Source organism: Nitrosomonas marina (assembly GCF_900110145.1).
In the GTDB taxonomy this organism is placed as follows: Bacteria; Pseudomonadota; Gammaproteobacteria; order Burkholderiales; family Nitrosomonadaceae; genus Nitrosomonas; species Nitrosomonas marina.
Map to the genome: position 1 here is coordinate 1 of NZ_FOCP01000005.1, position 57,671 is coordinate 57,671.

Below are 57,671 nucleotides of genomic sequence, written 5' to 3' on the forward strand. Positions count from 1 at the left end.
ACTTATCCACAGATGCGTAGTATCCTGCGATCTGTTTTACCCTGGTCAAATTTCAACCGTAATGGGTGGTCAATTTTAAACCGGTATCAACAGCTCATCATATTTGAAGGTTTTGCTTGATTATCGTAATACATTTGTTTATGTGTTAACACAGGAAAAATTGTTGATGTGATTACCAAGGGAAACCGACGGACTAATTACCAAGGAACTTTGTCTTAACACTTTATCAGTTGATTGGTAATTCTTTCGAAAAATACCAGAATTCAAAAGTAGAATTTCTTCTGAGATTTGCGAGCCATGATCATTCTGGCACTTACTGCATCCAGAAACAAACAATCACACAACAGCAAAGACAATCTGCTGTCACGATTTTGTCACGTCATGAATTTCAAATAATGCAAATGAATCCAGTGATTCTGATTTTTTGCGGCGGGAAAATTGGCAATATACCGACCCGAAACCCAAAAGTCCGGCGATCAGTGGCATCAGCAGTAAGTCCAAGAAAAGTATGGCTCCCCGACCAGGGCTCGAACCTGGGACCTGCGGATTAACAGTCCGTCGCTCTACCAACTGAGCTATCGGGGATTTGGTGAAGGGGTGAATCTTAACGGTTTGAACGATTCCGGTCAATACGGATCGCTGTTTAATTTAGGAAGTTCGAAAAAGCAAGCCCTGATAAAAATTTTCGCGGTCATTATTTCTCACTAAAGCGAGTTTATTAGCACCATAAAAATGCAAAAAGAGAATGTGAAAATAATCTTTGACACCTCGTGGTTTTCATACAAAATTTGCCCAAGGAAACCAATACACTTTTGTCTAAAGTTTTTTATTTTGTCCCGCCGGCATAATAACTTATCAGTATTACTACGTATTGACAATTGTTTGGGTGGAGTGTAAACAGAATTAACTGTTTTAATGATTCACGGTCATTTTTTTGTTCTTTTGAACAGATGCTTAGGAGAGATATATGAATACGCAATTTTGGATTATAGTGGTATTGGTTATTCTCTTTACCACCTCGGGCCAATTGGTCGCTGGCGAAAAAGAGGAAAACGAATTGCAGGTCCCCAAGGCAGTGCTTGATGCGTTTGAAAAGGCGTACCCGAACGCTCAAGAGGTGGAATTCGAAGAAGAAACGATTGATGGCAAAATCTTCTATGAAATCGAATACAAGGAAAACGGAAAAGAATTTGAAATTCTATATGATACTAATGGCGTGATTGTTCAGAAGGAAGAAACAATAGATATCAAGAATCTTCCTGATCAGATTGTTCAAGCTATTACCACGGCATACCCCAAAGCAACCATTGAAGAAGCAGAGAAACTAATGAAAGCTGATGGAACGGTTATTGGTTATGAAGTTGAAATTAAGACTGAAGGCAAAGAATATGAACTCGAATTGGACGCATCAGGGAAAATTCTGAAAACTGAAGAGGATTAAGTCAGTCATGATCAGTATTTTTTGCCATGATTTAGTTTGGTAATAATTGAAAAGTGACAATTGCTATAACCTGCTAATAAGATTACCGATCATCGAAATGTTTTATATGGAGTAGCTCAGGCCGGGTCTGAGCTACTCCAGCTAGCAAAACTAAACACCATCCACAAGCAATATATTGCCTATGGTTGTTATTGCTTCGTCGTTGATAGCAATATCCACTGCGAGCCATTTACGTGTCATATCGCCATTTTCCAGTTGTGACAGATGTTGTTCAAGCTCGGTATCGTTTACTTGTCTGTTCAGTGTCTGTTGATAAATTGTCTGAATATAATCCGTATCTGACAGGGTATTCAAATTAGCATTATTCTGAAACCAGCCCAGTATAATTTCGGGGCTGACACTATTAGCTATTGCTTCGCGACCCATTTGCCATTCATCAATGGTGGCATCGCGATCAAAGAAAGTCTTGAATAAACGTCCCAGGATACTTTCAACTGGATCATGCGCCAGCAAGACATTCTCTCCGCTGTCGAACGCGATCATTTCAGCATTTTCAAGACTTAGCATGGCACCGTCCTCCAGGCGCGTGATTTCAATTGTGTCACCTATCTGTTCCAGGTGAACATCATCACGATGGCCTGTCATTCGCAGCACATCATGCCCATCACCGCCATCGACTCTTAGTCCCAGCCCCATCGGCAGATAGCCCTGATCGTTAGCACTGCCACCAATCAGGTCGCGTACAACGTCCAGTTGAACAATATCAGGATTATTATCCAAACCTGCAAGTAATTCGTCGATTGTTTTGTCTTTGAGATCAATAGCCTCAGGCATATTCTGAAACGCCCTGACGATACCATTGATATCAGCGTCATGCCAGTTTTGTACAGCATGGCCTTCGGTGGTTGTTAAATCCCTTCCTAACCAGGTTTTGACCAGATGATGAGCGGCAACTTCCACTACAGAATGGGCGATCGCCAGACTTGGGCCGGTTTCAAATTGCACCAGTTCGGTATCGCTCAGCGTATCCGTCTCACCGTTTTGATGTGTGAGTGTTACCTGGTTGCTGCTGACCGTGATCTGATAATCCGATAGTTCGCCAGACTGAATGGCGGTATCGAATCCGAGTCCACCATTCAGTTTGTCGTTGCCACTACCACCCGTGAGGATATCATTTCCGGCACCGCCGTAAACGATATCATTCCCGGCGTCTCCAGCTGTCTGGTCGTCGCCACCCAAGCTACCGATAGTATCGTCACCCCCGCCGCCAAATAGTATATCGTCATCCGGCCCCAGTACGATGAACTGATCCAGGTTGTCGCCAACTACGACATTTTCCCCGTCACCACCCGTGACGCGCACTGCGCCGATAATGGCTGCAAATGCTACATTCTTGAGTTGCATAATGGTTCCCGATGGCATATCGGCAGCGTTGATGATTAATGCCTGCATACCGTCATCCGGCAGGTTGGAGCCATTGATAATCACGGGCAAACCCGCGTTTTCGTTACTGTCAGCTGAGAATGAAATGGTGTGCACAGAAACTTTATCGGTTTGCGTCAATGAAGCGATAAAATTCCTTCCGTGAACAATCATTTCCGATGAGAGGTTAGTATCGTTGACAGCTTCTTGTTCAATACGATTGACCAGGTCGTTGATGGCACTCTGTGTATCCATCGGTCCGGGTTGACCGTTGACAGATACCCCTATTCCAGCAGGCAGACCTACGGCCAGAACAGGATTACCAGAAAGACTGGTCAGAATGGAAATGTCCGCATGTGTTTCATTTTCAGAATCCGGATCGTCTATACGCGCATTATCAACGATCGGAACAGTCAGCGTAGTCGATCCGTCCGCTTCAGCTTCGGCAGCTATGGTGACGCCATCAGATGTTTTTGTACCCGGCTCTGATGTGCCTGGCGAGGTTGTCGTACCGCCACCGCCAGATGGTGGTGTCACTGCCGGTACGGTAGTGCCATTGCCTGTCGCATTAGCCCAAATGCTATTGCCTGTCGCGTCAACGATATTGATAGCGGCATCAGCGCCGGCTGCCCAGTCTTCTGCAGCGGCCAGATTGTATATAATGCCGCCGGTTGATGAGGTGCCGTTTTTATTAATGATCTGGTTGACAGCAGCTTTGTCGGTTGCGCTTAGGATCAGTGCAAACTCAGTACCTGAAGTAATGTCTGCATTGGCCGTATCGGTCAGCGTATATGTTTCACCATCTTCGCCCGTAATGGTGAATTTATTGGCGATAATATCATTTGCAGCACCGCTGGCGCTTTTAAAACCAGTGCCTGTCACAATCAGCGCACCTGTACTTGCATAGTATATAGCTGAGGTGATGGCGGGGACAGGAACGTTACTGACAGTGATGCCATTGCCGGATTGATCTGATGTATCGCCGGCTGTAACACCACTATTCCAATCATCTGCTGTCGCCAGATTGTAGGTGGTGCTGTCAACAGATTCAGTGCCGTTTTTGTTGACAATTTGATTGACCGCCGCCTTGTCCGCAGCGCTGAGCATGATCGTAAATTGCGTAGCGGAATCACGCTCAACATCCGGCGAGTCAGTCAAGGTATAGGTCGAGCCACCTTCCCCAGTAAAAGTTAATGCGGAAGTGTCAATATCAGCTCCACCACCATTGGCCTGGATATTGGCTCCTGCAACAACCAGGGTGCCGGTATCGGCATTATAAACTGCAGATATTATTCTTGGATTTGCAACGATGGCCACTGTAGAACTCACCGTCAGCGCGGCCGTATCGTCACCACCGTTTACCGTGCCGCCGCTATCGGTCAGGCTGGTGATGGTCACCACCCGATTGCTGGTGTTTGGATTATTGCTGTTGTTTTGATAGCTAATGTCGTCGATCAGAATCTGCGTAGCCGCTGCCGACAGCGTTCCACCCGTAAGACTCACGGTGGCGGTAGTGCCGGCCACAGACACGCTGTAGTTCAGGCCGTTGGTGGCGGTAATGCCTGATGCCCCGTCCGTGAGTTCAATCGATGTCCCGTCTGTATTGAGTATTTCATCAGAACCGTCATTAACATTGGTTACCGTGAGCGTTAATGCTGACAGCGTTTGCCCGCTTTCGACTGTAGAAGCTGACGCGCCGCTGAACAGGCCGGCTGCAGCGCCGCCTTCGGTAAAAGTTGGATTGGAACCTGTAGCAGTTAATGTGGGCTCGTCATTAACCCCAGAGATTGTAACAGTTGAAGCAACCGCCAGTGCGGCCGTATCGTCACCACCGTTTGCCGTGCCGCCGCTGTCGGTCAGGCTGGTGATGGTCACCACGCGGTTGCTGGTATTTGGAGCACTGCTGTTGTTCTGGTAGCTGATGCCGTCGATCAAAGTCTGCGTAGCTGCTGTTGACAGCGTTCCACCCGTAAGACTCACGGTGGCGGTAGTGCCGGCCACCGACACGCTGTAATTCAGGCCGTTGGTGGCGGTAATGCCTGATGTCCCGTCCGTGAGCTCAATCGATGTGCCGTCTGTATTGAGTATTTCATCAGAACCGTCATTAACATTGGCTACCGTGAGCGTTAATGCTGACAGCGTTTGCCCGCTTTCGACTGTAGAAGCTGCCGCGCCACTGAACAGGCCGGCTGCAGCGCCCCCTTCGGTAAAGGTCGGGTTGCTGCCGTTGGCGGTCAATGTCGGCTCGTCGTTGTTCTGGACCACGGTCACCGTGGACGCGACAGCCAGCGATCCCGTGTTGTCGCCGCCATTGGCGGTACCGCCGTTGTCCTGAATGCTGGTCAGCGTCACTACGCGATTGCTCGTACTCGGGCTGTTGCTGTTGTTCTGGTAACTCATGTTGTCGATCAGCGTTTGAGTCGCCGCAACCGACAGATTGCCGCCGGTCATGGTAACCGTGGCAGTCGTGCCAATGACCATCACGCTGTAATTCAGACTGTTACCGGCGGTGCTGCCGTTGGTGCCGTGGGTCAGCACAATCGTGGTACCGTCAACATTGATACGCTCGTTGCTGCCATTGGTAACGTTGGTGATGGTGAAGCTTAACCCTGTGATGTTCTGACCGGATTCAACGGTGTCGATGCTGGTGCCGCTGAACAGGCTCGCCGCAGCCCCGTTTTCGGTAAAGGTCGGATTACTCGCATTGGCCGTGAGTGTGGGCTCGTCATTGACACCAACAACTGTAACGGTGCTCGCAACGGCGATTGAGGCGGTATCATCGCCACCGTTGGCCGTTCCACCGCTATCCTGAATGCTGGTCAGTGTCACCACGCGGCTGCTGGTGCCCGGCGTGTTGCTGTTGTTTTGATAGCTCATGTTGTCGAGCATAGTTTGGGTGGCTGCAGTTGATAAGGTGCCCCCCGTCAACGAGACAGTCGCCGTCGTACCGATCACCATCACGCTGTAGTTCAAACTATTGGTGGCAGTTGAGCCACTGGTGCCATGGGTTAAAACAACAGCGGTACCGTCGATATTAATGATTTCGCTGATGCCGTTGGTCACGTTGGTGACGGTAAAGGTAACCCCTTTAATCGTCTGGCCTGCCTCTACGGTGCTGATGCTGGCACCGCTGAACAGGCTGCCCGCAGCGCCCCCTTCGGTAAAGGTCGGGTTGCTGCCGTTGGCGGTCAATGTCGGCTCGTCGTTGTTCTGGACCACGGTCACCGTGGACGCGACAGCCAGCGATCCCGTGTTGTCACCGCCATTGGCGGTACCGCCACTGTCCTGAATGCTGGTCAGCGTCACTACGCGATTGCTCGTACTCGGGGAGTTACTGTTGTTCTGGTAACTCATGTTGTCGATCATGGTTTGCGCGGCAGCTGCAGACAGGCTTCCGCCGGTCAGGGAAATTGTGGCCGTGGTGCCGATTACACTCACACTGTAATTGAGACTGTTGGACGCCGTTGAACCATTGGTACCATGGGTCAGGACAATCGTTGTACCATCGACGTTGATGCGTTCATTGCTTCCATTGGTCACATTGGTGACAGTAAAGGTTAATCCGGAAACAGTTTGTCCGGATTCAACGGTGCTGATGCTGGCACCGCTGAACAGGCTGCCCGCAGCGCCTCCCTCGGTAAAGGTCGGGTTGCTGCCGTTCGCAGTGAGGGTTGGCTCGTCATTGACCGCAGTCATTACCACGGTACGGGTATCGGAGCCACTCGCGGCATTCTTGTCAGTAGCAGTAAACGTGACCGTCCGGTTGGATGTGCCTGGATCATCGGTAGTAGAATCATAGCGAATCGATTGCAAGACTTCCTGAACATTGGCGTTGGTTGCGTCGGAATCAAAGGTTACAGTCAGCTTGGTTCCGCCCGTGACGATGCCACCCGAGGCACTCAGATCGCCAATATCCGTACCGTTAGCGAAAATATTGGTGCCGCTGATGGTAATTGCGGTTCCGTCCCCGTCGCTGTCGACAATACTGATCCGGTCACCGGCTTCAGCATTGCCGGTAATTTGCGCAGAGAGACTGCCGCCGTTCCATTCGGCATCACCGTCAGCGTCACTGACTGCGCCGGCACCATCGAATTGTGTAGCAGCGCTCCCTTCGGTATATGCCAGATTAGTATCGTTGATGGAAATTGAAGGGGTGGCATTAGGGCTGATTTCTGAGCCAGCCCTCAGATTATCCATAAAAATCCAATGGGTATTCGCCGCAAATTTGGCCTCATCCACGGATCCCCAATTTAGCGTCCATGTTCCTGAGGAAGTATCAGCTGCGTTGAAAGTCTGAGATTCGACTTGAACACCATCGCGAAACCCATAGAAAGTTAATGAGGCATTAGCAGGATTTCCGGCCGTATCAATCACATAATCAATACTGGTCAATTTGAAATTCGATGAATCGCTTGTGTAGACGCGCGTGCCAGTGGTGTTTACATTATCTGTAAAGGACCCTTCATGTGGATAAATACCGGTTTCTCCACCAAATCCGTTGAACCGGAAACCGTCGTAAGAAATATCATCAATGACTGTTCCATTGGCGATAACCGCGGTATCTGCCAGCCCCAGGCCTTCATAGTTCGATGTCTGGTCGCCGGAAACTGGTAATGCGAGGACGCTACCATATGAGTCGATAAAATATTTCGCCAATGGTAACGATGCTTCGATTGCTCCTGTCGCTACCTCGAGTTGCCAGTCACCCTGCAACGCGTTTGCACCCGTCAAATCATCTGAAGCAGCGATGTCGGCCCCGGTCATACGAGTCATTGCAGTCAGCAAATCAACACCTGAACCGGTTGCGAGATTACACCCATAAAGCAGAATGTCGCCATCCGGAGACATGGCAGAACCAATTGTTGCCAAGGCCTCTGCATACTCGACGATATTTTCAGATGTCAGTTCCAGGTCACCTAATAACAATTTTCCTTCTGCACCATGGGAAAAAACGTGAATACTGTCAATATCGGACCGTCCATCGAGTCTCTCCGCCAGACTCGCCAATCCGTCGCCACCATTGATCAGAACTACTTCGGTTCCCGGATCCAGCTGCCCGATCAACGTTTCATAATCATCTATCGCCGTATCCACCACAGCAAGTGTGACTGCAGAATCAGCTGATAAATGAGATTTCGACAGATTGGATTGATTGGGTCGGAATGTTGACATAACGCAAAACACCTTAATAATTTAGAGAAAACAGCATTTAAAATAATTATTGCTTACCAGCTTCTGGATTCTAGCAATGCACTTTTGCTAATCATCAGGCAAATACTAATATCTCCTGTCATTTCTTGATAACTTAAAATAAGGCGTATTTCACCGCTTTTAGCGCATCATCATTCGACACGGCCGCTCAAAAGCATTTATTTCAGAGTACGTCAGTGAATCGCGATAAACCCGTTACCTGACAGGTTGTGCAGATACATTACCGGGTTTTTCGGTCAGATTTAACAGGCCAATCAACCCTGTATTTGATGAATTTTTACAGGTAGGAATCATGAGAATTACCCTTTTAGGTTTTAATAAAAACATGCACTTCTATCAAAACCGGTAACTCTCACTTTTTTTTCGCAGGCTATGTGCCAGTTCAAGACTGAATATATTCGCACAAACCGCATCGGTCCGTTACGATATAAATTTTATCTCCAGTTTAGAGAATTAATCGCCGTATCCGTTAGCAGCATATAAGTTCCTCGTCCAAACCAGGTACACAAACCTTGTCCAGGTATATACATGGAGAAAATTTGGACAATAAAAAAGCAAGCTGTTGGCAGATTTTTTGAGACAATATGAGACAAATATTATAGTAATAATAAACACTTATTATTTATTTTGGTATCCTGCCGGACATTATGGAACACACAGTTATTTTCCAATACAAAAACGAGAAAAAATTTCGCCGAGCAAGTCGTCCGCCGTGAAGCGGCCGGTAATAGATGATAAGGCATCCTGGGCAATTCTAAGCTCTTCTGCAAGCAACACCCACTCAGATTCCTGTTCGCCGTGCTCGCTCGCTTTGTTCAAATGAACCTGAGTACGTTTCAGTGCTTCGAGGTGTCGTTGTCTGGCCATGAACAGCCCTTCTCCTGCCTGCCCCGTCTGCCAGCCAGCCGCATGAAGAATCTGTTCACGCAACAGGTCAATTCCCGCGCCTGTTTTCGCGGACAAAAAAACATTTACAGTATTTTCGTGTGATTGAGTCCGGGCGGACAGATCAATCAGGTCTATTTTGTTAAACACGTTGATATGAGGTTTATCGTCAGAGAATACCTGCATTGCTTTGCTGTTGACATCCGTTTCATCGCGACTGATGTCCGTGAGGCGAATGAGAATATCGGCATTTCTGATGGCAGCCTGCGTGCGTTCGATGCCCTTTTGCTCGACAATATCGGATGTTTCCCTTAAACCCGCAGTATCAATGATGTGAACGGGAACGCCCGACAGAGTGACAGTTTTCTGTATGCTGTCACGCGTGGTACCAGGAATTTCTGTAACGATGGCAACATCGTCTTCGGCTAGCTGATTTAGCAGACTGGACTTACCAACGTTCGGTTCCCCGACCAGCACCGCTTTAATACCTTCCTGTAGCAAATTACCCTGGTGTGCCGAGACCAGAATATCATTTAATTGAGTCTTGAGTTCGGCAAGCTGTTTATTGACAGCTTCATTATGCAAATCCTCAATTTCTTCTTCAGGAAAATCAAGTGTGGCCTCAATCAGCATGCGTAGATTTATTAATGATTGCACCAGCTTATCGATAGTCTCAGAGAAGCGTCCCTGCAGGGAACGAGCGGCGCAACGTGCTGCCTGACTCGTACTGGCGTCGATAATATCAGCAACACTCTCGGCCTGAACCAGGTCCAGTTTCTGATTCAGATATGCGCGTAATGTGAATTCACCGGGGCGCGCCATACGTGCTCCACAGTTGAGACACTCGTTTAGCAGTAAATTCATGATGGCAGGGCCGCCATGACCCTGCAATTCCAGAACGTCTTCCCCGGTATATGAGTTCGGCGCGGGAAAATAGAGTGCCAGACCTTCATCAAGGATTTCTCCATGCATATCCGAAAACCGGGAAAAATGTGCATAGCGTGGTTTCGGCAGCCCGCCCAGGATCGCATTTGCGATGCCTGCCAGGTTTTTTCCTGAAATACGTACTATGCCAACGCCACCCTTGCCGGGTGGCGTTGCAATAGCAGCAATGATATCAGGTTGATCCGGTTGCACGGGCATGTCGCCTTGTTTATGCTGAGTGATATGAGCTGCTCAGCAACAAGCTCGATAGCGCCAGTTGCAAACTGAAACCGCTATTTTCTCCTGCCTTTTCGCCCCTTGCTCCGACGGGCACCGGCTGCAGGCTTGGGTTTGGGTTTAGCTTTTTCAGATTCAGATTGCGGTTTTTTTGATTTAACGCTTTCATCCTCTTTTTCAATGAGTTCGGCGTCCTCAATATTGCTGTCTTCCGTTGCTTCGGTATTCTTGGCATGAGTCAATTGCTGGGTCTCTTCGGAAGCGCCTGATTCCAAATCATCTGCAATACCCTTGCCTTTTGTTTTGCCTTTACTTTTTTTCTCCTCCTCCTCTTCGGACTTCTTCTCGAACATACGTGTAATCTGCCATTGTTGCAGTATTGACAATATGTTGTTGCACAGCGAATACAGCACCAGTCCAGCCGGGAAAAAGAAGAAAAATATACTGAAAGCGACCGGCATGATCTGCATGACTTTGGCCTGAATCGGATCAGTCGGTTTCGGGCTCAACTTGGATTGAATGTACATGGATACACCCATTATCAACGGCAGGACGTAGTATGGATCCGGTACAGACATGTCGGTAATCCACAGCGCCAGTGGTGCGTAACGTAATTCGACGGCGGCCAATAAAGTCCAGAACAAAGCGATAAACACCGGAATCTGGACCAGAATCGGCAAACACCCTCCCAGCGGATTGATTTTTTCCTGCTTGTAAAATTCCATCATGGCCTGGTGCATTCGCTGCCTATCACTGGCGTATTGCTCGCGGATACGTTGCAGCTTTGGAGTAACGACACGCAACTTGGCCATTGATCGATAACCGGCTGCCGACAGCGGAAAGAATATTAGCTTGACAGTGACTGTTAACAGAATAATGGCAATGCCCCAGTTATCAACATAGGAATGATAAAAAGAAAGCAACCAGAACAGCGGTTTCGCCAGCACTGTCAACCAGCCATAATCCACGGTCAAATCGAGGCCTGGTGATAGTTCGGCAAGCTTATCCTGCTCCTGCGGACCCGCATAAAACGGCATGGAAACGGCTTGTGTTCGTCCTGTTTCGATCGCACCGACAGGTGCGATCACACCAGCAGTATACTGATTGTGCGCCAACTGCTTTACATAGTACTCACGAGGCTCACCCTGCTCTGGCAGCCATGCAGTCAAGAAATAGTGCTCAAGCATGGCAACCCAGCCGTTATCAGCATTGGTTGGATATTCTGCCTTATTTTTATCCAAATCGGAGAATTTGACTTTAAGAAATTTCTCTTCTTCCGTATAGAGTGCCGGACCAGTATAGGAATGCACCAGAAAGCCCTGGCCTGTAGGTTCTTTGGCATCCCGAAGCATCTGAAAATAAGAAAATGGCAGAATTGTTTCGCCGCTATGATTGGTAATTTCAAACTTTACATCTATGACATATGAACCGCGATGAAAGGTGTATATTTTGGCCACCTGGATACCATTTTTCTCTGGCGCCAGCAGGCGGATACTAACGCTGTCTTCACCGGGATTTAGCTCATAATGGTATTTATTCGAATCAACGGTATATTTTGTTTTGTGAGTTGGCAGATCATCGCCGATTAATCCCGATTGAGAAATCTGAAATCGTGCAGTCTGGTCAAGTAACAACTCGTAAGGTTGAGTTTCATCTTCTCGTGATGGATGCTTCAATAATCCAAGCTTGCGAATATCACCACCTGCCGTATCGATCTCGGCAACCACCATATCGGTTGTTACGTGTACTTTTTCGCCGATTTCAAATAAATTTGGGGTAACTGATGGTGAAACGCCGTCTATACTTGAAGCAACCTCGGAGCCACTCGTTGCGGCAAGTTCATCGCCCGGTACCGGTAACGGATCGTGACGCTGACTACTGCCATCGGCCTGAGGTGTCGGTATTGCCTGTGAAGCTGGAGGTTGAATTTCTTTTTGCCAGGATTCCCATAAAAGCAACAGGGAAGTCGACAAAATGATAATGAGTATAAGTTTTCTTGTTTCCATTTTTATCTGGTCAGATTAATTATATGACGTCATTGATTTACGCATTTGTTCAATACGACGTCGCTGTTTTGGTTTAATACTCGCAATGGCCTCACTTCTACAGAAGATTGTTAAGGCACGGGTTCATATCCGCCTTTGCACCAGGGATTACACCGTAAAATACGCCAGACACTCAACCGCATACCATGCAGGAAACCATATTTTGCAAAAGCTTCGCATGCATATTGAGAACAGGTCGGCGTAAACCGGCATGAAGGTGCCATCATAGGACTAATGCAGTATTGATAGAGTCTTATAAGACCGATCATGAATCGTGACATTTTTTTAGTAATTGATGCATCAGCAATCTGATTTCAGCATTGAATTGCTTTGAAATATCTGCGGTTATCGGGAGCTGCAAGCGCATAACCCAGTCCATCTGGACAGTATTACCACAACCCTGAAACGTTCGAAACGTTTCTCTAAATACCCGCTTGATTCGGTTGCGTTTGACTGCGCTGCGCTCTACTTTTTTGGAAACGATTAACCCCAGGCGTGAAAACGACAACCCATTCGGTTTGGCATAAACCTGGATATAGTTTCCCCGAGCCTGATGCCTGTAGTTAAAGACGGCAGCAAATGCGTTTGCACAGCGTAACCGGCGGTTCCTTGACAGAAGGTGTTTTTTTACGCTAATAGGTCTGTTCGTTAGATTATCAGACCTAGACACTCAATCTGGCACGCCCCTTGGCACGTCGTGCTTTAATTACAGCGGCGCCGCCTCGCGTCTTCATGCGTACAAGAAACCCGTGTGTGCGTTTCCTCTTGGTTACAGATGGCTGAAAAGTACGTTTCATTATGAATTCTCTCTCGTATTGGTTTTAATCAATAAAACCGTATATTACAACCTGTTATACGACTCTGTGTCAACTCTTTTTGCGATACGCCCAGCCTGATCCGGATTCCGATGGATTATCAGACAGCATGTATCGCGATTAAAACGAATCGTCTAGAACTTTGCTCCCGTTCCAATCAGCTCAGCCGATGCAATCCGATAACTGAATGTATCTGGATTCAGACTGTCCAGTGTCTCATTTTCGATCTCGGCATGCGGGAATAAAAAGAAGGGCAGTTTTCCAGCTTTGCTGTTCGACAACTGGATATCCTGCATATGATTAAATGTAATCCAGTTCATTTCCCAAGAACCAAAGAATTCGTCCCGCAAATGCGCAATTTCTGACGCATCGCGTTCAAGTTTGTCGAGTGTGGCCACTTTACAGACATCTGCGGGATTAACAGGCACCCAGCCAAGATTATTCAAATAAAATTCCGCGCGGCTGTGCTGGGCATGGCTGATATCGGTCTGCCGGCCGAGCTTGTCATTCACCTCGGAATTCATCATGCGGATACCGTACTGAACTCGTGCAGGTATGCCAACTGACCGGGCCAATCCGACAAACAGTGAGTGTATGTCGACACACTTGCCACTGAGCCGGCTGTTCTCCAGCATGAATCTGACATCGCCCGTACCACGGCCGGGTGTCGTCACGTCATGCTGGAAATGGTCAATCAGCCAGTCATAAATCGAACGCGCTTTATCAAGCGTGGCCTGGTTCTCGTCGTAGATAATGGAATACGCCACGTCCCTGACAATACCGTCAACAGGTATCAACCGTGTTGGTTGGAGGAAAATGCGTACATTGTCCGGTATCGCAGCATTGCTTGCAGCATGATAGCGCTCAATATCGACAGCGTGATGAGATGTTTTAATAATGCACTGCACAGATGCCTTGCGTTCTCCTTCGCCGCGCCACTCAGCCATAAAGACAGGAAATTTTTCATTGCCAAAGGTTGTAAATTGGGCCTGTGACGCGTTGCCTGACCAGTTATTACCCTGAGTGTATTGATAACCGGGCTCAAGAGAATTGGGCAACGGCAGCCATAACCGTGCATTTTTGCCGTTTGCAGGTAAATTCACCTCATAGGTCAGGCGAAAACTGTTCCATTTTTCATAATCCAGCCCCCGATTACCGGCAGATAGCGAAAATGCTTTTATAGGCATTAATAGTGCGCCCGAGCCCACAATTTTGATAAAATCCCTGCGTTTCATAAATAGTCTCTGTAAGATTGTTTGAGTTTGAGTAATTGCCTGCTGGCGAATTTTATCGTATCGTTCACTTTAGTCAATGCAGTGCATTGACCACTTTACATGTCACCAACTGATTTATTGCCCAAGGTAGAAATTGAAACAATGCGCGACCCGGTTTTTACGATCATCTGGTTGCATGGTCTTGGGGCTGATGGAAATGATTTTGTTCCGATTATCAACGAATTGGCATCATCACAGAAAGGAATTCGTTTTATATTTCCGCATGCACCGATGCGTCCGGTTACTGTCAATAATGGCTATGTCATGCGTGCATGGTACGATATCTACGGTGCCAAAATGGATTCGAGCGAAGATGAAGCCGGTATCAGAGATGCGCAGAAAGCCATTGATGCTTTGATTAATCATGAGATCCAGCGCGGCACTGCTGCACACAATATTGTCCTCGCCGGTTTTTCACAGGGTGGGGCTATTGCACTGCAAACAGGTCTGCGCCAAAAAAACAGACTGGCAGGCATAATGGCATTGTCATGCTATCTGCCGCTGGCAAATTACCTCGCCGTCGAAGCGCACGCCAATAATACAGCGGTTCCTATTCTGATGGCACATGGCGCATACGATCCGATTGTACCGATATCGCTGGCTACCGCTTCAAGAGATAACTTGCTTCAAACCAATTATACAGTCGAGTGGCATGAGTACCCAATGGAACATACTGTTTGCATGCAGGAAATCAATGATATCGATAGCTGGCTTCAGCGTGTTTTATCATAGCTGCCGCTGAATAGAAAGGATGATGAAAACATGAAACTGGCAACCTGGAACGTCAATTCACTGAAAGTCAGGTTGCCGCAGGTCCTGGATTGGCTCCAAAAACATCAGCCGGATGTACTTTGCTTGCAAGAAACCAAGCTGATCGATGAAAATTTTCCGCTGGAAGAGATCGCAGATGCAGGTTATCAATCTGTTTATGCCGGACAGAAAACCTTCAACGGTGTTGCCATTCTCAGCAAACAAAAAAGCGATGCCGTGTTAACCGCCATACCCGGTTTTGATGACGAACAAAAGCGGGTAATAGCTGCAACCATTGATGGACTCCGCATAATATGCATCTATGTGCCCAATGGCGAAGCAGTAGGATCGCAAAAATATGATTATAAGCTCAAATGGTTGCCGGCGCTGACCGAATGGATGCGCAACGAACTCAGTATTCATGCAAAACTGGCCGTATTAGGCGATTACAATATCGCGCCGGATGACCGGGACGTTCACGACCCCGAGGCCTGGGCCGGGAAGGTACTATGTAGCCAGCAGGAACGCGATGCTTTTGGCCAATTGTTAAATCTGGGCCTTGAGGACAGTTTTCGGTTATTTGATCAGCCTGAAAAATCCTACAGCTGGTGGGATTACCGCATGATGGCTTTCCGCCGTAACAAAGGATTGCGCATCGATCACATCTTGTTAAGTCAGACACTGGCGCAAAGTTGTACCGCATGCTGGATAGACAAAACAACCCGCAAACTGGAACGCCCATCTGATCATGCACCGGTAGTGGTCGAGTTGACTGCATGTTAACTGGCGAAAAAGGTGATATTTGGAAAATATACCGCTTTATATCCTACTGATCATACTGTTTCTGTTATTGATTCTGTCGGGGTTTTTCTCGCTATCAGAAACCAGCATGATGGCAATCAACCGTTATCGGTTGAAACATCTGGCGAAACAAGGCCATCGTGCTGCACGTTTGACCAGCCATCTGCTCGACAAGACTGACCGCCTGCTTGGCGTAATATTGCTGGGCAACAACTTGCTCAATACTGCTTCGGCCACGCTTGTTGCGGTCATTATCGCGATGCTTTTCGGGCAGGATGAGCTGGCCTTGCTAATGGGCACCATATGCGTCACATTCGCCATTTTGATTTTCAGCGAAATCACACCAAAAGTCATAGCTGCCGCCTATCCTGAGCGCATCGCATTATTTGCAAGTTATATTCTGACACCGTTGCTGAAAATCTTTTATCCGGTGGTCTGGTTTATTAACCTTTTCGTCAGCGGATTGCTAATACTGATGCGCTTGAAACCGAAACAATCGACAGTGACTCAGACAATCAGCACAGAAGAGCTGAAAACGCTGGTTCTGGAAGGCGGACATTTTATTCAAAAAAAGCATCAGAGCATGCTGCTGAATTTATTTGATCTGGAGACTGTTACTGTAGATGATGTCATTGTGCCGCGCAGCCAGGTCGAAGCGATCGATCTGATGGCTGACGATGAAACTATTCAAGCGCAACTATTAACCTGCCATCATACCCGCTTGCCGGTTTATCGCGACCGTGTCGATAATATTGTGGGCATCATACACATGCGCAAGGTTTTGAATCTGATGAAAAGCGGTCCCATTACAGCTGCATCGCTGGAGCAGATCATGCAGCAACCGTATTTTATTCCTTCCGGCACCCCATTGTTTTCACAACTGCAGCTTTTTCAGGAGAGCCGGAGCCGGAAACGGATCGGTTTGATTGTCGACGAATATGGCGAGTGGCTCGGTTTAGTCACGATCGAAGATATTCTAGAGGAAATAATCGGTGAGTTTACCACGCACGCCCCGACCCGTACTCATATCTACCAAAAGCAGGAAGACGGCAGTATTATCGTCGAGGGCAGTATTCTGCTGCGGGATTTGAATCGCAAATTAAGCATGCAGCTTCCGCTCAGCGGCCCCAAAACACTGAATGGACTGATTTTGGAATATCTGCAGGACATTCCAGAAAGCGGTACCGGGCTGAATATCGCCGGTTATCCGATGGAAATTATCCAGGTCAAAAATCAGGCCGTCAAAACAGTAAGAATTCATCCTGTATCCGTTCAAACCGAGCAATGAAAACGTGTGCACTGGTCTCTGAAAATTACAAGTGAATGATAAAAATTTAATTTTAACTTCAACCAATTTTTGTCATATCTTCAGGTAATTTATAGTATAAAATTGTCGGAATTTTATGTATTCGCTTCAGGCTTTTTATACACAATGCAGGATCCCAAATTCTCCCTAGCCACCCGAGTTTACTATCAAGATACCGATGCCGGCGGTGTCGTTTATCATGCAACACACCTCCATTTTCTTGAACGCGCACGCTACGAATGGTTACGACAATTAGGCTACGGTGTACATGAACTGCTTAATACCTATCAGCTGCAGTTCATGATCCGTTCTCTTGAGATCGAATATTTCAAACCGGCATTACTGGACGACTTACTGCATATTACCGTCGATGTAGTCGACCTGGGCCGAAGCCGCATTACCCTGGCGCAGGAAATTTTATGCAACCAGAACCGGTTGGTGAACGCAACGATTCATGCCGTGTGTGTGAGTACAGAAAGTTTTAAACCCGTCAGTATCCCTGCTCCCCTAAGAAAAAAAATCGAGATATCAAAATGAACCCTACAGTTACTCAGGATTTATCACTTTTCCATCTGATCAGCAGTGCAAGTGTATTTGTGCAACTGGTCATGCTGATGTTGTTGCTCGCTTCGCTTCTGTCATGGTGGTACATCTTCAGAAAAATGTTTGTATTACGCGAAGCTGTCAAACAAAGTGATGATTTTGAGGATAGCTTCTGGAGAGGCGCGGATTTGAATGTCTTATATCAGCGTGCTGTCAGTTCACGCTATGCGCCAAGCAGTATGGAACGGATCTTCGTTGCAGGCTTTGGTGAATTCAGCAAACACAAACCGGGTGCAAATATCGATATGATGATGGACAGTATTCGTCGCGCCATGCAAGCGACATATCAGCGTGAGATGGACAAGCTCGAATCGCACTTGTCCTTTTTGGCCACGGTCGGCTCAGTCAGTCCTTATATCGGGCTGCTGGGAACAGTCTGGGGGATCATGAACTCGTTTCGCAGTTTGTCCAACATTACTCAGGCGACCATTGCCCATGTTGCTCCCGGAATTGCGGAAGCCCTGATTGCCACGGCAATGGGCCTGTTTGCAGCCATACCTGCCGTGATTGCCTATAACCGCTATGTCAGCGACATTGAAAAACTGGCAACCCGGTTTGAAAGCTTCATGGAAGAATTGTCCAACGTACTGCAACGCAGAGCGCCAACCAACCTGGAGTAACTGAGACGATGGCCCGCCGTTCCAAACGTCAACTGAAAAACGAAATTAATGTCGTACCCTATATTGATGTCATGCTGGTGCTGTTGATTATCTTTATGATTACTGCACCAATGATTAATCCGGGTCAGATTGAATTACCCGAAATCGGAAAATCGTCTGCAGCTCCATCCGCACCGCTGGAAGTCATTGTCAAAGCGGATAGCAGTCTTGCGTTGCGCGATCGTGCTGAAACCGATCTTGAGCGATTTGTAACACATCAGCAATTGATCGACGCAATCAAGCGCAAGCAGTCTCAAAATGCTGAGCAGCCTGTCGTAATTGCGGCTGACAAAAGTGTACGTTATGAGGAAGTTATAAAAGTCATGGATATTCTGCAACGACATCAGGTGCAAAGAATCGGCTTGCTGGCACAACCCAAATAATCAAATTTGAAACGATGCTGCCAGCATTAAGAAACTGAACATGACCTCGGCGTACAGACAGCACCTTACCTCCTCCGAAGAACCACGGCCAATACTGGCCGGCGCACTGGCTTTACTGGTGCATATTGTGTTTATTGCCATCTTGATTTTTGGCTTTAACTGGAAAGACGAACCACCTGCAAGTATGGTTGTCGATATCTGGCAGGATTTGCCTCGACTGGCCCAGCAGCCAGTGGAACAAAAAGCCGTACCACCTGTTCAGCCTGAACAGCAGCCCAAACCCGCTCCTGAAGTTAAGCCCGAATCGAGACCTCAATCTTCCGAGTCCAAACCCGAACAGCCCAGGCCTGCACCCGCCCAGGCATCTCCGCCGCCGCCCAAAAAACCGGATATTGCGCTTAAGGATAAAACAGAGCCTCCAAAAACTGTTCAGAAAGTCGCCACACCCGATCTGGAAGCGCAAAGAAAAAAAGCTCAGGAACAGGAAGCCAAAGAAAAAGCAGAAACGGAGCGTTTACAACGCGAAAAGGCGGAGCAGGAGCAGCGTGAGCGCGAAGCCCAGAAAAAACGCGAGATAGAGGCGCAGAAGCAACGCGAACAAGAAGAACAAAGAAAACGGGAACTGGAAGCGCAGCAAAAACGCGAACAGGAAGAAATAGCGAGACGAGAAGCACAGCAGGCGGCTGCCCGTGCGCAAGTGGCCAGTGAAATCAGCAAATACAAAGCGATGATTCTGGCCAAAATCAAAAGCAGAATCGTCATGCCTCCCGATTTACCCGGCAATCCAGTCACCGAATTTAATGTGACGTTACTACCCGGCGGCGACATTCTTGACGCCAGATTACGCAAGAGCAGCGGTTACCCCGAATTTGACAGTGCCGTGGAGCGCGCCATTCTGATGTCCAGACCGTTGCCACTGCCTCCTGATCCCGCATTGTTTAGTGAATTCCGGAATCTGCAAGTGACCGTGCATTATTTGGAATGATTGCTATAATCCACAATATTTCTTGAATTTCTGGCGATTTATGTCTATGTCAACACATACACGCATTGTATTTTACGGTTTTTGGCTTTTCTCTTTCTCTTTCTTTCTGTTCTGCGCACCGCTTCAGGCCAGATTGAATATCGAGATTTTTGGCGGTGGAACTGAACGCATTCCGATTGCTATCGTTCCTTTTGCCGATGAAAGCAGGTTGCCGCATCGCATTACAGATGTCGTGTCCGCCGATCTTCAACGTAGCGGCCTGTTCCGGTTGATTGATCCAACCGGTCTGACACCTTATGCACCTGCGGAGGTCGTATACGACGACTGGGTAAATCGCGGGGCCAGCGCTCTGGTTATCGGACGCACGATACTGATGCCAGGCGGTCAGGTGGAAGTGCAGTTTCGTTTGCTTGATGTTGCGCGGCAAGCGCAGTTGACCGGCCTTGCAACCATAGTTCCTGTCACACAGTTGCGTGCAGCGGCACATCACATCGCCGATATCATTTACGAAGCGCTGACAGGCGAGGCCGGTGTGTTCAGCACCCGGATCGCTTATGTCTTGAAGCAGGGAAATAAATATGCGCTGCAGGTTGCCGACTCGGACGGTTATAACGCCCATTCAATAATCGAATATAATGAGCCGATCATTTCGCCAACCTGGTCCCCTGACGGCAGCAGAATCGCTTATGTCTCGTTTGAAAACAAAAAGCCGGTAGTTTATGTGCAGACGCTGGCAACACGGGAACGCAAGGCAGTCGCCAATTTTGCCGGCAGTAACAGTGCGCCTGCGTGGTCTCCTGATGGCAAAAAACTGGCTGTTGTATTGTCATTGCATGGCGGCTCGCAAATTTATCTTATCAATGCCGATGGCAGCGGATTGCAACGACTGACCCGAAGTTCAGGTATCGACACAGAGCCCAGTTTCTCGCCTGACGGACGTCATATTATTTTCACATCTGATCGTGGCGGCAGTCCGCAGATTTACAGGATACCTGTTTCGGCAACTGAATCGACATCGGCCGAGCGGTTGACATTCGAAGGAGGTTACAACGTCAGTCCTGATTTCAGTCACGACGGCAAAAGCTTCGCATTCATTCATCGTCACAATGGTCGGTTTAATGTTGCAGTTCAGGATCTTGCCTCACGCCAGGTACAAATTCTGACCAGCTCCCAGTTTGACGAATCCCCCAGTTTTGCGCCCAATGGCAGAATGATTTTGTACGCCACGGAAATCGGAGGACATGGTATATTATCTGCTGTTTCTAGAGATGGTCAGACGAGGCAGCATTTGTCTGTACAGACGGGCGATATTCGTGAACCGGCATGGGGACCGTTGCTAAAACAAAAATAATTAAGTGTGATTTTGTTTGTTATTAAAGGAGCGGTAAATGAAGAAAATAGCAGGTGTTTTGATCATTAGCTTATTATCAGCGTGTGCCAGTCAGACGACGCAGCCAACTGATGTAGAAGATCGGTCAACGGGAGCAGACAGCAGTTATGGCGCAGACAGCAGTGCACTGAGTTCAGGTGGCTCGGGTTTTCATCCGCTAAACGATCCAAACAGCGTATTATCGCAACGCAGCGTATATTATGATTTTGACAGCTACACTGTCAAAAATGAATATAGACCACTGGTTATCGCCCATGCCCAGTATCTTCGCGACAATCCCAACGCCCAGGTGATTCTGCAAGGAAATACCGACGATCGTGGCAGCCGCGAATATAATCTTGCGCTGGGCCAGCGTCGTGCAGATGGCGTTAAGAACATCATGACATTATCGGGTGCACGAGCATCGCAAATCGAGTCCGTCAGTCTGGGTGAAGAAAAACCGCGCGCATACGGCAGTGGTGAATCGGCATGGAGTCAAAACCGCCGTACGGATATCCTTTATCGGGGTGAGTAAGCAATGCTGATACGCGTTTTCTGTGTGCTGGTGCTGATGTTCAGCAATGTGAGCCACGCCGGGCTGTTTGGTGACGACAAGGCGCGGGAGCAGATCAATACTTTGCGTCAGCAAGTGGAAGAAATGGAGGCGCGTATCGCTGAAATGGAAGAAGCACTGAAAAGTCAGGCGCTGTTGGAACTCTACACCCAAGTGGAAACACTTGGGATGGAGCTTGGGCGATTGCGCGGTCAGATTGAAATGCTGAATCATGACAATGCCTCTCTACAAAAACGGCAAAAGGATTTCTATATTGACCTGGATAGCCGTTTACGGCAAATAGAAGACCCGGATGCTCCACCACCGACTTATGGCGAGCCCGCAAATGACACGCCACCTGCTGAAACGACCGAGCGCCCCGTAAGCGGCTTATCGGACCCGCAAACAACCGATTATCTGACGGCTGATTCCAGCGCAAGTAACACCGAGAGCCGGATTGCTTATGAAGAATCTCCGGGACGGATTGCTGCAGAAAATGAGGAGCACACAAGAAGAAGCGCGGCGATTCCGAATCAAGACCTGAAACCTGCAGGAACGACCGAAAAGCAAACCTATGACGCGGCGTTTCAGTTGTTCACCAATGGTGACTACCGTGGCGCCAAATCACAGTTTGAAACATTCCTGAAGCAGCATCCGCACTCCAGCCTTGCTCCAAGCGCAGCTTATTGGATCGGCAATGCATACTACGCCCTGAGGGATTTTCAGGATGCGATAAGGGCACAACAGAACCTGATCGATCGCTATCCTGACAGTTCAAAAGTTCCGGATGCCTTACTTAATATCGCCAGCAGCCAAAATGAATTGGCCGATGGCAAGGCAGCCAGAAAAACGCTTGAAGAATTAATCGCTCAATACCCATTCAGTAATGCCGCAGAAAAAGCCAAGCAAAGGCTGGACCGGTTATAACAAACAGTCATAAATTTGAGTCTCATCAGCAGCACCTCCAAAGATCCAACATCGACAAACAGTGATACAACCGTATCTCTGCGGATCAGTGAAATTTTCCATTCATTACAGGGTGAAACAAGCCGCAGCGGTTTACCAACCGTTTTCGTACGTTTGACAGGCTGCCCCCTGCGCTGCGGTTACTGCGACACAGCCTATGCATTTACGGGCGGCGAGCATATGACAATTGCCGCCATATTAAAACAGGTCGCAAACTATAAAACACACTATGTGACTGTTACCGGTGGCGAACCGCTCGCCCAGAAATCCTGCCTGCCACTGCTCACTGCACTCTGCGACCGTAATTATTCAGTTTCGCTCGAAACCAGCGGCGCCATGGATTTATCCGGTGTTGATCCACGGGTCAGCAAAATCATGGATATCAAAACACCCGGATCGGGTGAGATGGATAAAAATCACTGGGCCAACCTGGACTACCTGACACCACACGATGAAGTCAAGTTTGTATTGTGTGATGAAGCAGACTATCAGTGGGCGCACCAGATAATCAAAGCCTGCCGCCTGGAGAACCGCTGTCCGTTATTGTTTTCACCCGTATACGGCCAGCTCGATCCGTCTGCCTTGGCCGAATGGATTCTGCGCGACCATCTGCCTGTTCGCTTGCAGATACAGCTGCATAAATTACTGTGGGGCGACGGCCCCGGACGATAGACGCATGACAAATTCTACAGGTGCCAGGGCCAAAGCTGTTGTGTTGTTGTCTGGCGGTCTCGATTCAGCTACCACGCTCGCCATCGCCAAAGACCGTCAATTTGACTGTAGTGCGCTCAGTATCAACTATGGCCAACGGCATGAATCCGAACTCAATGCAGCCAGGAACGTTGCCAATGCGATAAGCGTTGCCGACCACAAAATCATTTCAGTGGATTTATCCACATTTGGCGGATCGGCGCTGACCGACCCTTCAATTGCTGTACCAACCGGTAAAAATAACGGCGGCATACCCATAACCTATGTCCCTGCCCGCAACACCATCATGCTGTCGCTAGCACTGGCGTGGGCGGAAACAATCGGCTGCCGGGATATTTTTATCGGCATCAACGCTGTTGACTATTCCGGCTACCCCGATTGCCGACCCGAATATATCCAGGCATTTGAGAAAATGGCCAATCTGGCAACCAAAACCGCCATCGAAGGCAATAAACTGACTATCCACACGCCACTGATCGATTTGCCGAAAAAAGACATCATCAAAACAGGAGCAGCTTTAGGCGTCGATTACAGTCTTACAATCTCCTGCTATCAGGCAGACGAAGCGGGACGCGCGTGCGGTGTCTGTGATTCATGCCGTATCCGGCGGGAAGGATTTGCAGCGGCGGGAATCGCGGATATGACGCGCTACAAAACATAGCGCACTGTTTGGAAACGCAAAATTGATTGAAAACAGCACGTTTCCAGTTTTCTAAAAAACCGCTGACTAGTTCACATGAAGTGCGCCACCAGTTCCAAGACCGCCCTCTACATTCTGAGCCTCGTAATGTTTTAACGCGCGCACCATGCCATTGTAAGCATCAATAAAGGCTGCGACCGTTGCCTTACCTGATGGCGTTCTGGAAAAACCACTCAATGCAGCACCGCCTCTGCTTCCGAATGCGCCGAGCGCTGCGCTGAAATTGTTCGCAGTAGCGCTGCCTTCTGAAGCAGAAATCTGAATTGCCGATCGAATATCAAATAATGTTAATGTGACTACAGAGGCTCTTGATTCCATTGCACCTGCAAGTTGACCAATCGATGGATGTACAAATGAACCTAGGACGCCGGCCATAGCACCGCCGACCTGACCGGTCGAAGCATTGTCAATAATAATGCTGGGCTCCATATAATAATCAGCTGCTACACGCTGCCCTGCTTGCTGATTGGAACCTGCGCGGTATTCACCGGAATTGCGCTGTATATCGGTAATGCGGGACATCCGACTGTCTGTTCTTAGATTACCGATAGATGTGATGACGAAACAATTGGACTGCTGCACTGCCAGACGAATCAGTGGTTCGATAGTGGTAATATTGGTAGTGCTGCCAAAACGGCCATACCAGTCGGCAGCACGTCCATCGTCAACGGCGAGTGTTCCCAGTGTTTTTTCACAACGTTCCAGCGTTGGGTTTGCACCGACACTAGCGCCCCCGGCGGCAGCACCAGTGCTAGCTGTCTGGTATGTCCCGGGCGTGACGCTTGCGCAACCTGCAACCGCTAGAATACATACTGTAAGCATCAGGCCTTTATTTAGCATGATATCGGCTCTGATTTTATCCATCATCGGTGGGTCCCCCTAAATTGAATGTTTTTTGCAATTAGATATTAATGAAAAAAAATTATTGTTATTCTATTGTTATTCTTATGCATTGATTATAGTATGATAATTAACATCCGGCTAAACAAAATACTAAAAAATGTCTCAACAGAAACAATTTAAGCCGTTAATTGTAATGGTTACTTTTTCTGTTACATGCGGTTTATTGACAGCATGTGCAACCTCGCCGCGATATACGGGTTATGACCGGGTTTGCGATTCATCAGGCTGCTATGACCGTCCGATGCAAACGGTTCAATATCAAAGCGCGTCAGATCCGGTGATGACTGACGAGCAGCACCAGGCAGCTGCATTGATTGCAATGGCGGAAGATGATCCTGTAGCGGCTTATGATCTTGCACTACGCTATTTCCGGGGTGACGGTATCAAACGTAATAGCTATCAGGCGATACAATGGATGCGCAATGCAGCTGATCGTGGTAATCTTGACGCACAAAAAGCACTTGGACGACTTTATTTGACAGGTTTGGAAGAGATGGGACCAGATTTCCGTGAAGCTGAAAAATGGTTATCTCTGGCGGCGGCTGCGGGCGATAAGGAATCGGAAGAATTGCTGACTGAGGCCACGCGCCTTAAACACACCGAAAGACAGTATTACCTATGGAGTAACCGCTGGCGCCCGATTTTCCAGCGCTCATGGTACTCAAACTACCCGTACCATTATCAGTGGCGCAACAATGGCTGGCGTTATTATTGATATTAGATGAGAAAACTTTTTTTAGTCGTTTTCCTAATCTGCGCGACACTACTCGGCTACGCCCAATACCTGCAGCATGTCGACAATCTGCTGCCCTGCCCGCTTTGCGTTGCACAACGACTTGCATACTGGTTGGTCGGTTTAACAGCATTGCTGGCATGTCTGGGAAATGCACAGGCAATCGGGCGCAGGATTGCCTGCTTTTTTATGGCTATTTTTGCAACTACCGGTGCGGTAATCGCTTTCCGGCAATCCTGGCTGATTCGATATCCCGAGTCATTTGAATGCGGTATCAGCCCGGAAGAGGTTTTTCTCAATTCATTACCGTTTGCACAGTGGTGGCCCGGTATGTTCGAGGCAAATGGCGACTGCGCCGATGTCGACTGGGAATTCCTGTCATTGACTATTTCTGACTGGTCGTTTGCCGCTTTTGCAATTCTTGTTTTGATGTCGTTGTATGTTTTGTTTGCTCGTCATAACACACGACAACACTAACTTTTACTCTATGAAAATAGCTAGTGTATAGGGTTTTTCCGCCACAGCACGCATCAACTGACCGACATTAATCCGATAGCTTTTCTGTTCTGCAGTAAACTGAAATTTTTGCTGTGCATCGATCAAACCTTCCACTGAAAACACCATATTTGAACCCGAAACCGCAAGGTCGACCGTTTGTCCGATAGCGGTTGTAATCGTATAGCAGATTACGCTGTCCGGGGGCGCGATGCCCGCGATCGTTGTACTGTTGGTGCCTTGCTGAAATTGTATGGTCTTGCAGGTTTCCGCGTGAACCGTCATCACAGCAGGCAGTGACAGGACGAAAGCTTGCAGGAACATTCCTGATTGTCTGATTATCATTAAAGAACCCTACCACATCAGTTCGATGCGGTACCAGAATAGCTTAATCTCCTTGCACCGGGATTATGCGTTCTTCATTAAGTGAAATGCATAATCCCTGAAAATAAAGTAATGATTATTCGACCACCCTGGTCAGAATAGCGGTTTCCAGCGGGTCTTTAAAGTCGTCTACGCCATCACTAAACAGCCCGAGTATTAACTGCTCACCACTCTGACGCGCGCCGATTAATGAATTTTGCCGCCAATTCTGATTGATAGGAACACCATTAAATCGCGCATCATCGGCAACAACACCATAAACATACGTATCAGCCAGACTTGGTACAATCTCTCTATTATCAATATCGGGATGTCCCGTTGCTGACCCTGATATGATCTGAGCAGTGAAATAGTCGGGGGTGTTACTGCGACATGCTCCTGAAGCCGTATTATCGGCTCCCCGGATTGTGTATAAACTACGATTATCATCCAACACAGATGGCCTTTCCAGCAGATAACACAGATCGGTCTGGTCTTTATAGAGACCAGGAGTAATATTTGCCACGGACACAGGCTGCGAAACCACTACCGAAGATATCTGCTCAAACATAAATCCATCGGCAGGATTAAAAGTAAACCGGAACGCAACATCGTACAGCGTTGACTGACCAGTCTCAACGTTTATAACCGGTACGCGATGCATATTAATATTTCGGCCACTGCCTACCACATTCCCGGACTCGAAGTGAACGCTCAATGACGTACCGGGAATAACTTCTGCAGATACACCGACAGAAATCACGCATGCAAAGCATAAGAACAACATTGGTACAATGCATTTTAAATTTCTCGATTTCATGGCTGCCCCCTAGTTTAGTTTTCAGGAAACACAAGCTTAACCCTTAAACTCAAGAAGATACACCGTTGATTACTGAGGTTGAATTTGATCGACTACCAAAATTTTAACCGGAAAATATTATTCTGCAGGTATTGTATTTCAAAATAACATGAGTATAATAAGAATCATTCTCATTTAAAGAGGTAGTATTTTATGTATGATTCAACCAAAATACAGTCGCAGGCAATGCAACACGGAAATATGCAGGTTACAGAGACACCTTCTTATAATCTGGCGATAGATAGCAGCACGTTGTTTGCGCACAGTAATGTTGTGTATATACAGCACCATGGCGAGTGTTACTTGCTGCGGAAAACACGTAGCGGCAAGTTGATCTTGACCAAATAAACAGTTATTTATTTTGTTGCCGCAGGGGTTGATCCTTTCTCCTTTGACCTCGGCACTTTGGCAAGCCAGCCTGCTCCTCCCCAGGCAAGCCAGCCTTTTTTTATCGGATGTTTTGAATGATGAAACAGATAAAGAAAATGGTTTACGATTTCATGTCGCCGGATTTTGCAAGTGCAGGCACCGTAACTTCAATGCCTGTCACGTCAGTCCGCTTCCAGCCCTTTGGTGCAATTCTTCGATGCCTCAAAGCATTTATCAATCAACCCGCCGTCCCTGGTTCAGTATCAGCAAGACAGTCTGAAAGGTCTGCCCGCCCGGTCAGCCGACTATCTAATGTTCCGGTTATTAAAGCTTGCACACGTTTGGAAGAATCAAACAATACCAACTTTGCAGGCCGTTCTGTATTATGTGTGGGTGGACAAAAGCATTTGTATCCCGCCTACCAGCAAATAATTGAGGATGCAGGCGGGCGGTTTCTGTGCTTTCACGGTGGTAATGATGCTTCACTAGATTCATTGCACAGGCTACTGGCACTGACTGATCTGGTCATATGCCCGATAGACTGCATCAGGCATGAAGCTTTCTGGATAACAAAACGTTACTGCGAACGTCTTAGAAAACCTTGCGTCATGCTGGATAAATCCAGGATAACAGCATTTTACAATGGGATACGAATGCTCAGAAGTATTACAACTATAACAAACTGCTAAAAAGCAGTTTGTTATAGTATAAGATAGCGCGGAGATTGAATTTCCAACATGATCTGTAATCGGGATAACACAGCAGCTACAACTCAGGCAACTTCTCAGTCCTCAGGCAGCTTCTCAGTCGTCAAAACACTCTCGCCCAATACATATTTCGCTTTAAGTTAACAACAAAAAGTGCTAAAAATATCTAATAAGCGTTTTCGCCGAAAAAAATCAACTTCCTGCGAGTAAGATGTTAAGAAGAAGCTTTTGCGTTTGCACTGCTGCGCTTTGGTATCTGAGTACCGTACTTCTGACGGAATTTTTCCACACGGCCCGCGGTATCGACAATTTTTTGCTTGCCTGTATAAAAAGGATGGCAAACTGAACAAACTTCAATACTCAAGGGTTTACCCAAAGTCGAGCGCGTTTTGAATTCATTGCCACAACTGCATGTGACTGTTATTTCCTGATAGTCGGGATGTATACCTGCTTTCATTGTTTTTATACCCTTGCGCTGTAAACCAAAAAAGAGAAAAATTTTACTTCACTGCTTCTCATTAAGCAATCCGCTATTATCCGTTAATATTCATACTCGTGCAACTTCCATTTGGCACTCTGACTAATGGATATTACGATTAAAACTGCTATCCGCATACATGGTTATATTACTGTAGCAGTAATATTATTAATAATGAAACAAGCTGTCATGTGTATGTTATTTCAATTATGGCTGATGTGGTTAGTGAAATTAAGTTACTGAACGCAGCGATTTTTTTTAAAATTCCTCTATATATGAGTATTGCATCGAAAAAAATAAATTGTTGTATAATATCTTGTTAAACTTTGAGGCTGTAATTCAATTTTTACCCACAATAACAGGAAAATTAGGAGCACATTAAGATGCCGCAAGAGCTACAGAGCAAAAATGTAACGCCTTACGAACCAAAAGAGGGTGAAGATTATATGAGCCCGGAACAGCTTGATCATTTTCGCAAGATTCTTGAGGGTTTGAAAGTTGAATTGGGTCAAGATATTGACCGGGCTGTGCATACAATGCAGGATGAAGCCACTGTATTTGCAGACCCAAACGACCGTGCGAGCCAGGAATCCGATATGACACTGGAATTACGAAATCGCGATCGAGAACGCAAACTCATTAAAAAAATAGATGAAATTATGGCCAAAATCGACTCCAAAGATTATGGTTATTGTGAAAGCTGCGGTATTGAGATTGGATTGAAACGTCTTGAGGCTCGCCCTACGGCAACGCTATGCATTGATTGTAAAACACTTGACGAAATACGGGAAAAGCAAATAGCAAAGTGATTTTCTTTCAGGTATCAGACGCAAATTACGTCCAGCATACAGTAACGGCATCATTTTTCAGTCAACTGCTGCAAGGTCCCGGTATCTATCCAATGTTTATCTACAAGAACCGGATTATGTGTGATTTGCGAGAATTCTTTTTCCGGTTCACCCAAATCTGACAATACGGCCAGAGCGCCTTCGAAGTTTTGCAGGCGCGTATAATTATTAACAGTGATTAATGTAGGCAGGTTTGCTGCGAGAGCCGCTTTCAAGCCATTTTCAGAATCTTCGATTGCGAGACACTGGGCCGGCTCCAGTTTTAATTTCTCCATAACCCAGAAATAAATATCAGGGGCGGGTTTTTTCTTCGGAACAATATCACCTGCGCCTATCACATCGAATAGTTCCATCGCATCCACTCCCATCGTTGATTGCAGCAAATAAGCGACATTTTCGGGTGTTGTTGTAGTTGCAATGGCAATCTTGATGTTTTTGCTACGCAGTTCATGAATCAGGCGCTTAACACCGGGTCGAAGCGGTATACCCCCCTGCTCCATGAGTTTTTTGAAATGACGCGTTTTGGTTTTATGCACACTGGCTATCCATTCATCCAGATCTTCTCTGTTCAGCGCTTCTGGCGCATATTGTTCCATAAAATAGCGGATTCTTTCTTTGCCGCCGGTAATTTGCAACAAATCACCATATAACGGGATATCCCAGTGCCAGGGAAGGTTGAATTCCTGAAATGCGGCATTGAATGCAGGACGGTGGCCATCTTGTTCAGTATCAGCCAGTGTACCGTCAACATCAAATAAAACGGCTTTTAGTGTATTGTTTGCGTGCATAGTAATAAATTATAAATAAGCTTGGCTTGCGCGCTGCAAGCGGTCGGATATAGCGAGCCATGCCGGCAGCTCCGGTGGCGTTTCCATTAAAATATAATCAATCGCTGCCTGGTCTTGCTGGTGGAGAACGGCATAAAGTTGCTGGCCATAACGAACAGGATCTGAAGACATTTTAACATGTTGAATATAAGGAACATTGAACTGTGACATACCGGCATCAGACCAGGTGATCACAGCTACGCGCAAATTCTGCGCAGCAAGCTTAATTGCGGTTTGAACGAGTTCAGGCAGATGAAAAAGCTGAAGCGGTGTTGCAGGTGCGTAGTGAGAGGGTATTGCACCGGGTACTCGTACTGCAGTTTTTCTATTTTTATACGAAATCACTGGTTTACTTAAGACTGATTCAATCGCCGAAACAGAGATTCCACCAGGTCTCAGTAAAAAAACCGCATCATTTTCAAAACTGACAATTGTACTCTCAAGACCGATATTACAGGTGCCTCCATCCAGTATCATATCAATTTTGTTACTCAAGGTGTTACGTACATGTACCGCAGCGGTCGGACTGATTCTGCCATATCGATTTGCGGATGGTGCTGCAATCGCTTTATCTGGTCCGATCATATTAAGCAGTTCTAACGCTACAGGATGTGCGGGTATCCGTAAACCAACGGTATCCTGACCACCGGTAACGCAATCCGGAATATGCGCGCTGCGCTTCAGGATTAATGTCAAAGGTCCGGGCCAGAAATGTCTGGCCAGCAACCGAGCCGCTTCTGGTATTTCCAGCGCCCAGATATCCAGTTGCGCCATATGGCCAATATGCACGATTAGGGGATGATCTGCAGGACGCTGTTTGATTGTATACACTTTCTGGACAGCATCTGTATTGGTTGCATCAGCACCCAATCCATAGACTGTCTCGGTGGGGAACGCAACAATACCGCCCCGCCTCAGTAGTCGGGCTGCGACAGCAATTTGCTCAAGCTGTTTCTGATCCAGCGCTCCTTTGTCTAACATCATAATCAATTATACGGCAATATGATGCTTGGCGGGCTTGTGACCGTAACCCAGAATACTCTGCGCGTAATAGATAATATAATAGCTTAGCCAGTTGACAGCATGGTAAAACCAGGATCTTGACTGCCAACTGGTGCGCGCCACCAATAAGGACTGCTTGGCTACAGCACGCATTAAACTCGATCTGAGCTGATCGGCAAAATCACGATCCTTTATGACCACGTTAGCTTCGCGCGCAAGCATCAGGCTGAATGGATCAATATTTGAAGAACCAACCGTCGCCCAGTAGCGATCGATGACAGCAACTTTGGCATGCAAAAAACCTTGCGCATACTCATAAATTCTAATGCCCGCATCAAGCAGTTTGCCATACAAGGCATGTGTTGCGTAGTGCTGCAACCGGTATTCTACTTTCCCCTGTAGCAACAACTTGACTTTAACGCCGCGCCTGGCTGCTTTATTTAATGCATCGCAAAAATGCCGACCGGGAAGAAAGTATGCGCTGGCAATGATAATTTCATTTTGTGCAGTGTCAATAGCCTCCAGATACTCTCGCTCAATATCGTGACGATGGCGGAAATTATCGCGTATCAGAAAACCAGCGAGCTGATCGCCCTTGCGTTTAACTGCAGGCGAAAGTTTTACCGACCTGATCCAGCGTTTCTTAAAATGCGCCCAGGCAACGATGGACCATAAACGTTGTACCGATGCATAAATTTTTTTTAAAAGCGGGCCTTCTATTAAAATTGCAAAATCAAAACGCGGCACTTGATCAAACGGTTGCGTGTAATCATCAATAATATTGATACCGCCTGCAAAAGCAATGCGGGCATCAATTACTGCGAGTTTCCGGTGCATGCGGCGCAATCGGTGCCGGCGCAACCTGAAGAAAAATACTTCACGCCGATATATCAATATTTTTACACCAGCGTCCAGCATACTCTGAATAAAACTGTTTGACAGTTTATAAGAACCGAATCCGTCCATTAGCAAATGGACGGATACACCTCTCTGAGCAGCACGAATCAGTGCTGAAGATATTGTCCTTCCAGTTAAATCATCAGCAAAAATATAAGTTTCTAGATGAATTTCATACTGCGCGGAATCGATCGCTCGTTCCAGGGCCGGAAAATATTCCCTGCCATTATGAAGCAGCCTGATTGCGTTGCCACCTACATACGTCGCCTTGCTCATCTACGAATGACATTGGTGGATAAGGCTGCATGATCAGATGTTTTGGACCAGGGATGCCCATGATGTACGCATGCATTCTCTATATGAAAACCACGGACATATATGCGATCCAGGCGCAATATCGGTAACGCAGATGGGAAACTCCGCGCTGCCCTGCCGTCAGTGAATTCAAAAACCTCTGTAAGATCGAGTGCATCCGCAACGGTTGGGCCTGTTATTTCACGCCAGTCGTTGAAATCTCCCGCGATAACCAGAGGCGCATGCGCAGGAACAAGTCTTTTGATACGTTTTTTTAAAGCTTTTAGCTGTGTGTGTCTGCCCTTTTTAAAAAGGCCCAAATGTACACAAATACAATGCAGGTTCTCTTCCCATTTGGGTATGCTGATCTCACAGTGCAACAAACCCCGGCTTTCAAACCGATGGGCCGAAATATCTTCGTTCTCCCAGGAAACTATCGGATATCGACTCAAAATGGCATTGCCGTGGTGCCCTGATTTATAGACAGCATTTTTGCCGTACACTGATTCAGGCCACACCGAATCAGCAAAAAATTCATGCTGACTGCCGTCCGGCCAATTGGTAAAACGCGCAGCGTGTTTAGTGTGGTGCCCAACCACCTCCTGCAAGAAAACAATGTCGGTATTTAAACCGCGCAAACAGTCTCTCTGTTTATGCACAATCAGACGCTGATTGAAACTGGAAAACCCCTTGTGAATATTGTAGGTTGCTATACTTAATTTGTTAAACACTGTTTATCATCAAAAAATAAATTAGAATTTTAAAAGTCCGGGCCACGCTGACAATTTTCTGATCAATATGTTTGATTGTAGTACAGGAGTGTCTTTCTATAAAAATAATGAATCAAATTTCAGTTTTGAAAGCAATTCAATCTAATTATTCAACTATATTTCATCTGATCATCATTTTCTAATAAAGTTGAGAAAAATTTGTTAATTTTCATGTCTAACAGATTCTCAAGCAATCCAAATTGCAGCTCACACATTGTACTATTGACGTATCGCTGACTAAAACCGGCAAAAAACCAAACAGGAAATAGGGATGATAAAAAACAGTTTATCGATTACGATATCAATTTTTACATGAGAAAGAAATGATTACAGCAGAAAATATAAAAAACCACATAGAAACTTCATTGCCTTGTGAACTAGTCCGTGTAGAAGGAGATGATGGCCATCATTTTCAGGCGGTTATTGTCAGCGCCGAGTTCATCGGAAAACGGACGATCCAACAACATCAGCTCGTATACCAGGCGCTTGGCGACAAAATGAAACAGGAAATCCATGCATTGTCAATGAAAACCTTTACACCGGAGCAATGGGCGGAACTCACATGAACAACTGAGTGAAACCGCGAGTCCGGAACCACAAGCAGGCTCTGCCTGTTATACAGCGCCTGCTATTCGGTCCCGGGCTGAGCAATGGGCATTTCATTGCCAGTTTCTGTTGATTTTTGTAACTTACTAAAGTCCTATTGTATCTGCTTAAGCAATTCTCTGGCTTCGCTGATTTCAGGAAAGGCTGTGTCTGATTTTGTTATCTTGTCCAATATCTGGCGCGCTTCGCTCTGTTTACCGGTTTGGGCCAGGGTATGGGCGTAGTGATACTGTATTGTTGCATTATCCGGTTCTTTGGATACGGCATTCTTTAATAATTGAAGTGCCCGTTCCAGCTCACCTTTTTGCGCAAGAATCCAGCCGAAAGTATCTTCGATAGCCGGAGATCCTGGCGCGATTTCATAGGCTTTCTGCGCATATTCGAGGGCTCGAGGATCATTACTCTGATGATATAACCATGCAAGGTTGTTCAATGATGTGATTTGGTTTGGATAATTCTGTAAAATCGCCTCATACTCTTTGGCCGCATCGTTGTATTGATTTTTGTTTAAAAACGTATTGGCGAGATATAAGCGTGTTGCAATGTCATGCGGATTGTCAGTGACCCATTGTGAAATATGCGCCTGTGCTTTTGCTTCCTTGCCGGACTGAGTGAGTGCTGTGTGAATTTTAATAGCAAGCAAGCTGGTCTGCTTCACAGCAAAAGCTTTTTCATAAGCGGCCACTGCTGCTTCCGGTCTTTTTAGCTGCATCATCAAATCACCCTCAAGCGCATACCCGGCTGGCATGTCTGCATGCTCTTTTTGCATTCTTTGTGCGATCGATAACGCTTTGTTCTCATTGTTTTCAAGCATGGCCAACCTGGCCTGCGCAGCTTTTGCCTGAATAAAGTTTGGGTTAATGAACAAAGCTTTTTTCAGAGCAGAATCAGCGGCAGCGTAATCTTTCATAACTGCATTGATTTCTGCGATTTTTAACTGCGCAGCAGCTGAATCAAGTAATTGCGCCGCCAGTTTTTCGTAGCTATCCAGAGCAGCGGAATAATTCTTTTGTGCAAGCTGCACCTGCCCTAATAACTCGAGGACACGGGGCTCGTTTGGATACGTTCCATACAATTTTCTGGCAAGAAGCAGTGCTTTTTCCTGCCCACCCTGGTTTAAATAATGTGCAGCCAGATGCAATGCCGGATCCAGCACATTCGGATTTTTATTACTGGACATCTCCAGCCATTGCGTTGCCTCATCTACGTTGCCCTGGGATATAGCCAATGCTGCCAGCGCGTTCATTGCCTGTACATTCTTATCATCTTTTTTGAGCAGGGCCTTAAACCTGTTTTCAGCATTTTCGGGTTTCTGGTCTAATACATCGAGCCGGGCAAGATTGGAAATGGCCGGGAAAAATTCGGGTTGAACCGAAAGCGCCTTATTAAAACTTTCGCGAGCCTTGGCAAAATCCTTTTTGCCCATATACGCAACGCCTCTTAAGTTATGAAAAAGCGGGTTTTGTGGATTCGATTGTTCCAGTTCATTTATTTCCGATAAGGCCTTGTCAAATTCATTGGCGCGAAAATGCGTTAAGACCAGTAAAATGCCAGCTCTTGGAGAGCCTTTATCCAGATCGGTAGCCATCTCAAGCTCGGCTATACCTTGTTCCCGGTCACCCATAGCCAATCGTGTCATGCCAAGCGCAGTATGTAACATCGCGCTATTCGGTGCGAGTTTATTGGCTTTTTCATAAAATTCCGAGGCTTTGGTGTATTGACCAGTTCGCATATACACTTCGCCGGCCAATGCAAGCAGCTGCGGATCCTGCTGCGCGACTGGCAAAGCAGGCTCCAGATAATCGATAGCCTGCTGAGTCTTGTTATTTTTAAGCAGCGCGTTAATCATCAGCTTGCGCGCATACATATTTCCAGGAATATTTTTCAGATATTGCTCAAGATATTGTTCTGCCTGTATAAATGAGCCCAGTGAAAGCTGTATTGCACCGGCCAGTAACACGCTGGGCAGATGCTCGGGAGCTGCGCTGAGTACAGTCTGAATGGAATTCAGTGCCTTTGCATGCTCTCCCTGATGAAAATCCAGAAAAGCCTGCGCTTGATGTAACAAAATGTTATCCGGTGCTATTTCTCGCGCAAGTTCTATACTTTTTTCGGCATCGTCGTATTGGCCAAGACTGATTTCAACTGTCGCTTTGTTGTAATAGGCATTTGCATTATTAGGGGCCAACTGTACAACCCTGCTGAATGCGTCTAATGCCTCTTTATACTTGTTTTGCGCACGTAACATGTTTGCTTTAAATGTCCAGGCACTTAAATTTTCCGGATTTTTATTGATTGCCTGATCAGTATATTTAGAGGCAAGCACCATATCCTTCTCAGCAAGCGCATATTTGGCCAGTCCAATCAAAGCATCCGGAGAATCAGGATTTTCAGCAAGCAATCGATCAAAAATTTCTTTGGCTTCCTGATTCCGCATTAACACCAGAAATGTATTTCCGAGCAGTACCTGGCTGTCTTTATCAGAACTGGCTGCTGGATTTTGTTCAATTGTTTCCAGTAAATGCTGGTATTTGCCCAGATCAAACAGCACCTGGTACAAGACCGGAAGTACTGTTTGAGCATCCATGCCAAGATCAAGCGCCCGGTTCAGTTCTTTCTCGGCAGATAACAGATCATTATGCTGCTGATAAACAGCCCCTAGCAAGAAACGTGCTTTTGCGTTATCAGGCTCCTGCTGTACTGCATTTTTGAATTGAATGATGGCTGCATTGACATCACCTTTTTTCTGATATTCGAGGGCTTCGGTAATCAGCGTTTCTGCGTCTTTCGTTTCGCCGCATGCCGCCAAACCAAGTATAATCAAAACGCATACCAAAGCGGATTTAACTTCGTTTAGCCAGCATTTTTGTTGATAACGGGAAAAAAGGTTATGCATATTCATTCTCCAATTTGTATTATTCGCGGAAACAGTTGATTGTTCTGTACTGGTTAATAAAACGCCCGTATCTAATTAAACACCACATTCGAAAATCATGTGTTAATTAACAGCACCTGACCGGGAAACAACGACGCCTTATACACTGACGTTTTGTCTTTTATACCGCTATTAACACATGATTGACCGGTAGCTATTTACTTGTACCTTGTTTTATCTGCATATCAGCAACTTAAAATACCGTTAATATATTTTCTTACGCCTGTTATCAAAGCATTGTTAAGCATTTGTACGCACGCTGCACTTTCTACTAACCCAATGACGAAATAATTGTCAACTGTTTTTTATTTATAGCATACCCGGGCTGGTATTGTTTACACATATAAAACCAGCAAATACAGCTTAGTTTGAAGTAATGATGATCAATTGTTATCGTGCGTTCAAAAAATTGAAGAATCTGACGCTATAGTACAGTATTTATCCATCATTAAAACATCTATAGTATATGAATGGTTTTTTGATTTTGCGAAAACGTTGAACTGGAGAAAAAATTTATGGGTATTGTTGCTGTGGTTGGACTGGGTTATGTGGGTTTGCCGCTGGCCGTTGAGTTTGGTAAAAAACGTCAAACAATCGGATTTGATCTTTCCAGTGAAAAAATTCACAATTATCGACAACACGTCGATCCTACAGGTGAAGTTTCAACCGAGGAATTGCAACAGGCCGGGCAGCTTGTTTTTACTACTGACCCTGCCGATCTGGCTCAAGCCGATTTTATCGTGGTCGCCGTCCCCACCCCTGTTGATCAGGCGCATCAACCTGACTTCAGGCCATTGATTAGCGCAAGCGAAACGGTTGGCAGGAACATAAAAACCGGCACTATTATCATATATGAATCAACAGTATACCCTGGCGCAACAGAGGAAGTATGTATACCCGTGTTGGAGAAATTCTCAGGTTTGAAGTGGAAGCAGGATTTTCATGTCGGTTATTCTCCAGAGCGTATCAATCCCGGTGATAAAGAACACACCTTAACCACGATTGTCAAAGTCGTATCGGGCGACAATGAGAGCTCACTGGAAAAAATCGCGCAATTGTATGAAAGCATCGTGACGGCCGGCGTATATCGTGCGGCCAGTATCAAGGTGGCTGAAGCGGCCAAGGTAATCGAGAATACGCAGCGTGACCTGAATATCGCGTTGATGAATGAACTGGCAATGATTTTTAATAAACTCGATATAGACACGCTGGATATTCTGGAAGCTGCGGGAACAAAATGGAATTTCCTTCCGTTTCGTCCCGGTCTCGTGGGCGGTCACTGCATTGGTGTTGATCCATACTATCTGACACACAAGGCTGAGATGATCGGTTACATGCCACAGGTGATTCTTGCTGGCCGTCGCATTAACGACAATATGGCAAAATATGTTGCCGAGCAAACCATCAAGCAGATCATTAAAGCCGGTTTTAATGTTCGCGGAGCCAAAGTAAATGTACTCGGCCTGACATTCAAGGAAAACTGTCCCGACCTGAGAAATTCCAAGGTAATTGATATCATCCGCGAACTGCAGGATTACGGCGTCGAAACTCATGTATGCGATCCAGTGACCGATTCTGACGAAGCCAGGGACGAATACAATATCGCGCTCGAATCATGGGAGAATCTGCCACGCGCCGAAGCCATGATTGTGGCCGTTTCCCATATTGAGTTTCTAACCAAAACAATGCCCGATTTACACTCCAAGCTTGTTGAAAACGGGTGCTTTATCGATGTGAAATCAAAATTCAGTCAGACTGCACTGCGTGCTTCGGGTTTTCATGTTTGGCGACTTTGATTCAATTTTGCAAGGAACACGAAATGACGCGCTATCAGGATATGCAGCAACATCTGACTGAAAACCGTTTTACCTGGCTGATTACCGGAGTCGCTGGCTTCATCGGCTCCAATCTGCTTGAAAAATTATTGAAATTGAATCAGCGCGTAATCGGACTGGATAACTTTTCAACCGGCTATCAGCATAACCTGGATCAGGTCAAAGATATCGTGGGCGCCGATCACTGGAACAACTTCAGATTCGTCACGGGTGATATTCGCGACCTCGAAACATGCAAGGACGTCTGCGAAAGCGCGGATTTCGTGTTGCATCAGGCCGCATTGGGATCTGTGCCGCGTTCGATAAATGACCCGATCCTAACCAACGAAAACAATGTTTCCGGTTTTCTGAATATGCTGGTTGCCGCACGAGACGCCAGAGTCAAGCGTTTCGTATATGCTGCATCGAGTTCAACGTATGGCGATCATCCCGGCTTGCCCAAAGTTGAATCCATCATTGGTCAGCCGCTCTCGCCTTACGCAGTGACCAAATATGTCAACGAACTGTACGCTGACGTCTTTGCACGCTGTTACGGTACGGCTTCCATCGGTTTACGATATTTCAATGTTTTCGGGCCCCGTCAGGACCCCAATGGCGCCTATGCCGCTGTCATACCGTTGTGGGTATCAGCGCTAATCAGAAACAAACCGCTCTACATCAATGGTGATGGTGAAACCAGCCGGGATTTTTGTTATGTCGACAATGTCGTGCAGGCAAATATACTGTCAGCATTGACTTCCAGGAAAGACGCCATTAATCAAGTTTATAATGTTGCAGTCAATGAACGCACAAGCCTGAACCAGCTTTTTACCATGATGCATGTATTGCTTGTGGATAAGTTTCCTCATTTGAATACGTTTAATCCTGAGTACACTGATTTTCGCAAGGGCGATGTGCGTCATTCTCAGGCGGATATCGGCAAGGCTCGTGAACTGCTGGGATTTGAGCCAACACATGCAATTCGGGAAGGACTGCAATCGGCAATGGACTGGTATGTGGCTGACCTGTCCAAAAGGTCGGATAATGAATCATCCGGCTGTCAGGCAGTATAATATGGTTATGAATTACTGTTTATGCACAGTCCTTGCTGACTGATAGCTTGCTCTTGCACTTGTATGAAGTTTTCCGGAAAACATTTTGTTTAAGATTCTGGGTGCCATAGCTGGCTTTTTTGTTCTGGGTATCCTGGGAAGTATTCTGGGATTCTTGGTGGGCAGCATCATCGACCGGTTTAAGTCTCCGGGCGCTGGTGGCATAAGTTTTATCTCGCCTGCACGTCGCCAGTCCGTGTTTCTCGAAACCGTTTTTGTTCTGATGGGGAAACTGGCCAAAGTCGACGGCCGGGTCTCCGAAAATGAAGTGGCGCACGTCGAGCAGTTCATGCGCCAGCTCGGCATGACATCCGATCATCGGCTCAAAGCGATCGCGCTGTTTAAACGCGGCGCCACGCCCATGTTCGATATCAAACCCAAACTGGCCGAGTTCATGACTGTATGCGGCAGTTCTAACAATCTACGACAAATGCTGCTGGTATATCTGATCAGCGTGGGGCTTTCGGACGGACAGCTGAATACCGCAGAATTACGGTTGTTAAAAGAGATTGCCGGACGTCTGGGTTATAGCAAGGCAGCATACGACCGCCTGTTGGAGATGGTGATTAACCAAACGCGTTTTGCCGGCGGCCAGCCTGTGACTTCGGTCGATGCACTGGAAGAAGCCTACAAAGCGCTTGGCGTTAGTCGTCGCAGTTCGGACCAGGAGATCAAACGCGCTTACCGCAAACTGATGAGCCAGTATCACCCGGACAAACTGACAGGCCAGGGTCTTCCGGAGGAAATGGTTTCCGTCGCTACCGAACAGGCCAAGGAAATTCAGACAGCTTATGATCTGATCAAAAAACACCGTGCCCAAAATCATTCTACAACCTGATCTGCAATTTAGCACATGAAACCATTGCTGTTTACATTTCGCCGCTGTCCTTATGCCATACGCGCCAGGATGGCCATTAAAATCAGCGGTATCGAGGTGAATATGCATGAAGTCGATCTTCGTGCCAAACCCGCTGCGCTTCTGGAATGTTCACCCAAAGGCACCGTACCTGTTATACGATTAGCCGATGGTCGCGTCATTGAAGAGAGTCTCGATATAATGAAGTGGGCGCTGGCAATAAACGACCCAGAAAAATGGCTGGACAGTCCAAACAACCTGTCTGACAAAGCTGAGTCGCTAATCTCACAAAACGACGGCGCATTTAAAGAAGCGCTCGACAAATATAAATACTCGGCACGTCATCCTGAGCACCCGACAGAACATTATAGAGAGCGAGCGATATTTTTCCTGGAAGCACTGAATATGCGGCTATGCCATAATGATTATCTGATGGGTGACCGGCTGACGATCGCGGATGTTGCCATTTTTCCGTTTATCCGGCAGTTTGCCCATGTCGACAAACACTGGTTTTATGCATCACAGTATATACACCTGATTCGATGGCTTGAAGCGCGATTGTCATCGGATATTTTTTTGGCGGTTATGCAAAAAAAGTAAGGGATCTGCCGGATTATGGAAACCGACTTACCGGACAAATCAACATGCCGGCTGGCGCGTCTGCCCCAGCCGGTGTATCCCGATGGCCTGCCTGTAGTTGCCAAACGCGAAGCCATTAAACAGGCGATCGCCGAGAATCAGGTTGTCATTATCTGCGGCGAGACAGGCTCCGGAAAAACCACGCAGTTACCCAAAATCTGCCTGGAAATGCAGCGTGGCGTACACGGAATGATCGGTCATACCCAGCCACGCCGTATCGCTGCCCGTTCGGTCGCTAAACGAATCGCGGCCGAATTGGGAACGACGCTGGGGCAAACAGTTGGTTACAAGGTGCGATTTTCAGACAAGGTCGGCACTGACAGTTATGTCAAACTCATGACCGACGGTATCCTGCTCGCAGAGACGCAAGGTGATCCCAGGCTGCAGGCATACGATACCCTTATTATCGACGAGGCGCACGAACGCAGCCTGAACATCGATTTTTTGCTGGGTTATATCCGCCGGTTATTGCCGTCAAGGCCCGATCTCAAACTGATTGTGACATCCGCCACTATTGATGCCGAACGATTTTCCAGGCATTTCAATCATGCGCCGGTGATTGAAGTCTCGGGACGCACCTATCCCGTTGAAATTCGCTATCAGCCAGTCGTGCCAGACGATGAAGATGTCGATATGCAACAGAAAATTCTTAATGCTGTCGATGAAATCGTGCAAACAAGCCAATCGGGCGACATTCTGGTTTTTTTGCCGGGTGAACGCGAAATACGCGAAACTGCCGAATCGTTGCGCAAACATCATTTCGACCGCCAGCAATCCGTCATTCCCGGTGCGGAAATCCTGCCACTGTTTGCGCGTCTGTCATTCAACGAGCAGGAGCGTGTATTCAAACCAGGGCAGGCACGACGCATCGTACTCGCAACCAACGTCGCAGAAACCTCACTGACCGTGCCGGGAATACGCTACGTTATCGATACCGGCCGGGCGCGCATTAACCGCTACAGTTATCGCAACAAAGTCGAGCAACTGCAGACGGAAAAAATATCGCGCGCTTCAGCCAACCAGCGTGCCGGACGTTGCGGGCGTATCGCCAGCGGTGTCTGCTACCGGCTGTATTCAGAAGAAGACTATCAGTCCAGGCCGGCATTCACCGATCCGGAAATTCTGCGCTCGTCGCTGGCTTCAGTGATCTTACGCATGAAATCGCTGAAAATCGGCGATGTGGAGAACTTTCCATTTCTGGAGCCCCCGTCTGCGCGCATGATCGCGGACGGTTATCAGCTACTGACAGAACTCGGGGGTGTTGACGAGAACAAGCGTTTGACTCAATTGGGTTGGCAACTGTCGAAATTTCCTATTGACCCTCGCATCGCGCGCATGGTTCTAGCGGCCAAGCGCGAGAACTGTCTGCACGAAGTACTTATCATCGCCTCGGCACTCAGCCTGCAAGATCCGCGCGACAGGCCGTTCGAGTATCAGGATGCCGCCGATCAGGCGCACCGGCGGTTTCTTGACGAGCGTTCCGACTTTATGAGCTACCTCAAGCTATGGGAATATTTTGACAAACTGCTCAAAAACAAGAAATCCAACCGCAAACTCGTCGCGCAGTGCCGCGATCAGTTTCTGTCTTATCGACGTCTGCGCGAATGGCGGGAAATCCATAACCAGCTCAATGTACTGGTTAAGGAATTCGGATTCAGGCCAAATGAAGTCCCGGCAACCTATGATGAAATACATCGCGCACTGCTTGCAGGACTGCTTGGCAATATCGGCTACAAAACAGAAAAGGAAGGCGAATATCTGGGCGCGCGCGGCATCAGATTTTCCGTCTTTCCGGGGTCCGCGCTTAAAAAAGGCAAGGCAAAGACCAAATGGGCAGTTTGCGCAGAACTGGTTGAAACCAGCAGGCTGTACGGACGCTGTGTCGCACGTATCGATCCGGCATGGCTGGAGAAAATTGCGGGCAGTCTCTGCAAACATGATTATTTCGACCCGCACTGGCAGAAAAAACGTGCCGAGGTCATTGCCTATGAGCGCGTCACTCTGTACGGATTGCCTGTCGTCACCAAAAGGCCGGTACATTACGGTCGAATTAATCCGAAAGAATCGCGAGAGCTGTTTATTCGCGGCGCACTGGTTGCTGGAGAGTATCACACCCAAGCACCTTTTTTTGCGCATAATCGTCAGCTTGTCAAGGAAGTCGAGGATCTGGAACATAAAACCCGACGACAGGACGTACTGGTAGACGATGAAACGATTTTTGCATTTTATGATGAGCGCATTCCGCACCACATCTATAACGGCGCCGGATTTGAGCACTGGCGCAAGCAGGCCGAACGCGAAAACCCAAAGCTGCTGTATCTGGACCGTGAGCTGCTGACCCGGCATTCGGGTGATGCAGTCGAAGTGCAATTCCCGGAAAAACTTGCATTATCCGACGGCAGCAGCTTTGCACTCAGCTACCGTTTTGAACCGGGACACGTGCTCGACGGTGTTTCCGTCACCATTCCCCTGCCCGTGCTGAACCGGCTTGATGCCGAACAGTTTGATTATCTTGTACCCGGACTGGTCCGCGAAAAAATAACCTGGTATCTCAAAGCACTTCCCAAGCAGGTGCGCCGCCTGCTTGTGCCAATCCCCGAATCGGTGACAGAGTTTCTGCAATGGCAGTCTGCATCCCCGCAGGATGCAGCGATTCGCGACGCGCTGGCGAAATTTATTTTGCGCAAAACAACATTGACCATTCCAGTCGACACCTGGGAAGATAAAACCATGCCGCCGCACTTGCTGATAAATTACAGAATTGTCAACGAAGCTGGCGAAGAATGCGCAATGAGCCGCGATCTCGCCGAGCTGCAGGCACAGTTTGGCAGCGCTGCGCAATCAACATTTCGCCAGTTGAGTCTTGATGATGAAAAAGCCGGTATCGAGCGTGACGATATCAAACACTGGGATTTTGGCGATCTGCCTGAGAAAATCACCTTCACGCGCAGCGGTCGCAAGCTAATCGGTTATCCGGCGCTTGTCGACGAAAAAGATCATGTGGCGATCCGCCTGTTTGATACCCCGGCCACAGCCGAGCAGGCCATGCGCACAGGAGTTGGCCGACTGATGCAGCTTGAGTTTCGAGAACACATGAAGCAGCTCGATAAAAGCATTCCCGGTTTTCGCCAGGCTGCGTTGCAATTAACCACATGCATCAATCCCGGCGAGCTGAAGCAGGATTTGATCGACACCATTGCCGACCGGGCGTTTGTCGGAAACGACCCGCTTCCCCGAACAGAACAGGCCTATACTGCTCAGCTACCAAAGGCGAGAGAGCGCCTGCCGCAGGTAATCGAAAATTATACCCGGGTACTGGGTGAAATCGCCGAAGCTTATCATGCATTGATGCAATACAGATCGTCGACCAAGCAAGCCAATCCCCGCATTGCAGCCGATCTCGACCAGCAGTTCAACCATCTGATTTATCCCGGATTTATTGGTGAAACGCCATGGGAGAGACTAAAACATTTTCCGCGTTATCTCAAAGCCATGCACGTACGCCTGGAAAAATCGTCCGGCAACCTGCCGCGCGACGAACAGCAGGCTGCGGAAATCAATGTTCTCTGGTCGCGTTACCAACATTGCCTCGAAAAACACCGGAAATTAAGCATCGATGACGTGAATCTGACCGAATTCCGCTGGCAACTCGAAGAACTCCGGGTGTCGCTGTTCGCGCAGGAACTGAAAACACCGAGACCGGTCTCGGTGAAGCGGCTGGAGAAATTGTGGGAAAAAATCAGGAAATAGCTAAAAGTCTATTAAATTTTGCTTTTAACATTACCGCTGTTCCGTAGAAGATAAACCGAGCACCTGCAGCAACAGATTGGTTGCAAGAAAATCCGGGCGATGAAGTGAAACACCTTAAAATCTGGTAACCGCAGCAGAAGCAAAGAGCAGCGGGAAGATTACAAAGCATCTGGAAAGTGTGGATAACGTTTAAAACAAAGTTGTTGACACCGGTTTCAATGACCCCGCATTACACGGTCAAGTTTTAAACAGTGACAACAGCTCCACTGTGTAAAAACTTCCTTGAGACATTCTATTTTTAGTTAATAAAAGGGTTGGCTCTTAACCGTTCGACGGACAGGTCTATGAAAGTGCGTATTTTTGCGGTGGTTCGACGTCCTTCAAGATGAATAATATGAATCGGAAGCGGGTCTGATTCGTACGCGTCGAGTACTTTCTGCAATCTCCCTTCTTGAATATCCTCCCCAACCTGATAGGACATCAACCGCGTGACACCGCAGCCCAGGATAGCGGCATTCAGCGCAGCGCCGTTATGGTTGCAGTCGAGGTGCGGCATAATCTTGACTGTTTCTTTTGTACCGGAGGCTGCGAACTTCCACGATGTTGACGGCTCAACCGTTGAGGCCATGATGATCTTGTGGCCGACTAAATCGGCGGGGCACTTCGGAATGCCGTAAGTTGAAAAATACCCGGGAGACCCGCAGACGACGCGGTTGACATTCCCCACATGCGTCGCATAGAGGCCTGAGTCTTGCAAGTGGCCAATACGGATTGCAATCTCCAGACCTTCTTCCAACAAATTGCAGACACGGTCGTAAAACACGGTCTTTACTGAAACATCCGGGTAAAGTCCCAGATACTCGGCGACAATGGGCATGATGTATTTCTGACCGAACAATACCGGGGCGGTAATGGACAAAGTCCCCTTTGGGTTTAGATAACTCCCGGACGCCGCCGCTTCTGCAAGTTCCAGATCTTCGAGGAGTTGTCTCATGTCCGTTAAAAACCGTTCGCCTGAATCGGTCAGGCGAACATGCCGCGTTGACCTGTTAAACAGTTTTACTCTCAAAGATGCTTCCAGCTGAGCAATCGCCCGAGTTACCGCAGGCGCCGAAATATCAAGATTACGGCTTGCCGCCACAAAACTTCGATTGACAGCCGCCTCGACAAAGATACGGATTGTTTCCAGCTTATCCATTGAATATTCATCCTTATCATAAGATTATTATTACGATAACAGCAATAGTTAATTATTATTTTAGCCAATTATTTCATTAATGAATAACTGTATAGTCATTACTCCATTCACTCAATGACAAGGAGAACAGTTATGTCACGCATACATACACCCGCATCAATCCACGACGCACCGGAAGCTTCAAAAGGATCGCTTGAAGCAGTGAACAAACTGCTGGGAAGTGTTCCAAACCTGTTCCGTATCGTTGCCAACAGCCCCGAGACGCTTGAAGGCTATCTGGGGCTGAACGGTGCACTTGGGAAGGGCTCACTTTCACCGCAAATACGCGAGCGCATTGCACTGGCTGTTGCCCAGATCAATGGTTGCAATTATTGCCTTGCGGCCCACAGCTACCTTGGCACCAATCTTGCCAGACTGAGCAAAGCCGAGATTGAAGCGGCCCGCAGAGGAACATCCAGCGATGCGAAGGCTGCTGCCGCAGTCAGTTTCGCCGTCAAGATCACCAGAAACCGGGGCGCCGTCTCTGATAGCGACTTGCAGGCAATTCGTGATGCAGGCTACAGCGATGCTGAAATTGTTGAAATCATCGGTAATGTCGCACTCAATACCCTGACCAACTATATCAATGAAGTTCTGGGTACTGAAATCGACTTTCCGGTCGTTGATACACTCGCGGCCTAAACCCTGGCGTAGAACGGGTGGCGATGATCGTCACCCGTTACCGTTGTAGCAACAACAGATTTTAATGTATCTGTAAAGTGAACACTCGGGGAAATGCCTGGATTGGCACACGGAACGGCGAATGTGTAACAAAAAACAGAATTTAAGCGCAAATTGACGGCAGTTCCATTCTCCATTCGCTTTGTTTTTTCGGTCCGTCAGACAGCGATAATTCACGCTTGAACTGTCGTGTATGCCTGAACTGCCAGTAACCGACTTCAACAATTTTAATTTTTCGGAATACTGATCAGGCCATTAACGAGTGATGTAACATTGGAAATCAACCGTTTAAGGGAACTGTCAGCGCCCACTTCATATTCGCGAAGCAGCGCCCGCACTATTCCTATATCGGCCAACGGCAATAGATTGCTTTCAAGCAGTTTGGTTATGGCAATGAGCACGCGATAGCGAACATGCAGTCTTTTTGCGCCCGGCGCGGCTTTAAGCAGTCTTTCGGCATCACCGGTCTCAGCCGACAGTATGATGGATTCAGCCAGTCCGATCAGCAGCCCTTCGTGGTTCTCATGGGCAAGCTGATCTTTATTGATCCTGTTTGAGACAATATAAAACGCCATTTGTCCCGCCGCCGCGTTTTTTGCTCTTGTACGTTCCGAGTAATCCGGAAGATTGATCGCCATGTAAGCATCGGCCATTTCCCGCAGATGAGCGTCAATATCCTGCAAACCGGTTTGCTTCAGCGCCTTGATTCCGAGTGGCTGTGCTGCCTTGAAATGCTGAAGTGCCAGCGATTTGACCTGGTCCTGCTCCGCCTGCATGGATACAATACGCGCTTCCTGCGCTTCGACAACCGCCTTGATTTCTACACCTTCTCTGGTAATTGAAACAGCACTGCTCTTGTCTTCGATTCTTTTTGCAAGCGCCGAAATCACGCTTCGCAATTCCTTACGGGCTATGATGGCAATACCGATTGCGGTCGCCGGCCATGCAATATACCCGATCAGTGTGACAAATGCCTCAAGGTAGTCCATTCTCAGCCTCCCAGCAGGCTAACAGATGTTATAACCTAGCATCTTCCGGCCAACACCAGAGAAAGACGCGCAAGTCTGTTAAACCGGTTCCTTGTTGACAATTATTCCGGAAAAAAACGGGACCCACAACAGAATTTTTTTCCTCGCATACACACGACAGCCAGATCGCCTATTAATTGCTTTAAACCGGTATCAACACACATATCCAATAACTGCTAATTTTTGAATCGAGTCATGAAAAATTTCCTTACCCTGCTGATGATCCCGATTTTGACCGGTGTTATTCCACATGCAGAATCAGCAGAAATCAAATTATGGATAGAGAAAGATGTAGCACTAGACAACCAGGTTACTATCACCCCGTATGCCAAAGCATTGCGTACATGCAATTTGCGATATACGCTCGAGGTAGACAAACAGGGAAAATCCGGGCGTTCCAGCACGCGGCAAAGCGGTAAATTGTTATTACAGCCCAATCAACCGAAAGCGATTTCCACATCGTCTTTTAATTTAAAAGCAAACGATCACTACCAGATCAGGTTCAAACTGTTTGACAAGAACAAACTGGTAGCAGAACTGGTGTCGGAAACACCTGACAATCTTCCTTAAAACACCCTTCCGGTATGATCTCGCTGCAGCAGCAGCGGTATTACATTCATTGTTTAGCCTGCAATTAAAAAATTGTCAGAAATGCACTGCAAGCCAGACAGTTTCCTGTTCCGGATCAGTCCAGCTGACCCTGTGTTTTTTGTGTGAAGGGATATGAATATAATCACCTGCATCCAGATGGACTACAGTTTGATCATCGAACATTAACGCGGCACGCCCCCTTAGCACCAGCACCCATTCATTTCTTGGCTGATCATACCAGCCGTTAACCGGCGATTGATGGCCTCTGGAAACAATTCTCTCGATGGTGACGCTGTCGCTCTGCTGCAGCACTTCAAACATCTCTGAATCCAGTTTGGCGGGAATTGCAGAATAGATATTTTCAGGCTTCATGAAAATTTATTACAATAGATCAAACTTGCCCGGAATGACTGTTGACAGTTGCTTACGTTAAGATGCGATGAGAAGAAAAATCAAGGCTGAAGCAACGCCACGCCCACCTCTTTGCCACACGCCGAATATTCTACAAGCAACAACTTTCGCTAACCGGCACCATAAGAACGATGTTCGGTATTTAAATTCCTGAAAACAGCTGGCAGGCACAGCCATCGAGAAACAGGCGATTAATTCAGAGCCAGTGATAGCCCCGGTGTAATGACCTGTGGTCTCGATGTACTGCAAATCAATCAAACAGGATCAGTGGTTTTTTACAAAATCAACCAATTTCTGATATGTAAACAGATAATCCTGTCCAGAAAGCGGGGTGTGGCATTGTACGCAATTCAGATCATTGCTTTTCTCAGTCCCATCCGGATTATAAACCGCAAAACCCCAGTTACCCGTGCGGTCTTCAGCTGAATATGCGTCATCCCAATTATCACGGTTTTCCATAACAGCAACAGCAGCCAGCGAATCTATGACAAAAATACCGTCATCACCGGGTATCGGCTTTCCATCTGCACCGGTTTTCGTACTGTAAATTTCCATTACCACTACAGAACCCGGATCTCCTTTTTGATCTGATTTATAACTGTTTATCGCCGTATCATTGGCGTAAAGCCTGGCAACCTGTGTCTGATTGGCACGATTTGCCGTGGCATATTTGGTAAAGGTTTTTGCATAGCCTTCCGGGAACTTAACAAATTCCGGGTTACCACCGCTATGTGCATAAATAGGCGTTACTGCCAGTAGCACTGCAACTATTCTCAAAATTCCTTTCATCGTTTTCTCCTTATTCATGGTCGTCCAAAACAAAGTCCTCCCCCTATCATCCCCGTGAAGCTGCTATTCTTTCAGACCTATTTCGCTTATGTCAATCACCAGTCGCAGCGATAAATAGATTACCAGTATGGATACAGCAAGGTGAACAATAAACAGAATGGGTTTTTCTTTTACTGCATCAAGTAATGTTTTATGCTTCCCGGTCTTCTTCAGACTGTCGTATTCTTCGCGCATCCTGATCGTTCGCGCCTGCTGATATTCATCCAGAAGCGCGCGCGCCCTATCGAACTGATTTTCATCCCTTAACCAGATGGCTGGCATGGAAACTCCCCAGTTACCTGCTGCTGTTTCAAAAAAATCAATATCGTTGTCACTCAGCAATGCGCGTACATCATTTGCCTCATCATCCGGCACGCCATTTAGTTTAAATAAAATTTTTGACATTGAAAGAATTTTTTCTATAGTACGTAAGCCAAGGATTTCTTATCTGAATGATGCTATCGTTGCGCTCATTTGATTGTCAAGTGATGTTATCACGGGCGAAATTAAACTATCATACAGGCCATCATGAAAAAAACAATTTTGATTACAGGCTGTTCAAGCGGTATTGGCTATTGCGTTGCCAAGGCGCTGCATACGCACGGCTATCGTGTTTTCGCCACTGCACGTCGCCAGGAAAGTGTCGAGATGTTACTGAACGAGGGCCTGGAAAGCTTTCGTCTGGATCTGCAGGATTCAAATTCTATTGCTCAGGCCTTTGAGCATGTCATGCACCAGACGAACGGAGAGTTATATGCACTATTTAACAACGGTGCCTATGGCTTGCCAGGCGCAATCGAGGATTTGAGCCGAGATGCGTTGCGCGATCAATTTGAAACCAACGTTCTGGGCTGGCAGGAATTAACTAATCTGGTCCTGCCTGTGATGCGCAAGCAGGGTTATGGGCGCATCATCCAAAACAGTTCGGTGCTGGGATTCGTATCACTGCCTTACCGAGGCGCCTATAATGCAACCAAATATGCTATCGAAGGGCTAAGCGACACCATGCGTCTCGAATTAACAGGCAGCAACATTTACGTCAGCCTGATTGAGCCCGGCCCAATTGAAAGCAAGTTCCGTGAAAATGCTGTCAAAATGCTGGCGAAATATGTTGATGTGGATAAAAGCATTCATCACGAACGCTATCGCAAAGCGCTCAAAAGACTGAATACAAAAGGGCCTGCCGTACCTTTCACGCTTCCACCCGAGGCTGTTCTTAGGCGTGTCGTTCATGCACTGGAATCGGATAAACCGCATCCACGTTACTATGTTACTTTCCCTACCTATCTGTTTGGCATACTCAAACGTTTCCTCAGCACGCGCACTCTTGATGCACTACTTGCCAGGTCCGGTGGCGATCACTAATGGCAACCTGCTGTTTCTACTGAATGAACAAAAAAAACACCTCACTGAGACAGTGAGGTGAAACGGCTTCGTCACGAACTTGCCACTTTACAACCACTTTCATCGCTCAAACAACAACGATCTATTTGAAACGACGATGAAACAATCGGCTTATACCCACAAAAAAAGCGACTGTTTAGATTTTAAAATCCAATTCCTATATAACCGCCAGCTGTCATACCATCAACTTTGACGCCATCGGATTTCCCAGCTGTCAAATGATAACGTCCATCGATTCCGACATAAAGATTCTTCCATACGTTGTAATCAACACCAGCACCAAACTGAACACCTGGTGTTAAATATGTGATCGATTCAGTTGTGGGACTGACTACATGAAGTGCCAGACCCATCGGTATTATCCACGGTCTGATCTTTGAACCTTCAAAAAACTTAATCTTTGGGGACGCCGTCAAAGTAAACTGGCTAACAGTCACACTTCTTGGATTAACAACATCACTCACCAAGAGCGTCGGATGATTTGCCAAAGCATTACCTTGGACTGAATTGGAAAAATTTTTGTATTCAAACATCAATTCTGCATACACTGAAGTTTTTGGCAGTAACCCCCAAACATCATCAGTCAAATTAAAATCAAAACCTGCACCTGTATACCAACCCTCTGTATCTGCCTGATCTTGAATTCCCAGAGGCGCTACATCACTTCGTATGCTGGACCCATCCCGTGGTTCTCTGGCATGTGTAAAACCACCCCGGAAAAAGACCATATGCTTGCTTGGGCGCTCCTCTTTCTGAACTGCCGCCTTGGCAGCTTCCTCACGAGCTACAGTTGCCTGGGCCTTCGCCTCAACAGCAGCTTTTCTGGCTTCGACAGCTTGTGATGTAGATTCTGACCTCACCTTTTGTAATTCACTTTGTACAGCTCTAAGCATATTCTCTAATTCCTGAACCTTCTGTTCCAGGGCATGGGTTCTGTCATTCGCGAGAACCTGTGGCGCAAATGCCAGCATGCTTGTCAATATGAATATTCCAATCAAACCTCTGTCTAATTTTTTTCTATCATGGAAATAATTCACCCCTTCCTCCAAATATTATATTTATCTAATAACCATGTTTGCTAAATACCTTTACAATTAATACAAGAAGCCATATGTAATTCCTCTTTGCCAGACCGGACACAAAATTTTTAAAACTTGTTATTAACTTTTTCATTACTACAGCAAACCTTTGCTGATAATATTCAAACATGACTGTTTTAATCTTGACCTGTATCAAGTTAATGTTAATTTGTTTGATTGATCGTTATTTATGGTTCAATTATTGTCCTCAGATACTTTGTTCCCACCGTTGGAAGAAGCATTACTGGACCCCAACGGTCTACTGGCAATTGGTGGCGATCTATCAACCGAGCGCTTGATCAACGCATATCAAAACGGTATTTTTCCGTGGTTTAACGAGGATGAACCGATATTGTGGTGGAGCCCTGATCCACGAATGGTGCTGTACCCCAAAGAATTAAAAATATCCCGTTCGTTACGCAAATCAATCAATAAAAACAACTACCACATTCGTACCGACAGCCAATTTGCTGCAGTCATGCAGGCCTGCGCCGCGCCACGCAAAAACCAGCCCGGCACGTGGATTCACCCAGAAATGGTTGCGGCCTATACCGCGTTGCATGAAATCGGCCTGGCGCACTCAGTAGAAACCTGGATCGACGATAAACTGGCAGGGGGGCTCTATGGCATAGCCATGGGAAAGGTGTTTTTTGGCGAATCGATGTTTTCACGAAAGCCGGATGCGTCTAAAATCGCATTTGTGTATCTGGTCAGACAATTACTCCAATGGGATTATGTTGTCATTGACTGCCAGGTCAAAACGGCGCATCTGGCATCGTTCGGCGCACGTGAAATTCCCAGAGCTGAATTCAGTCAAATACTAACCACCTGGGCCAAACCAAAAGCACTGGAAAAAAAATGGGATTTTAGCTTTATGAATGAATGACCCAATGAAGACACTCAAATATCATACTACGCACCCATATCCTTGCGGTTATCTGCCCGATAAAATGGCAAGATCCGAAGTAGTTGCGCCTGAGTATCAAATCGACGCTACGACCTATGGCCGGTTATTGAAGCAGGGATACCGTCGTAGCGGGCATTTCATTTACCGGCCACAATGTGAACATTGCCGTGCCTGTCTGTCGGTGCGCATCAAAGTAGATACATTCATTCCAAGCCGCTCACAGCGCCGAAGCTGGAAAAGGCACCACTGCATGACTACGCAGCAGCATCAACTTCACTACAAAAAAGAGCACTTTTTACTGTATCAGCGTTATCAGAATGCGCGCCATGTAGATGGCAACCTGGACCACGACAAGCGCGAGCAATACCGGAATTTTTTGTTGCAAAGTCATGTTAATTCGAGACTGATATCATTTTATGATATGGAGCAACTGCGTATCATCAGTTTTATCGATCTGCTTCCGGATGGACTGTCAGCAGTTTACACTTTCTATGATCCCGACGTTTCGCAAGCGAGCTATGGCACATACAGCATCTTATGGCAGATTCAGCAATGCCGGACGCTGGGCTTGCCATATTTGTATCTTGGTTACTGGATCAAGAAACATGAAAAAATGGATTACAAAGCCAATTTTCAACCATTGGAAATTCTGATCGGTAACCAATGGATGCCCTTTGAACAAGTGATCGACGATCTGTAATAGCTGACACACCGGGCAAATTCCGAAAGCGGCAAAACCGGCTGCTCATTAAAATGAGGATCAGCGTCCCTCCACATTGATTTAACACAACCTGCATACCTGCCCATGTTCTACTCATTATTGCGCCCGCTACTCTTTCAACTGGAGCCCGAAACAGCGCACCTTGTAACTTTAAGCGCCATTAATACAGCATTCAGGCTTGGCTTGCTCAAGCGCCCGTCGATCAACTGTCAGGAACAGCGCGTTATGGGAATAACCTTTCCTAATCCGGTCGGTCTCGCGGCAGGTCTGGATAAAAATGGAGAATATCTGGATGCCCTTGCCGAGTTGGGCTTTGGTTTTCTGGAGATAGGCACGGTCACACCGCGACCACAACCCGGCAATCCTGCGCCTCGCATCTTCCGTGTACCGCAGGCGCGGGCAATTATTAACCGTCTGGGCTTTAACAATCATGGAGTCGACCGGTTAATTGAGAACGTCATTCATTCAAACTATAACGGTGTACTGGGCATCAATATCGGTAAAAATTTCGATACGCCGATTGATAAAGCCATAGAAGACTACCGGACTTGCTTGTCCAAGGTTTATTGTTATGCCAGTTACGTTACCATAAACATTTCTTCGCCCAATACTAGTAACCTGCGTCAATTACAGACAAAAGACGCCCTGGATCAGTTATTATTCACACTAAAATCCGAGCAGCTGTCTCTAAGCCAGACCCATGGCAAATATACGCCACTGGTCGTAAAAATTGCTCCCGACCTGGAAAAACCGGATATAACATCTATCGCGCAGCTGCTCGTAAAGCATAGCATTGACGGCGTCATCGCAACAAATACCACGCTGTCAAGAGGATGTATCGATCATCTGGCGATATCACAGGAAGCAGGGGGACTCAGCGGTGCGCCATTGACTGAAAAAGCCACAGCAATTGTTGCACAGTTACGGCATTGTCTAGAAGACAGCATTCCAATTATCGGCGTCGGCGGCATCATGTCAGCTCAGAACGCCAGGGAAAAAATAGCCGCGGGCGCATCGCTGGTACAAGTATACAGCGGCCTGATTTACCAAGGCCCCAGTCTGATAACGCACATAGCACAGGCAATCTGTAATAATCAAACCTTATCGGGCAAATAGGATTAATCAATATTGAAACCTGCTATATTCCTGGAATTATACGAGTTACTTTCGACAACACCTGTATATTAGCCTGCTTATCCCTATATACCGTTACAATAGCGCATCCGGACAGTTGTTGCCATCTCAAACAGAATCAGCAGATCATTGGAGAAATGAATGACGGGAATTTTTTCAAAGTTTAAATCAATCTTTAAATCAGAGAAAAAAACAAAGTCATCCGTTACCGCGCCGGAGGACAATATCAATTCCGCCAGTTATTCAATAACCACTCGGTACTCAGCTGGCTTATTCACCCTGTCTGCATTATTACTGGTCGTGGTGCTTGCTTATAATCTGGAGCAGACACGCAAAAATACGGCAAGACTGGAAGTTACCGCACGGATGCAAACACATACATTGCGCCTTCCAGCAGTGCTGCAACTTGTTTTTTCAGGCCGCAAGAATGCCTTTACGCAACTCAACGACAGCCATAAACGAATCAATCAATATCTCATGCTGCTGGCAGATGGGGGTGATTTCCGTCATCACAATATTTCAGCCATTACACAACCACACTTGAAGGCTCATCTTGAGGATTTACTTCAGAAGTGGCAGCCAGAAGAAAACAAGATTGATCTGATTCTCAGTCACCAGCAAACGCTCGTTGATCTTGGTCAGGCAACAGGAGCCATTAACTCAACCAGCGACGCACTCTCACAAAAACTCGAAGAGTTAATTGAACGCCTTAGCCTGACCGGCGATTCGCCAGACACGCTTGGCGCTGTGACTGCGATGCGTACACTGTCCCAAAATGTAATACGCAGCGTTAATGTCGTGCTATCCAGCAAACTGCCGGCCTCGGAAATAAAAAAACAGCTGTCGCATGACCGCAAGCAGTTTTCAGCAATTCTGCAAGCATTTAATCAAGGTCACGATATACTGGATCTTACAGCGATCAATGATCCGGATGCACAGCAATTGCTGCCGATGATTGAAACGTTTTTTATACAAATTGACAATAATATCAATACCATTCAAACTGGAATTTCAGATGTAATGGCAGCCAGGGCCGCAGCCAATGCAATCATTCAACAGAGCGATGAGATTCTTAACAGCATAGTGACGCTCGATAAAGCTTTGCAACTAGAAGATACAGACCAGACAGAACTGCTGACGTATATACACGTTGTACTGGTGATAATCACCATCGTGTCGCTTTTCATATTCATTTATACGTTACGTCAGAAAAAACCCCTTGCGACATCCATGATGGACGACACGCAGACAGCCATGTTAAACCTGCTTGACGACATGAAAAAAATGGCCGAGGGCGATCTCACTGTACGTACAGCTGTAACAGAAGACATTACGGGTGTGATTGCGGATGCAGTCAATTTTACTATTGATGAGCTGCATACCCTGGTCAAACAAGTCAATACCGCCAGTACACAAGTGGTTAACACATCCGGGCAGGCGCAGCAAATATCCGCCAGACTGCTATCCGCAACACAACAGCAATCGAGCAAAATCGAAGAAACCACCGTGGCCGTTCTGGGCATGGCCGAATCCATCAATCAGGTTTCAGATACCGCATCCGGATCTGCTGAAGTGGCCAAACAGTCGTTGTCTGCCGCGGAAAGAGGCGGTATCGCCGTGCGTGAATCAATTGCCGGCATGGAGCAGATTCGCACCTATATTCAAGAAACCTCCAAGCGCATCAAGCGGCTCGGTGAAAGTTCTCAGGAAATCGGTGAGATTATTGCGCTGGTTTCAGATATCACAGAACAAACCAATATTCTTGCGCTAAACGCCGCATTGCAGGCAAGGGCAGCGGGAGAAGCGGGACGCGGCTTTAACACCATCGCGCAGGAAGTACAGCGACTCGCAGAACGTTCAGCAGAAGCCAGTAAACAGATCAGCCGGCTCATTAAAATGAGTCAGAATGATACGTACGACACTATCGCCGCTATGGAGAGAAGCACAAGAGAAGTTATCAAGGGCGCACAAAAATCGAATATTGCAGGCAAGGCACTTGAAGAGATCGAAACGATCTCCAAGCGGCTTGCAGATCATGTCAACCATATTTATACAACCACTCATGCGCAGACGCAGGCCGCCAAAGAGGTGATCAATAATATGGAAGAAATTCTGCTTATAACACGTCAGACGACTGACGGCACCCGGCAGACAACGGCCTCGGTCAATCAAATTTCGGGGTTTGCATCTGACCTCAAGGCATCTGTGGCTAATTTTAAAATTTAATCTTCTGTTTTTTTACGCTATATCAATGAATATGCAAACCAGGTTTGACATCTCTTCTATCGCGGGAATCAAAGAGAATATTCATGAATTATTTGCACTCATACAGGAAAATCTTGAGGCTTACAGC

General features: G+C 47.1%; 54 protein-coding genes and 1 tRNA gene (1 of these 55 running past the window's edge). 32 read left to right on the forward strand and 23 right to left on the reverse strand.

Going from position 1 to position 57,671, the window contains the following annotated elements:
- Positions 1 to 509: 509 nt before the first annotated feature.
- Positions 510 to 585: transfer RNA gene (locus BMX44_RS04605), tRNA-Asn, on the reverse strand.
- Positions 586 to 967: 382 nt separating this feature from the next.
- On the opposite strand from BMX44_RS04605, the gene BMX44_RS04610 reads away from it, so the two are divergent.
- A complete protein-coding gene (locus tag BMX44_RS04610; protein WP_090628679.1) occupies positions 968 to 1,441 on the forward strand; it encodes a PepSY domain-containing protein in 474 nt (157 codons plus the stop codon).
- 150 nt (positions 1,442 to 1,591) lie between these two features.
- Here BMX44_RS04610 and BMX44_RS04615 read toward each other — a convergent pair whose 3' ends face one another.
- From BMX44_RS04615 to BMX44_RS04645, 7 genes are all read right to left on the reverse strand, one after another.
- On the reverse strand, positions 1,592 to 8,035 hold the full coding sequence (locus BMX44_RS04615; protein ID WP_090628681.1) for a DUF4347 domain-containing protein: 6,444 nt from the start codon (positions 8,033 to 8,035) through the stop codon (positions 1,592 to 1,594).
- 699 nt (positions 8,036 to 8,734) lie between these two features.
- Positions 8,735 to 10,102, reverse strand: coding sequence for a tRNA uridine-5-carboxymethylaminomethyl(34) synthesis GTPase MnmE (gene mnmE, locus BMX44_RS04620; protein WP_090628684.1), 1,368 nt, complete (start codon positions 10,100 to 10,102; stop codon positions 8,735 to 8,737).
- Positions 10,103 to 10,176: 74 nt separating this feature from the next.
- Entirely contained in the window at positions 10,177 to 12,126 is a 1,950-nt protein-coding gene (gene yidC / locus BMX44_RS04625; protein WP_090628687.1) for a membrane protein insertase YidC, read from the reverse strand.
- A 110-nt stretch (positions 12,127 to 12,236) separates the two neighbouring features.
- Complete coding sequence (gene yidD, locus BMX44_RS04630; RefSeq protein ID WP_090628690.1) at positions 12,237 to 12,446, reverse strand: membrane protein insertion efficiency factor YidD; 210 nt, start codon at positions 12,444 to 12,446, stop codon at positions 12,237 to 12,239.
- Complete coding sequence (gene rnpA, locus BMX44_RS04635) at positions 12,431 to 12,835, reverse strand: ribonuclease P protein component (RefSeq protein WP_245738835.1); 405 nt, start codon at positions 12,833 to 12,835, stop codon at positions 12,431 to 12,433. Before rnpA ends, yidD begins: the two co-directional genes overlap by 16 nt.
- Positions 12,828 to 12,962, reverse strand: coding sequence for a 50S ribosomal protein L34 (gene rpmH / locus BMX44_RS04640; protein WP_090628691.1), 135 nt, complete (start codon positions 12,960 to 12,962; stop codon positions 12,828 to 12,830). The genes rnpA and rpmH overlap by 8 nt, the downstream gene beginning before the upstream one ends.
- Before the next feature lie 152 nt (positions 12,963 to 13,114).
- Positions 13,115 to 14,215, reverse strand: a complete 1,101-nt coding sequence (locus tag BMX44_RS04645) for a transglutaminase-like domain-containing protein (RefSeq protein ID WP_090628693.1) — start codon at positions 14,213 to 14,215, stop codon at positions 13,115 to 13,117.
- A 99-nt stretch (positions 14,216 to 14,314) separates the two neighbouring features.
- On the opposite strand from BMX44_RS04645, the gene BMX44_RS04650 reads away from it, so the two are divergent.
- The 12 genes from BMX44_RS04650 (at position 14,315) to queC (ending at position 24,001) form a co-directional block, all read left to right on the forward strand.
- The gene (locus BMX44_RS04650; RefSeq protein ID WP_090628696.1) at positions 14,315 to 14,986 is read left to right on the forward strand and encodes an alpha/beta hydrolase; all 672 of its coding nucleotides are present in this window, start codon (positions 14,315 to 14,317) and stop codon (positions 14,984 to 14,986) included.
- Between the two features lie 30 nt (positions 14,987 to 15,016).
- Positions 15,017 to 15,787, forward strand: coding sequence for an exodeoxyribonuclease III (gene xth, locus BMX44_RS04655; RefSeq protein ID WP_090628698.1), 771 nt, complete (start codon positions 15,017 to 15,019; stop codon positions 15,785 to 15,787).
- A gap of 19 nt (positions 15,788 to 15,806) precedes the next feature.
- On the forward strand, positions 15,807 to 17,093 hold the full coding sequence (locus tag BMX44_RS04660; protein ID WP_090628701.1) for an HlyC/CorC family transporter: 1,287 nt from the start codon (positions 15,807 to 15,809) through the stop codon (positions 17,091 to 17,093).
- Between the two features lie 144 nt (positions 17,094 to 17,237).
- Positions 17,238 to 17,648, forward strand: coding sequence for a tol-pal system-associated acyl-CoA thioesterase (ybgC, locus tag BMX44_RS04665; protein WP_090628704.1), 411 nt, complete (start codon positions 17,238 to 17,240; stop codon positions 17,646 to 17,648).
- Entirely contained in the window at positions 17,645 to 18,334 is a 690-nt protein-coding gene (gene tolQ, locus BMX44_RS04670; RefSeq protein WP_090628706.1) for a protein TolQ, read from the forward strand. The genes ybgC and tolQ overlap by 4 nt, the downstream gene beginning before the upstream one ends.
- Positions 18,335 to 18,342: 8 nt before the next feature.
- Positions 18,343 to 18,756, forward strand: a complete 414-nt coding sequence (gene tolR, locus BMX44_RS04675; protein WP_090628709.1) for a protein TolR — start codon at positions 18,343 to 18,345, stop codon at positions 18,754 to 18,756.
- A gap of 40 nt (positions 18,757 to 18,796) precedes the next feature.
- Complete coding sequence (gene tolA, locus BMX44_RS04680) at positions 18,797 to 19,741, forward strand: cell envelope integrity protein TolA (protein ID WP_090628712.1); 945 nt, start codon at positions 18,797 to 18,799, stop codon at positions 19,739 to 19,741.
- A gap of 46 nt (positions 19,742 to 19,787) precedes the next feature.
- Positions 19,788 to 21,092 (forward strand): Tol-Pal system beta propeller repeat protein TolB, encoded by a 1,305-nt coding sequence (tolB, locus tag BMX44_RS04685; protein ID WP_090628715.1) that lies wholly within the window; start codon positions 19,788 to 19,790, stop codon positions 21,090 to 21,092.
- Between the two features lie 37 nt (positions 21,093 to 21,129).
- Positions 21,130 to 21,645 (forward strand): peptidoglycan-associated lipoprotein Pal, encoded by a 516-nt coding sequence (pal, locus tag BMX44_RS04690; RefSeq protein ID WP_090628718.1) that lies wholly within the window; start codon positions 21,130 to 21,132, stop codon positions 21,643 to 21,645.
- Between the two features lie 3 nt (positions 21,646 to 21,648).
- Complete coding sequence (ybgF, locus tag BMX44_RS04695) at positions 21,649 to 22,590, forward strand: tol-pal system protein YbgF (protein WP_090628721.1); 942 nt, start codon at positions 21,649 to 21,651, stop codon at positions 22,588 to 22,590.
- Positions 22,591 to 22,614: 24 nt separating this feature from the next.
- Positions 22,615 to 23,301 (forward strand): 7-carboxy-7-deazaguanine synthase QueE, encoded by a 687-nt coding sequence (gene queE / locus BMX44_RS04700; RefSeq protein ID WP_177167683.1) that lies wholly within the window; start codon positions 22,615 to 22,617, stop codon positions 23,299 to 23,301.
- Positions 23,302 to 23,305: 4 nt separating this feature from the next.
- A complete protein-coding gene (queC, locus tag BMX44_RS04705) occupies positions 23,306 to 24,001 on the forward strand; it encodes a 7-cyano-7-deazaguanine synthase QueC (protein WP_090628724.1) in 696 nt (231 codons plus the stop codon).
- 66 nt (positions 24,002 to 24,067) lie between these two features.
- Here the strand turns inward: queC and BMX44_RS04710 are convergent, their stop codons facing one another.
- Positions 24,068 to 24,904: a CsgG/HfaB family protein gene (locus BMX44_RS04710; protein WP_245738836.1), complete on the reverse strand. Its 837-nt coding sequence runs from the start codon at positions 24,902 to 24,904 to the stop codon at positions 24,068 to 24,070.
- A 136-nt stretch (positions 24,905 to 25,040) separates the two neighbouring features.
- On the opposite strand from BMX44_RS04710, the gene BMX44_RS04715 reads away from it, so the two are divergent.
- Both BMX44_RS04715 and BMX44_RS04720 read left to right on the forward strand, forming a co-directional pair.
- Positions 25,041 to 25,658: a tetratricopeptide repeat protein gene (locus tag BMX44_RS04715; protein WP_218143922.1), complete on the forward strand. Its 618-nt coding sequence runs from the start codon at positions 25,041 to 25,043 to the stop codon at positions 25,656 to 25,658.
- Positions 25,659 to 25,664: 6 nt separating this feature from the next.
- Complete coding sequence (locus BMX44_RS04720) at positions 25,665 to 26,153, forward strand: disulfide bond formation protein B (RefSeq protein ID WP_090628730.1); 489 nt, start codon at positions 25,665 to 25,667, stop codon at positions 26,151 to 26,153.
- Positions 26,154 to 26,156: 3 nt separating this feature from the next.
- Here the strand turns inward: BMX44_RS04720 and BMX44_RS04725 are convergent, their stop codons facing one another.
- Positions 26,157 to 26,516 carry a hypothetical protein gene (locus tag BMX44_RS04725; RefSeq protein ID WP_143056883.1) on the reverse strand — a complete coding sequence of 120 codons (360 nt, stop codon included), beginning with the start codon at positions 26,514 to 26,516 and terminating at the stop codon, positions 26,157 to 26,159.
- Between the two features lie 115 nt (positions 26,517 to 26,631).
- Positions 26,632 to 27,354, reverse strand: a complete 723-nt coding sequence (locus BMX44_RS04730) for a hypothetical protein (RefSeq protein ID WP_143056884.1) — start codon at positions 27,352 to 27,354, stop codon at positions 26,632 to 26,634.
- A 192-nt stretch (positions 27,355 to 27,546) separates the two neighbouring features.
- On the opposite strand from BMX44_RS04730, the gene hemP reads away from it, so the two are divergent.
- Together hemP and BMX44_RS04740 are read left to right on the forward strand one after the other, a co-directional pair.
- Positions 27,547 to 27,741 (forward strand): hemin uptake protein HemP, encoded by a 195-nt coding sequence (gene hemP, locus BMX44_RS04735; protein WP_143056885.1) that lies wholly within the window; start codon positions 27,547 to 27,549, stop codon positions 27,739 to 27,741.
- 116 nt (positions 27,742 to 27,857) lie between these two features.
- The gene (locus tag BMX44_RS04740) at positions 27,858 to 28,451 is read left to right on the forward strand and encodes a DUF2325 domain-containing protein (RefSeq protein ID WP_090628739.1); all 594 of its coding nucleotides are present in this window, start codon (positions 27,858 to 27,860) and stop codon (positions 28,449 to 28,451) included.
- A 232-nt stretch (positions 28,452 to 28,683) separates the two neighbouring features.
- On the opposite strand, the gene rpmE is transcribed toward BMX44_RS04740, so the two are convergent.
- Entirely contained in the window at positions 28,684 to 28,926 is a 243-nt protein-coding gene (rpmE, locus tag BMX44_RS04745; RefSeq protein WP_090628741.1) for a 50S ribosomal protein L31, read from the reverse strand.
- Between the two features lie 404 nt (positions 28,927 to 29,330).
- On the opposite strand from rpmE, the gene dksA reads away from it, so the two are divergent.
- Entirely contained in the window at positions 29,331 to 29,756 is a 426-nt protein-coding gene (dksA, locus tag BMX44_RS04750) for an RNA polymerase-binding protein DksA (RefSeq protein ID WP_090628744.1), read from the forward strand.
- 50 nt (positions 29,757 to 29,806) lie between these two features.
- Here the strand turns inward: dksA and BMX44_RS04755 are convergent, their stop codons facing one another.
- From BMX44_RS04755 to BMX44_RS04770, 4 genes are read right to left on the reverse strand one after another with little or no spacing between them, the layout of a single operon-like run.
- On the reverse strand, positions 29,807 to 30,583 hold the full coding sequence (locus BMX44_RS04755; RefSeq protein ID WP_090628747.1) for an HAD family hydrolase: 777 nt from the start codon (positions 30,581 to 30,583) through the stop codon (positions 29,807 to 29,809).
- A gap of 9 nt (positions 30,584 to 30,592) precedes the next feature.
- A complete protein-coding gene (locus tag BMX44_RS04760; RefSeq protein WP_090629124.1) occupies positions 30,593 to 31,603 on the reverse strand; it encodes an L-threonylcarbamoyladenylate synthase in 1,011 nt (336 codons plus the stop codon).
- Positions 31,604 to 31,612: 9 nt separating this feature from the next.
- Positions 31,613 to 32,797, reverse strand: a complete 1,185-nt coding sequence (gene clsB, locus BMX44_RS04765) for a cardiolipin synthase ClsB (RefSeq protein WP_090628749.1) — start codon at positions 32,795 to 32,797, stop codon at positions 31,613 to 31,615.
- Positions 32,794 to 33,546: an endonuclease/exonuclease/phosphatase family protein gene (locus BMX44_RS04770; RefSeq protein ID WP_090628752.1), complete on the reverse strand. Its 753-nt coding sequence runs from the start codon at positions 33,544 to 33,546 to the stop codon at positions 32,794 to 32,796. Before BMX44_RS04770 ends, clsB begins: the two co-directional genes overlap by 4 nt.
- A 362-nt stretch (positions 33,547 to 33,908) precedes the next feature.
- Here BMX44_RS04770 and BMX44_RS04775 point away from each other — a divergent pair, with 362 nt between their 5' ends.
- Positions 33,909 to 34,151 (forward strand): BolA family protein, encoded by a 243-nt coding sequence (locus BMX44_RS04775; protein ID WP_090628755.1) that lies wholly within the window; start codon positions 33,909 to 33,911, stop codon positions 34,149 to 34,151.
- Between the two features lie 134 nt (positions 34,152 to 34,285).
- Here BMX44_RS04775 and prsT read toward each other — a convergent pair whose 3' ends face one another.
- Positions 34,286 to 37,087, reverse strand: a complete 2,802-nt coding sequence (gene prsT / locus BMX44_RS04780) for an XrtA/PEP-CTERM system TPR-repeat protein PrsT (protein WP_177167672.1) — start codon at positions 37,085 to 37,087, stop codon at positions 34,286 to 34,288.
- A gap of 554 nt (positions 37,088 to 37,641) precedes the next feature.
- Here prsT and BMX44_RS04785 point away from each other — a divergent pair.
- The 5 genes from BMX44_RS04785 to hrpA all read left to right on the forward strand — a co-directional run bounded on the left by BMX44_RS04785 (position 37,642) and on the right by hrpA (position 45,297).
- Complete coding sequence (locus BMX44_RS04785) at positions 37,642 to 38,922, forward strand: nucleotide sugar dehydrogenase (protein WP_090628759.1); 1,281 nt, start codon at positions 37,642 to 37,644, stop codon at positions 38,920 to 38,922.
- Between the two features lie 23 nt (positions 38,923 to 38,945).
- Positions 38,946 to 40,013 (forward strand): SDR family oxidoreductase, encoded by a 1,068-nt coding sequence (locus BMX44_RS04790; protein WP_090628762.1) that lies wholly within the window; start codon positions 38,946 to 38,948, stop codon positions 40,011 to 40,013.
- An 85-nt stretch (positions 40,014 to 40,098) separates the two neighbouring features.
- Positions 40,099 to 40,890: a co-chaperone DjlA gene (gene djlA, locus BMX44_RS04795; RefSeq protein WP_090628769.1), complete on the forward strand. Its 792-nt coding sequence runs from the start codon at positions 40,099 to 40,101 to the stop codon at positions 40,888 to 40,890.
- A 15-nt stretch (positions 40,891 to 40,905) separates the two neighbouring features.
- Positions 40,906 to 41,508 carry a glutathione S-transferase gene (locus BMX44_RS04800; protein ID WP_090628772.1) on the forward strand — a complete coding sequence of 201 codons (603 nt, stop codon included), beginning with the start codon at positions 40,906 to 40,908 and terminating at the stop codon, positions 41,506 to 41,508.
- Positions 41,509 to 41,523: 15 nt separating this feature from the next.
- The gene (hrpA, locus tag BMX44_RS04805; RefSeq protein ID WP_090628775.1) at positions 41,524 to 45,297 is read left to right on the forward strand and encodes an ATP-dependent RNA helicase HrpA; all 3,774 of its coding nucleotides are present in this window, start codon (positions 41,524 to 41,526) and stop codon (positions 45,295 to 45,297) included.
- 298 nt (positions 45,298 to 45,595) lie between these two features.
- Here the strand turns inward: hrpA and BMX44_RS04810 are convergent, their stop codons facing one another.
- On the reverse strand, positions 45,596 to 46,495 hold the full coding sequence (locus BMX44_RS04810) for a LysR family transcriptional regulator (protein WP_090628778.1): 900 nt from the start codon (positions 46,493 to 46,495) through the stop codon (positions 45,596 to 45,598).
- A 132-nt stretch (positions 46,496 to 46,627) separates the two neighbouring features.
- Between BMX44_RS04810 and BMX44_RS04815 the strand changes: the two genes are divergently transcribed.
- Entirely contained in the window at positions 46,628 to 47,176 is a 549-nt protein-coding gene (locus BMX44_RS04815) for a carboxymuconolactone decarboxylase family protein (protein WP_090628780.1), read from the forward strand.
- A 266-nt stretch (positions 47,177 to 47,442) separates the two neighbouring features.
- Here BMX44_RS04815 and BMX44_RS04820 read toward each other — a convergent pair whose 3' ends face one another.
- Positions 47,443 to 48,204 (reverse strand): hypothetical protein, encoded by a 762-nt coding sequence (locus tag BMX44_RS04820; protein WP_090628783.1) that lies wholly within the window; start codon positions 48,202 to 48,204, stop codon positions 47,443 to 47,445.
- 234 nt (positions 48,205 to 48,438) lie between these two features.
- Between BMX44_RS04820 and csgH the strand changes: the two genes are divergently transcribed.
- The gene (csgH, locus tag BMX44_RS04825; RefSeq protein WP_090628787.1) at positions 48,439 to 48,813 is read left to right on the forward strand and encodes a curli-like amyloid fiber formation chaperone CsgH; all 375 of its coding nucleotides are present in this window, start codon (positions 48,439 to 48,441) and stop codon (positions 48,811 to 48,813) included.
- A gap of 75 nt (positions 48,814 to 48,888) precedes the next feature.
- Here the strand turns inward: csgH and BMX44_RS04830 are convergent, their stop codons facing one another.
- The 3 genes from BMX44_RS04830 to BMX44_RS04840 all read right to left on the reverse strand — a co-directional run bounded on the left by BMX44_RS04830 (position 48,889) and on the right by BMX44_RS04840 (position 50,478).
- Positions 48,889 to 49,206 carry a cupin domain-containing protein gene (locus tag BMX44_RS04830; RefSeq protein ID WP_090628790.1) on the reverse strand — a complete coding sequence of 106 codons (318 nt, stop codon included), beginning with the start codon at positions 49,204 to 49,206 and terminating at the stop codon, positions 48,889 to 48,891.
- A 303-nt stretch (positions 49,207 to 49,509) separates the two neighbouring features.
- Positions 49,510 to 50,034 (reverse strand): cytochrome P460 family protein, encoded by a 525-nt coding sequence (locus BMX44_RS04835; RefSeq protein ID WP_090628793.1) that lies wholly within the window; start codon positions 50,032 to 50,034, stop codon positions 49,510 to 49,512.
- Between the two features lie 63 nt (positions 50,035 to 50,097).
- Entirely contained in the window at positions 50,098 to 50,478 is a 381-nt protein-coding gene (locus tag BMX44_RS04840) for a DUF6164 family protein (protein WP_090628795.1), read from the reverse strand.
- A 123-nt stretch (positions 50,479 to 50,601) separates the two neighbouring features.
- Here BMX44_RS04840 and BMX44_RS04845 point away from each other — a divergent pair, with 123 nt between their 5' ends.
- Positions 50,602 to 51,438 (forward strand): SDR family oxidoreductase, encoded by an 837-nt coding sequence (locus tag BMX44_RS04845; RefSeq protein ID WP_090628797.1) that lies wholly within the window; start codon positions 50,602 to 50,604, stop codon positions 51,436 to 51,438.
- 182 nt (positions 51,439 to 51,620) lie between these two features.
- Here the strand turns inward: BMX44_RS04845 and BMX44_RS04850 are convergent, their stop codons facing one another.
- Complete coding sequence (locus tag BMX44_RS04850) at positions 51,621 to 52,514, reverse strand: hypothetical protein (protein WP_090628800.1); 894 nt, start codon at positions 52,512 to 52,514, stop codon at positions 51,621 to 51,623.
- A 232-nt stretch (positions 52,515 to 52,746) separates the two neighbouring features.
- On the opposite strand from BMX44_RS04850, the gene aat reads away from it, so the two are divergent.
- From aat to BMX44_RS04875, 5 genes are all read left to right on the forward strand, one after another.
- Positions 52,747 to 53,442 carry a leucyl/phenylalanyl-tRNA--protein transferase gene (gene aat, locus BMX44_RS04855; RefSeq protein WP_090628803.1) on the forward strand — a complete coding sequence of 232 codons (696 nt, stop codon included), beginning with the start codon at positions 52,747 to 52,749 and terminating at the stop codon, positions 53,440 to 53,442.
- Positions 53,443 to 53,446: 4 nt separating this feature from the next.
- Complete coding sequence (locus tag BMX44_RS04860; protein WP_342708020.1) at positions 53,447 to 54,163, forward strand: arginyltransferase; 717 nt, start codon at positions 53,447 to 53,449, stop codon at positions 54,161 to 54,163.
- A 105-nt stretch (positions 54,164 to 54,268) separates the two neighbouring features.
- Positions 54,269 to 55,300, forward strand: coding sequence for a quinone-dependent dihydroorotate dehydrogenase (locus tag BMX44_RS04865; protein ID WP_090628808.1), 1,032 nt, complete (start codon positions 54,269 to 54,271; stop codon positions 55,298 to 55,300).
- A 159-nt stretch (positions 55,301 to 55,459) separates the two neighbouring features.
- Positions 55,460 to 57,544 (forward strand): methyl-accepting chemotaxis protein, encoded by a 2,085-nt coding sequence (locus BMX44_RS04870; protein ID WP_090628809.1) that lies wholly within the window; start codon positions 55,460 to 55,462, stop codon positions 57,542 to 57,544.
- Positions 57,545 to 57,575: 31 nt separating this feature from the next.
- Positions 57,576 to 57,671 carry the 5' portion of a FimL-related protein gene (locus BMX44_RS04875; protein ID WP_177167673.1) on the forward strand. Its footprint extends 5,034 nt past the window's final position, so 96 of the gene's 5,130 nt are visible here — the first part of the coding sequence; it begins with the start codon at positions 57,576 to 57,578; its stop codon lies beyond the right edge, outside the window.

Coding starts and splice junctions, on each gene's coding strand:
- BMX44_RS04730 (WP_143056884.1), bottom strand. CDS start 27,354: ATGAAATCGAGAAATTTAAAATGCATTGTACCAATGTTGTTCTTATGC.
- BMX44_RS04845 (WP_090628797.1), top strand. CDS start 50,602: ATGAAAAAAACAATTTTGATTACAGGCTGTTCAAGCGGTATTGGCTAT.
- tolB (WP_090628715.1), top strand. CDS start 19,788: ATGTCAACACATACACGCATTGTATTTTACGGTTTTTGGCTTTTCTCT.
- BMX44_RS04860 (WP_342708020.1), top strand. CDS start 53,447: ATGAAGACACTCAAATATCATACTACGCACCCATATCCTTGCGGTTAT.
- BMX44_RS04820 (WP_090628783.1), bottom strand. CDS start 48,204: ATGGACTACCTTGAGGCATTTGTCACACTGATCGGGTATATTGCATGG.
- pal (WP_090628718.1), top strand. CDS start 21,130: ATGAAGAAAATAGCAGGTGTTTTGATCATTAGCTTATTATCAGCGTGT.
- hrpA (WP_090628775.1), top strand. CDS start 41,524: ATGGAAACCGACTTACCGGACAAATCAACATGCCGGCTGGCGCGTCTG.
- csgH (WP_090628787.1), top strand. CDS start 48,439: ATGAAAAATTTCCTTACCCTGCTGATGATCCCGATTTTGACCGGTGTT.
- tolR (WP_090628709.1), top strand. CDS start 18,343: ATGGCCCGCCGTTCCAAACGTCAACTGAAAAACGAAATTAATGTCGTA.
- BMX44_RS04610 (WP_090628679.1), top strand. CDS start 968: ATGAATACGCAATTTTGGATTATAGTGGTATTGGTTATTCTCTTTACC.
- BMX44_RS04790 (WP_090628762.1), top strand. CDS start 38,946: ATGACGCGCTATCAGGATATGCAGCAACATCTGACTGAAAACCGTTTT.
- tolQ (WP_090628706.1), top strand. CDS start 17,645: ATGAACCCTACAGTTACTCAGGATTTATCACTTTTCCATCTGATCAGC.
- BMX44_RS04815 (WP_090628780.1), top strand. CDS start 46,628: ATGTCACGCATACATACACCCGCATCAATCCACGACGCACCGGAAGCT.
- BMX44_RS04615 (WP_090628681.1), bottom strand. CDS start 8,035: ATGTCAACATTCCGACCCAATCAATCCAATCTGTCGAAATCTCATTTA.
- hemP (WP_143056885.1), top strand. CDS start 27,547: ATGTATGATTCAACCAAAATACAGTCGCAGGCAATGCAACACGGAAAT.
- BMX44_RS04865 (WP_090628808.1), top strand. CDS start 54,269: ATGTTCTACTCATTATTGCGCCCGCTACTCTTTCAACTGGAGCCCGAA.
- queC (WP_090628724.1), top strand. CDS start 23,306: ATGACAAATTCTACAGGTGCCAGGGCCAAAGCTGTTGTGTTGTTGTCT.
- BMX44_RS04835 (WP_090628793.1), bottom strand. CDS start 50,034: ATGAAAGGAATTTTGAGAATAGTTGCAGTGCTACTGGCAGTAACGCCT.
- BMX44_RS04800 (WP_090628772.1), top strand. CDS start 40,906: ATGAAACCATTGCTGTTTACATTTCGCCGCTGTCCTTATGCCATACGC.
- aat (WP_090628803.1), top strand. CDS start 52,747: ATGGTTCAATTATTGTCCTCAGATACTTTGTTCCCACCGTTGGAAGAA.
- BMX44_RS04645 (WP_090628693.1), bottom strand. CDS start 14,215: ATGAAACGCAGGGATTTTATCAAAATTGTGGGCTCGGGCGCACTATTA.
- BMX44_RS04785 (WP_090628759.1), top strand. CDS start 37,642: ATGGGTATTGTTGCTGTGGTTGGACTGGGTTATGTGGGTTTGCCGCTG.
- ybgF (WP_090628721.1), top strand. CDS start 21,649: ATGCTGATACGCGTTTTCTGTGTGCTGGTGCTGATGTTCAGCAATGTG.
- yidD (WP_090628690.1), bottom strand. CDS start 12,446: ATGTCACGATTCATGATCGGTCTTATAAGACTCTATCAATACTGCATT.
- clsB (WP_090628749.1), bottom strand. CDS start 32,797: ATGAGCAAGGCGACGTATGTAGGTGGCAACGCAATCAGGCTGCTTCAT.
- ybgC (WP_090628704.1), top strand. CDS start 17,238: ATGCAGGATCCCAAATTCTCCCTAGCCACCCGAGTTTACTATCAAGAT.
- BMX44_RS04775 (WP_090628755.1), top strand. CDS start 33,909: ATGATTACAGCAGAAAATATAAAAAACCACATAGAAACTTCATTGCCT.
- BMX44_RS04840 (WP_090628795.1), bottom strand. CDS start 50,478: ATGTCAAAAATTTTATTTAAACTAAATGGCGTGCCGGATGATGAGGCA.
- BMX44_RS04725 (WP_143056883.1), bottom strand. CDS start 26,516: ATGATAATCAGACAATCAGGAATGTTCCTGCAAGCTTTCGTCCTGTCA.
- BMX44_RS04760 (WP_090629124.1), bottom strand. CDS start 31,603: ATGTTAGACAAAGGAGCGCTGGATCAGAAACAGCTTGAGCAAATTGCT.
- BMX44_RS04720 (WP_090628730.1), top strand. CDS start 25,665: ATGAGAAAACTTTTTTTAGTCGTTTTCCTAATCTGCGCGACACTACTC.
- BMX44_RS04710 (WP_245738836.1), bottom strand. CDS start 24,904: ATGGATAAAATCAGAGCCGATATCATGCTAAATAAAGGCCTGATGCTT.
- BMX44_RS04755 (WP_090628747.1), bottom strand. CDS start 30,583: ATGCACGCAAACAATACACTAAAAGCCGTTTTATTTGATGTTGACGGT.
- mnmE (WP_090628684.1), bottom strand. CDS start 10,102: ATGCCCGTGCAACCGGATCAACCTGATATCATTGCTGCTATTGCAACG.
- BMX44_RS04870 (WP_090628809.1), top strand. CDS start 55,460: ATGACGGGAATTTTTTCAAAGTTTAAATCAATCTTTAAATCAGAGAAA.
- BMX44_RS04715 (WP_218143922.1), top strand. CDS start 25,041: ATGTCTCAACAGAAACAATTTAAGCCGTTAATTGTAATGGTTACTTTT.
- BMX44_RS04650 (WP_090628696.1), top strand. CDS start 14,315: ATGTCACCAACTGATTTATTGCCCAAGGTAGAAATTGAAACAATGCGC.
- tolA (WP_090628712.1), top strand. CDS start 18,797: ATGACCTCGGCGTACAGACAGCACCTTACCTCCTCCGAAGAACCACGG.
- prsT (WP_177167672.1), bottom strand. CDS start 37,087: ATGCATAACCTTTTTTCCCGTTATCAACAAAAATGCTGGCTAAACGAA.
- rpmE (WP_090628741.1), bottom strand. CDS start 28,926: ATGAAAGCAGGTATACATCCCGACTATCAGGAAATAACAGTCACATGC.
- dksA (WP_090628744.1), top strand. CDS start 29,331: ATGCCGCAAGAGCTACAGAGCAAAAATGTAACGCCTTACGAACCAAAA.
- BMX44_RS04740 (WP_090628739.1), top strand. CDS start 27,858: ATGATGAAACAGATAAAGAAAATGGTTTACGATTTCATGTCGCCGGAT.
- BMX44_RS04810 (WP_090628778.1), bottom strand. CDS start 46,495: ATGGATAAGCTGGAAACAATCCGTATCTTTGTCGAGGCGGCTGTCAAT.
- BMX44_RS04830 (WP_090628790.1), bottom strand. CDS start 49,206: ATGAAGCCTGAAAATATCTATTCTGCAATTCCCGCCAAACTGGATTCA.
- rpmH (WP_090628691.1), bottom strand. CDS start 12,962: ATGAAACGTACTTTTCAGCCATCTGTAACCAAGAGGAAACGCACACAC.
- yidC (WP_090628687.1), bottom strand. CDS start 12,126: ATGGAAACAAGAAAACTTATACTCATTATCATTTTGTCGACTTCCCTG.
- xth (WP_090628698.1), top strand. CDS start 15,017: ATGAAACTGGCAACCTGGAACGTCAATTCACTGAAAGTCAGGTTGCCG.